Consider the following 56318-nt stretch of genomic DNA (forward strand, 5'->3'; position numbering starts at 1 on the left):
CCGGCGAGGGAGCCGCCCCCGCTGGCCCCGCGCTCCCCGGCGAGGGAGCCGCGCCCGCCGAGGGCGGTACCGCGTCCGCAGGGGGCGCGGCGGCTCCACTCGGCGGTACGGACGTGATCGACGGCGCACTCAAGGACGACGACGGACGTCCCAGGAAGTTCGCCTACCCGCCCCAGCTCGTGGTCGTCGACGGCGGGCAGCCGCAGGTCGCCGCGGCGCGCCGGGCGCTGGACGAGCTGGGCATCGACGACATCGCCGTGTGCGGGCTCGCCAAGCGCCTGGAGGAGGTCTGGGTGCCCGGCGAGGACGACCCCGTTGTCCTGCCCCGCACCAGCGAGGGGCTGTACCTGCTCCAGCGCGTCCGCGACGAGGCCCACCGCTTCGCGATCACCTACCAGCGCACCAAGCGCGCCAAGCGTTTCCGCGCAGGACCCCTGGACGACGTGCCCGGCCTCGGCGACACCCGCAAACAGGCGCTCATCAAGCATTTCGGCTCGGTGAAGAGGCTGCGGTCGGCGACAATCGAACAGATCCAGGAGGTGCCCGGGATAGGCCGGAAGACGGCCGAGACCATCGCCGCGGCCCTCGCCGGGGCGGTCCCGGCCGGACCCGCCGTGAACACGGCGACCGGAGAGATCATTGAGGACGAGGAACCCGTGACGGCGGCGGGTTCCGCGGGGGAGCCCGTGAGCGCGGGCCCCCCGGACGAACGACGGGGGCAGGAGACATGACCGAGCACGACGCACAGCCCACGCCACGACGAGAACAGGCGCCTGGGGAAGCGGGCGGGAACCAGCCGCGGCAGGCGGCCGGAGCACACCCGGGGCAGCCGGTCCAGGACAACGGAGGACAGGTGAGTACGGACGTCACACCGGCCGGCCCCGCCGAGGCGGCCATCCCCGAGCTGGTGATCATCTCCGGCATGTCCGGAGCGGGCCGCTCGACGGCGGCCAAGTGTCTGGAGGACCTCGGCTGGTTCGTCGTCGACAACCTGCCGCCCGCCCTCATCCCGACCATGGTCGAGCTGGGCGCCCGCTCCCAGGGCAACGTGGCCCGGATCGCGGTCGTCGTCGACGTGCGCGGCCGCCGCTTCTTCGACAATCTGCGCGAGTCCCTCGCGGACCTGGAGGCCAAGCACGTCACCCGGCGGATCGTCTTCCTCGAGTCGTCCGACGACGCGCTGGTGCGCCGCTTCGAGTCGGTGCGCCGGCCGCACCCGCTGCAGGGCGACGGCCGGATCGTCGACGGCATCGCCGCCGAACGCGAACTGCTGCGCGAGCTGCGCGGCGACGCCGACCTGGTGATCGACACCTCCAGCCTCAACGTGCACGAGCTGCGCGCCAAGATGGACGCCCAGTTCGCCGGGGAGGAGGAGCCCGAACTGCGGGCCACCGTCATGTCCTTCGGCTTCAAGTACGGCCTCCCGGTCGACGCCGACCTGGTCGCGGACATGCGCTTCCTGCCCAACCCGCACTGGGTCCCGGAGCTGCGGCCGTACACCGGCCTCAACGAGGAGGTCGCCCGCTACGTCTTCAACCAGCCCGGCGCCAAGGAGTTCCTCGACCGCTACGCCGAACTGCTGCGCCTCATCGCGGCCGGCTACCGGCGCGAGGGCAAGCGGTACGTGACGATCGCCATCGGCTGCACCGGGGGCAAGCACCGCTCGGTGGCGATGTCGGAGAAGCTCGCCGCGCGCCTCGTGGCCGAGGGCGTGGAGACGGTGGTCGTCCACCGGGACATGGGACGGGAATGACGGAACGCACACGGCGGCTGAGCCGGCTGCGCCGCATGGCGCCGGACAGCCGCTCGGGCCGCACGACGGCCGACGGCGGGGCGGTCCGCCCCGCCGAGGCGCGCGGCGGCCGGCCCCGCAGGCGCGGCGCCCAGCCCAAGGTCGTCGCGCTCGGCGGCGGCATGGGCCTGTCCGCCTCGCTCGCCGCGCTGCGCCGGATCACCGGTGACCTGACCGCCGTCGTCACGGTGGCCGACGACGGCGGCTCCAGCGGGCGCCTGCGCGACGAGCTGGGCGTGCTGCCGCCCGGCGACCTGCGCAAGGCGCTGGCCGCGCTGTGCGGGGACGACGACTGGGGCCAGACCTGGGCCCGGGTCATCCAGCACCGCTTCCAGTCACAGGGCGACCTGCACGACCACGCGGTCGGCAATCTGCTGATCGTGGCCCTGTGGGAGCAGCTCGGCGACCACGTCCAGGCCCTGGACCTGGTCGGCAAGCTGCTCGGCGCGCACGGGCGGGTACTGCCCATGTCCGCCGTGCCGCTGGAGCTGCAGGCGCTGGTCAAGGGGCACGACCCGGATCGCCCCGAGGACGTCGACACCGTCCGCGGTCAGGCGACGGTGGCCCTCACCCCGGGCGAGGTGCAGTCCGTGCACCTCGTGCCGCACGACCCGCCCGCCGTCCCGGAGGCCGTCGCCGCCGTGCTGGACGCGGACTGGGTGGTGCTGGGTCCGGGCTCCTGGTTCTCCTCGGTCATCCCGCACCTGCTCGTCCCCGAGCTGCTGGACGCCCTCACCGCGACCAAGGCGCGCCGTGTACTGTCGCTGAACCTCGCCCCGCAGCCCGGAGAAACCGACGGCTTCTCCCCGCAGCGTCATTTGGAGGTTTTGGGGCGACACGCCCCTAAACTCGCCCTGGACGTGGTGCTGGCCGACGAGGCCGCCGTGCCCGACCGCGACTCGCTCACCGAGGCCGCCAAGCGGCTCGGAGCCGCGGTCGAGCTGGCGCCGGTGGCCCGGCCCGACGGAAGCCCCAGGCACGACCCGGAGCTGTTGGCCGCCGCGTACGACCGTATTTTTCGGATGCATGGAAGGATCGGCCCATGGCGATGACGGCAGCGGTGAAGGACGAGATCTCCCGGCTCCCCGTCACCCGGACCTGCTGCAGGAAGGCGGAGGTCTCCGCCATTCTGCGGTTCGCCGGCGGCCTTCACCTGGTGAGCGGGCGCATCGTGATCGAGGCGGAGCTGGACACCGCGATGGCCGCCCGCCGGCTCAAGCGGGACATCCTGGAGATCTTCGGCCACAGCTCGGAACTGATCGTGATGGCGCCCGGCGGCCTGCGCCGCGGCTCGCGCTACGTCGTGCGGGTGGTGGCGGGCGGCGACCAGCTGGCCCGCCAGACCGGGCTCGTCGACGGCCGCGGCCGTCCGATCCGCGGCCTGCCCCCGCAGGTGGTCTCGGGGGCCACCTGCGACGCGGAGGCCGCCTGGCGCGGGGCGTTCCTGGCGCACGGCTCGCTGACCGAGCCGGGCCGCTCCTCCTCCCTGGAGGTGACGTGCCCCGGACCGGAGGCCGCGCTCGCCCTGGTCGGTGCGGCCCGCCGGCTCTCCATCGCGGCCAAGGCCCGCGAGGTGCGCGGGGTGGACCGGGTGGTCGTGCGCGACGGTGACGCGATCGGCGCCCTGCTGACCCGGCTCGGCGCGCACGAGTCGGTGCTGGCCTGGGAGGAGCGCCGGATGCGGCGCGAGGTGCGGGCCACCGCCAACCGGCTCGCCAACTTCGACGACGCCAACCTGCGCCGCTCGGCCCGCGCCGCCGTGGCCGCGGGCGCCCGGGTGCAGCGCGCCCTGGAGATCCTCGGCGAGGAGGTGCCCGAGCACCTCGCCGCCGCCGGGCGGCTGCGCATGGAGCACAAGCAGGCCTCCCTGGAGGAGCTGGGCGCGCTCGCCGACCCGCCGCTCACCAAGGACGCGGTCGCGGGCCGGATCCGCCGGCTGCTGGCGATGGCCGACAAGCGCGCCTCCGACCTGGGCATCCCGGGCACCGAGTCCAACCTCTCGGAGGAGCTCGCGGACAACCTGGCGGGCTGATCCGCGCCACGCCGACTCGCCGGTGCCGGCGCCCTTCCGGGGCGCCGGCGCCGGCGTTCGCGTGTCCATGTGGCGCCCTTGACTCGATCTTGAGGTGACATGAACCTGGCAGCCTGGTCGCCGCTGTGGCGGTCAGGCCCTAGGGGGGTTCATGAGACACAGAGCGAGATCGATCCTCGCCGTCGGCGCGCTCCTCGCCGGAGCCGCCAGCCTCACGCCCGTCGCCCGGGCGCAGGACCCGGGTTCCGCCCCGCCCCGCTCCGACGAGGTGAAGGTCTTCCGCGCCCAGGTCACCCGCCAGCAGTTACCCCTGCTCCTCGCGGCCGGCCAGGACGGCCGGGAGCTGTCCGAGCAGGTGGGCGCCGGCGGCCGGACGGCCGTCGAGGTCTACCTGACCGACCGGCAGGCGAGGAGGCTCGAACAGCAGGGCGTCCGGCTCACCGAGCACACCCTGCCGGCCCGGACCGAGGCCCGCCTGAAGGGCGCCGCGCAGGGCGTGTTCCGTCCGTACAGCGGCGACGGCGGCCTGAAGGAGGAGATCCTGCGCACGGCGCGGGCCAACCCCGGGCTGACGAAGGTCGAGTCCATCGGGAGGACCGTCGGCGGCCAGGACATCCTCGCGCTCCGGCTGACCAGGGACGCCGGGAAGTCGAAGGACGGTTCCAAACCCGCCGTGCTGTACATGTCCAACCAGCACGCGCGCGAGTGGATCACGCCGGAGACGACCCGCCGCCTGATGCACTACTACCTCGACCACTACCGGACCGACCGGCGGATCCGGAGGATCGTCGACTCGACCGAGCTGTGGTTCGTCCTCTCGGCCAACCCCGACGGCTACGACTACACCTTCAAGAGCCCCGGCAACCGGCTGTGGCGCAAGAACCTCCGCGACGTCAACGGCGACGGTGTCATCAGCGCCGGCGACGGCGTCGACCTCAACCGCAACTTCGCGTACAAGTGGGGCTACGACGACGAGGGTTCGTCCCCCAGCCCGGCCGACGAGACCTACCGCGGCGCGCGCCCCGGGTCCGAGCCCGAGACCGCGGCCCTCGACGCCCTCGAGAAGCGGGTCGGCTTCAAGTACGCCGTCAACTACCACTCGGCGGCCGAACTCCTGCTGTACGGCGTCGGCTGGCAGGTGGCCACGCCCACCCCCGACGACGTCCTGTACCGGGCGCTCGCCGGCACCCCCGCCCGGCCGGCCGTTCCGGGCTACCACTCACAGCTCTCCTCGGAGCTGTACACCACCAACGGCGAGGCGGACGGCCATGCCTCGAACGTCAACGGGGTCTCGATGTTCACCCCCGAGATGTCGACCTGCCAGACCGCCTCGGAGGTCGATCCGGACGACGCCTGGAAGCCCCAGGACTGCCAGTCGGTGTTCAACTTCCCCGACGACGAGAAGCTGATCCAGCAGGAGTTCGCGAAGAACGTCCCCTTCGCGCTCTCGGTCGCCGAGACCGCCGCCCACCCGGACCGGCCGGTCTCCGCGGTCGGGCTCGCCGCCGCCGACATCACCCCGGCCGCGTTCACGACGTCGTACTCCGGCGGCGCCGGCCAGGAGGTCTCGGCCGTCGTCCGCAGGGCGGTCCGCGACAAGACGCTCAAGTACCGCGTCAACAAGGGCCGTACGCACGAGCGGCCGCTGCGGCCCTGGAAGGGCGGCCGGACCTACGGCGGCGAGGACAACCTCTACTTCGACGAGTACCGGGCCACGGTGCGCGGAGGCAGGCCGGGCGACCGGGTCGAGGTGTGGTTCACCGGTGAGACCGGCAAGGGCGGCAGAGCCGGCAAGGTGACCGGACCGCACTTCACGTACACCGTCGCCGAGCGGCCCCGCGCTGACACCCTCGTCGTCGCCGAGGAGGGCGCGAGCGCCCCCGAGGCGGGGAAGTACGCGGACGCGCTCCGGGCGGCCGGGCGCCGGGCGGTCGTGTGGGACGTGGCCGCCCGGGGCGCCCCGGACGCCCTCGGCGTGCTGAAGCACTTCCGCACCGTCGTGCACTACTCGGGCGCGGGCGGACCCGCCAACGCCACCCAGCTCCAGCTGCGCGCCTACCTCAACGAGGGCGGGAAACTGATCGAGGCCGGCGAGCTGGCCGGCGGCAGCGTGGACCTCGGCGGCGGCGCGCGCTCGGACGACTTCAGCCAGTACTACCTGGGCGCCTACAGCCGTACCTCCACCAAGGGGGTCACCGGCTTCACCGGATCCGGCGCCCTGGCCGGCTACAGCGGCGACCTCGGCGACGCGCCCGGCAACCCGCTCGACCGGGCCGGCGCCTACGGCGTCACCTCCGACGAGCTGCCGCCGTCCGCGTACCCGCAGTTCCGGAGCGAGGGCGCGGGCCGGTTCGCCGGCGCCGTCAACCCGTACGGCCCGTACAGCGGCTCCGCCATGGCGGCCGCGGTGCACACCGACGACGCCTACAAGCGCCTCACCCGCACCATCGACCTCACCGGTGTCACCGCGGCGGAGCGGCCCACCCTCTCCACCCGTCTGCTGTGGGACACCGAACCCGGCTACGACCACGCCGTGATCGAGGCGCACACCGTCGGCGCCGGCGACTGGACGACCCTGCCGGAGACGGGCGGTGCCACCACCGACTCCGTGCCGGCCGAGTGCGGAGCCGGCTTCCTGATCGGCGAGCACCCGTGGCTCGGGCACTATCTGACGCTCGCGGACCACGCCTGCGCCGCGACCGGCACCACCGGCTCGTGGCACAGCCTCACCGGCAGCTCCGACGGCTGGCGGCAGGCCGGCTTCGACCTCAGCGCCTACGCCGGGCGGACGGTGGAGGTCTCCATCGCCTACGTCACCGACCCGGGCAGCGGCGGGCACGGCGTGCTCGCCGACGACGCCTCCCTCGTCGTCGGCGGCGCGGCGAAGGACACCGAGGGATTCGAGACGTCCCTCGGCGCCTGGCGGGTGTCCGGACCGCCCGCGGGAAGTCCGGCGGCGCTGAAGGACTGGACGCGGACCGGAGCCCTGTTCCAGACCTACGGAGCGGTCGCCACCGACGACACGGTGCTGCTCGGATTCGGCCTGGAACAGGTGCCGTCGGCCGCCGACCGGGCAGCCGTGATGAGGAAGGCGCTCGCCGCACTCGACAGGTGAGCGAGACCCCCTCTCAACGGTGCGGCGAGGCTTGGTCATCAGGTGAGCCGACCCGCTCACGAACGAGTGAAAAAGGCTCCGTCGGGCACTCGCTTTCCGTAACAAACAGGAGTGAAACGACTGCCGATCCGGGAGGGTCCGTACCCTACTGACGGGTACGGACCGCCTGCCCGTGTATGCGGCATCTCGATGTCACCTCGGGGCCCCCAGAGGGGTAGGGTCGGGGGTGGTCGGGGACATCCCAAATACAGCTCGCCGGCACCGCATGGCCGGCGTACCAACGAGGAGATCGGTTCGTGACGATCCGCGTAGGCATCAACGGCTTCGGCCGCATCGGGCGTAACTACTTCCGCGCACTGCTGCAGCAGGGTGCGGACATCGAGGTCGTGGCCGTCAACGACCTGGGTGACACCGCGACCACCGCGCACCTGCTGAAGTACGACACGATCCTGGGCCGCCTCAAGGAAGAGGTCTCCCACACCGCCGACACGATCACCGTCGACGGCCACACCATCAAGGTGCTGTCGGAGCGCAACCCGTCCGACATCCCCTGGGGCGAGCTGGGCGTCGACATCGTCATCGAGTCGACCGGCATCTTCACCAAGAAGGAAGACGCCGAGAAGCACATCGCCGGCGGCGCCAAGAAGGTCCTCATCTCGGCTCCGGCCAAGGGCGAGGACATCACCATCGTGATGGGCGTCAACCAGGACAAGTACGACCCGGCGAACCACCACGTCATCTCCAACGCCTCCTGCACCACCAACTGCGTGGCGCCGATGGCGAAGGTGCTCGACGAGAACTTCGGCATCGTCAAGGGCCTGATGACGACGGTGCACGCGTACACGAACGACCAGCGCATCCTTGACTTCCCGCACAAGGACCTGCGCCGCGCCCGTGCCGCCGCCGAGAACATCATCCCGACCACCACGGGCGCCGCCAAGGCCACCGCGCTGGTCCTGCCGCAGCTCAAGGGCAAGCTGGACGGCATCGCGATGCGCGTGCCGGTTCCCACCGGCTCCGCCACCGACCTCGTCGTGACGCTCCAGCGCGAGGTCACCAAGGACGAGGTCAACGCCGCGTTCAAGAAGGCCTCCGAGGACGGCGCCCTCAAGGGCTTCCTGGCCTACACCGAGGACGAGATCGTCTCCTCGGACATCGTCGGCGACCCGGCCTCCTGCACCTTCGACTCGTCCCTGACCATGGTCCAGGACGGCAACTCGGTGAAGATCCTCGGCTGGTACGACAACGAGTGGGGCTACTCCAACCGCCTCGTCGACCTCACGGTCTTCGTCGGCGACCAGCTCTGATCGTCCAAGAGCACAGCAGCAGGACCTTGAAGTGAGAGCAGGGCTCGGGCAGCGCACCGTCGCGCTGTCCGAGCCCTGTCTCGCGTACGGATCACGCCCCCATACGATCAGGGGCATCAAGAGCCCTCCTCAGGAGTCCACCCCATGAAGACGATCGACGAACTTCTCGCCGACGGCGTGAGCGGAAAGCGGGTCTTCGTCCGCGCCGACCTCAACGTGCCGCTCGCCGACGGGACCATCACCGACGACGGCCGCATCCGCGCCGTCCTGCCCACCGTGAAGGCCCTCGCGGACGCGGGCGCCAAGGTGGTCGTCGCCTCGCACCTGGGCCGTCCCAAGGGCGCCCCGGACCCCGCCTTCTCCCTCGCCCCGGTCGCCTCCCGCCTCGGTGAACTCCTCGGCTCGGACGTGGCCTTCGCGGCCGACACGGTGGGCCCGTCCGCGCAGGAGACGGTCGCCGGCCTCGCCGACGGCCGGGTCGCCGTCCTGGAGAACCTCCGCTTCAACCCGGGCGAGACGGCCAAGGACGACGCCGAGCGCGCCGCGTTCGCCGACCAGCTCGCCGCCCTCGCCGACGTGTACGTCGGTGACGGCTTCGGCGCGGTGCACCGGGGGCACGCCTCCGTCTACGACCTCCCGGCCCGGCTGCCGCACTACGCCGGCTACCTCATCGCCACCGAGGTCGGCGTCCTCAGGAAGCTCACCGAGGACGTCAAGCGCCCCTACGTCGTCGCGCTCGGCGGCGCCAAGGTCTCCGACAAGCTCGCCGTCATCGACGAGCTGCTCGGCAAGGCCGACCGCCTCCTCATCGGCGGCGGCATGGCCTACACCTTCCTGAAGGCCAAGGGCTACGAGGTCGGCATCTCCCTCCTGCAGGAGGACCAGGTCCCGGCCGTCACCGAGTACATGGAGCGCGCGGAGAAGCAGGGCGTCGAGCTGCTGCTGCCGCTCGACGTCGTGGTCTCCCGCGAGTTCCCCGACCTCAAGGCCAAGGCCCCGACCGAGCACGGCGTGGTCGACGCGGACAAGATCCCCGCCGACCAGGAGGGCCTGGACATCGGCCCGAAGACCCGAGAGCTCTACGCCTCGAAGCTCGCCGACGCCGAGACCGTCTTCTGGAACGGTCCCATGGGCGTCTTCGAGCACCCCGACTACGCCGAGGGCACCAAGGCGGTCGCCCAGGCACTCGTGGAAACCGACGGCTTCACCGTCGTCGGCGGCGGTGACTCCGCCGCGGCCGTGCGTACGCTCGGCTTCGACGAGAACGCATTCGGCCACATCTCGACCGGTGGCGGCGCCTCCCTCGAATACCTCGAGGGCAAGACGCTCCCCGGCCTCGCCGCACTGGAGGACTGAACCCGATGAGCACGCGCACGCCGCTGATGGCGGGCAACTGGAAGATGAACCTCAACCACCTCGAGGCCATCGCGCACGTCCAGAAGCTCGCCTTCGCCCTGGCCGACAAGGACTACGAGGCCGTCGAGGTCGCCGTCCTGCCGCCCTTCACCGACCTGCGCTCCGTGCAGACCCTGGTCGACGGCGACAAGCTGAAGATCAAGTACGGCGCCCAGGACCTCTCGGCCCAGGACTCCGGCGCCTACACCGGCGAGATCTCCGGCTCGATGCTGGCCAAGCTGAAGTGCACGTACGTGGCGGTCGGCCACTCCGAGCGCCGGCAGTACCACAACGAGACCGACGACGTCGTGAACGCCAAGGTCAAGGCCGCCTACAGGCACGGACTGACCCCGATCCTCTGCGTCGGCGAGGAGCTGGACGTCCGCGAGGCGGGCGACCACGTCTCGCACACCCTCGCCCAGGTCGAGGGCGGCCTGAAGGATCTCCCGGCCGAGCAGGCCGAGACGATCGTGATCGCCTACGAGCCCGTCTGGGCCATCGGCACCGGCAAGGTCTGCGGCGCCACGGACGCCCAGGAGGTCTGCGCCGCGATCCGCGCCAAGCTCGCCGAGCTGTACTCCCAGGAGCTGGCCGACAAGGTCCGCATCCAGTACGGCGGCTCCGTGAAGTCGGGCAACGTCGCCGAGATCATGGCGCAGGCCGACATCGACGGCGCGCTGGTCGGCGGCGCCTCGCTGGACGCCGACGAGTTCGTGAAGATCGTCCGCTTCCGCGATCAGTGACCCTGAGCGTGAGTAGGCGGTAACGGCGATTCGTCGTACCCTTGCGGGGGCACGGCCCAGGTGCTGTGCCCCCGTCGTCCATCCGATTCCGAGGAAGTTGGTCCAGCCGTGGTTCTGGGGTTCTCGATCGCCCTGATCGTCTTCAGCCTGCTGATGATGCTGCTGGTGCTGATGCACAAGGGAAAGGGCGGCGGCCTCTCCGACATGTTCGGTGGCGGCATGCAGTCCTCCGTCGGCGGCTCCTCGGTCGCCGAGCGCAACCTGGACCGGATCACCATCGTGGTCGGGGTGCTGTGGTTCGCCTGCATCGTCGTCCTCGGCCTGCTGATGAAGTCGAACGGCTGATCCGCACCGCCCAGGTACATCCATTCCGTACGTAAGGCCCCATGTTCGGTACGCGCTCCGGTGCGCGGCCTATCATGGGGCTTGCGTCTAGGTGCGGGGCCGGTAACTCCAATCACTGGACGCGCGTTGGGCCTTACGTAGACTGAGGCGCTCGCAGCGAAGTGAAACGCCGACTCGCTTTGCGGCACCATCACGCAGGGAGTTACGACCGTGGCAAGTGGCAACGCGATCCGAGGTAGCCGGGTCGGGGCGGGGCCGATGGGCGAGGCCGAGCGCGGCGAGTCCGCGCCGCGTCTGCGCATCTCCTTCTGGTGCTCCAACGGGCACGAGACCCAGCCCAGCTTCGCCAGCGACGCGCAGGTGCCCGATACCTGGGACTGCCCGCGCTGCGGCTTCCCGGCCGGCCAGGACCGGGACAACCCGCCGGACCCGCCGCGCACCGAGCCGTACAAGACGCACCTCGCGTACGTACGGGAGCGGCGCAGCGACGCGGACGGCGAGGCGATCCTCGCCGAGGCCCTCGCCAAACTGCGCGGCGAGATCTGAGACCTGTGACCGGCCGGGTGCCCTGAGCGCCCGGCCGCTGCTGTAGCGGCACCCCGCGCACAGCCGCCTTCCCCAGGCGTGCCGCCATCGCGCTGACACCTGCCCGCAAGCCGGACGTACCTGTTGTTGCCCGCGTGGACGACGTCATGAGCGCTCGTCCCCGGTGCTGATCAACTAGGTTGGGACCGGCAGCGGGGCAAGGTACACAGCAGGACAGCTCGCAGGAAAGAAGGCTGACGTCGAGATGAACGCAGACGGCCGTACCAGGCTCAACCAGACGCCCGAGTGGAGCGCTCTCGCCAAGCACCGGGAGGAGCTGGCCGACACCCATCTGCGGGACCTGTTCGCCGCCGATCCGGCGCGCGGCGCCGGGTACACGCTGCAGGTCGGCGACCTGCACATCGACTACTCCAAGCACCTGGTCACCGACGACACGCTGCGGCTGCTGCGCGACCTCGCCGCCGCGACCGACGTCTTCGGCCTGCGGGACGCCATGTTCCGCGGTGAGAGGATCAACATCACCGAGGACCGGGCGGTGCTGCACACCGCGCTGCGGGCCGCTCCGGACGCGGTGATCGTGGTCGACGGCGAGAACGTCGTGCCCCGGGTGCACGCCGTGCTGGACAAGATGGCGGGCTTCGCCGAGCGGGTCCGGTCCGGTGAGTGGACCGGCCACACCGGCAGGCGGATCCGCAACGTCGTCAACATCGGCATCGGCGGTTCCGACCTCGGGCCCGCCATGGCCTACGAGGCGCTGCGCGCTTATACGGCACGGGAGTTGACCTTCCGTTTCGTCTCCAACGTGGACGGCGCCGACCTGTACGAGGCGATCCGCGACCTGGACCCGGCGGAGACGCTGTTCATCGTCGCGTCCAAGACGTTCACCACGATCGAGACGATCACCAACGCGACCTCGGCCCGCTCCTGGCTGCTCGACGCGCTCGGCGACGAGAAGGCCGTCGCCCGGCACTTCGTCGCCCTGTCGACCAACGCCGAGAAGGTCACCGGGTTCGGCATCGACCCGGACAACATGTTCGAGTTCTGGGACTGGGTCGGCGGACGGTACTCGTACGACTCGGCGATCGGCCTGTCGCTGATGATCGCGATCGGCCCGGACCGGTTCCGCGAGATGCTCGACGGATTCCGTACCGTCGACGAGCACTTCCGCACCGCGCCCGCCGAGACCAACGTCCCGCTGCTGATGGGCCTGCTGGGCATCTGGTACGGCAACTTCCACGACGCGCAGACCCACGCGGTGCTGCCCTACAGCCACTACCTGTCGAAGTTCACCGCCTATCTCCAGCAGCTCGACATGGAGTCCAACGGCAAGTCGGTGCAGCGCGACGGGAGCCCGGTGCGGTGGCAGACCGGACCGGTCGTCTGGGGCACGCCCGGCACCAACGGGCAGCACGCCTACTACCAGTTGATCCACCAGGGCACCAAGCTGATCCCGGCGGACTTCATCGGCTTCGCCCGCCCCGTCGACGAGCTGAGCGGTGAACTGGAAGCCCAGCACGACCTGCTGATGGCGAACTTCTTCGCCCAGACCCAGGCGCTCGCCTTCGGCAAGACCGCCGACGAGGTCCGCGCGGAAGGTGTGCCGGAGGAACTCGTCCCGCACAAGACCTTCCCGGGCAACCGGCCGACGACCACCATCCTCGCCCGCGAGCTGACCCCGTCCGTGCTCGGCCAGCTCGTCGCCCTCTACGAGCACAAGGTGTTCGTGCAGGGCGCGGTGTGGAACATCGACTCCTTCGACCAGTGGGGCGTGGAGCTGGGCAAGGTCCTCGCCAAGCGGGTCGAACCGGCCCTGACCGAGGGCGCGGACGTGCCCGGCCTGGACGCCTCCACCCAGGCGCTGGTCGCCAAGTACCGGGAGCTGCGCGGCCGTAGCTGACCGCGGCGTGCGCCGGGCCGGAGGCGGGCGCCTTCGGCCCGGCGGACCGGCTCCGGCGCTCAGGCCACCGCGCTCAGCGTGTCCGCCTGCCGCCGCCGTGCCGCCCGGGCGGCGGGCAGCGCGGTCAGGGCGGCGGCCCCCAGCACGGCGCCCGCCGCCAGCGCGAGCAGCAGACCGGGCGGGGGCGACTGGGCGATTCCGGCGCCGATGCCGCTGGAGTCGCCCTGGGCGTCGATCAGCCGGTGCGCCAGCGGCAGCCCCAGCGCCGTTCCGGCGACCGCGGCCGCCAGCGCCGTACAGGTCGTCGCCGTGACGGTGATCGCACCGATCTGCCGCGGTGACATGCCGATCGCCCGCAGGGCCAGCACGTCCCGCTCGCCCTCCCGGACGCCGCCGCCGATCGCGGTGAGCAGCTCGACCAGACCGATGAGGGCGAGCACCGCGACCAGTCCGGCGACGACCGCGCGCAGCGGCGACAGGCCGTCGGCCGGGTTCGGCACGGCCGCCACGTCCAGGTGGCCGTGCCCGGCAGCGGCGAGGGCGGCCGCGACCCGCTGCAGATCGGCGCCGGGGCGCAGCCGGAGCTGGTAGAACGCGGGGGACAGGGCGGGGTCGTTCTCGCGCAGGGTGTCCACGGAGGTCGTCACCACCCGGCCGGCGTTCTGCGGTTCGAGGCTGCGGCCCACGATGTGCAGGATCTGCGGCCGCTCGCCCACCGTCATCCGCACCCAGTCGCCGACCCGTACGTGCAGCAGGTCGAGCAGGCCCTGCCCGGCCACCGCCTCGTCCGGTCCGCGCGCGGCCCGGCCCTCGGCGAGCGCGTACGGATAGGGCCGGTCGTGGGTGCCGAGGCCGCGCAGGGCGATCGTCCCGGTCTGGCCGGGCACCAGCGCGGCCACCTCGACCCCCGGGTAGGCGGCGGCCACCCGGCGGTTGGCCGCCAGCACCGCGCGGACGTCCGCGTCGCCCAGGGAGCCGTCCGAACGGACCGCCAGCGCGGCCGGCAGGCCCACCCGCTCCGGGCTGCTGTGGAACCGGTCGATGGTGGTCCAGGCGCTGAGCGCCACCACGATCAGCGTCAGCGGCAGCGTCAGCCGGGCCACACCGGCCAGCGACCGGCCGCGGCCCGCGAACGCCTTGTGGCAGCCGAGCACGAGCGCCGCGGGCAGCCGCAGCCCCAGGGCGCCGCGCGCCAGGCCGGTCAGCCGGCCGCCCGCCGGGGCGGACGGGCGCGGCACCGGCACCGGCGGAACCCGGCCCGCCCGCCACGCCGCGAGCCCCGTCGTCAGGCCGATGAACAGCATCGCGCCCACGGGCACGGCGGACAGGGCGACGGTGTGCCCGGGCAGTGTCTGCCACACGCCCACCGCGTCGCCGAGCCGCCCCGGGACCCGCCTGCCGCACCCCTCGGTCAGCGCCGCCGCGGCCACCGCGCCGAGCGCCGCGTACGCCAGGTGCTGCAGCAGGAAGACCCGCACCACCTGCCCGGGCGTGAAGCCGATCGCCTTCAGCACCGAGATGTCCCGCAGATGGCCCCGTATGCGGGTGCCGATCGCGCCGTGCACGGCGAGTCCCGCGGCCACCAGGGCGCCCAGCCCGAACAGGCCGAGCACCTGGCCCAGCAGCCGGTTCTCGCCCTGCGCCGCGGCCCGCGCCTGCTGCCAGGTGGACACCTCGCCGACCGCGCCCGCGCCCAGCACGGTGACGGCGCGCTGCACCGCGTAGTCCGTGTCGGCCGGGTCGCCGAGGCGCAGCCCGGTCACCTGGCCGGCGGGGGCGCGCACGGCGGACGGCAGGGCCCAGACCAGGCCGGGCTGGGAACCTGGGCTGTATCCGGGCTCGGCGCTGTCCGCTATGCCCGCCACGGTGAGCGTCCGGGCGGTGCCGGGCAGCGTGAGGGTGTCGCCGGGCTCGGCCAGCAGCGCCCGGGCCAGCCGGCTCTCCAGGACCACGCCGTCCGGCCGTCCAGGGTCCAGCCAGTGGCCCGCGGTGAGCACCGGGCGGCCGACGGAGGGCGGCCGCGGGGTGCCGCGCAGCTCCACGGCGGCCCGGGTGCCGCGGCCGGCGACGGTGGCGGACTCGGTGGGGTAGGGGCCGGCGACGGACTCCACACCGTCCAGCCGGGCGAGCGCGCGGGCGTCGGCCGAGGCGGCGGTGTGGATCCACACATGGGCCCCGTGGGCCTGGGTGAAGGTCCGCTGCCAGGGGTTGGTGGCGTAGCCGAACAGGGCCGCGGCCAGCAGCAGGGAGGCGACGATGCCGGCGGTGGCGAGCGTGATGAACAGCGCCTCGCCGCGGTGCGTGCGCAGATCGGAGTGGGCCCAGCGCAGGGTGGCTCGCACGGCTCAGTCCCTGGTTCGGTGGCCGTACGGCCGGCGCGCGGTGAGCCGCCGGTGCGCCGTCGGCCGGTGCGCCGTGCGCCGCCGGGCGACCGGTTCCCGGGCGGTCGGTTCGTGCACCGTCGGTCCCTGGGCGGTCGGTACGTGCGTCGCGGGTCCGTGGGCGGTCGGTACGTGCGTCGCGGGTCCGTGGGCGGTCGGTACGTGCGCCGCGGGTCCGTGGGCGGTCGTTCCGTGCGTCATCAGTCCCTCAGCTCCAGCACGCCCGCCGTGCCCGGCTTCCGGGACGGCGGCCCGTCCAGGACGGCGTCGTCGGCTATCCGGCCGTCGAAGAAGCTGATCACGCGGTCGGCGGCGCTGGCCAGCCGGGCGTCGTGGGTCACCAGGACGATGCTCTGTTCGCGTCCGTGGAAGCGGGACAGCAGCCGCATCACCTCGCGGGTGCCCTTGCTGTCCAGACTGCCCGCGGGCTCGTCGGCCAGCAGCAGCGGCGGATGGTTGACCAGGGCGCGGGCGAGCGCGACCCGCTGCTGCTCACCGCCGGAGAGCTCGCCGGGCATGCTGCGCTCCTTGCCCGCGAGACCCAGCTCGGCGAGGAGTTCCACGCGCTCGGCCCGGGCCCGCTTCGGGGGCACGCCGGCGAGCAGGGCGGGCAGCTCGACGTTGTCCGCGACCGACAGGTTCGACACCAGGTTGAAGAACTGGAAGACGATCCCGATGGCCTTGCGGCGCTCCACCGCCCAGCGCGCCTCGCTGAAGGAGTCCGTGCACCGGCCGTCGAGCCAGATGCTGCCCTCGTCCGGCCGCTGCAGCCCGCCGAGCAGGTGCAGCAGCGTGGACTTGCCGGCCCCGGACGGCCCGGTGATCGCCACGAACTCGCCGCGCGCCACGCTCAGGCCGACCCCGCGCACGGCGTGCGCGGGCGCGCCCTCGCCGTGGTGGGTCTTCACCAGCCCCTCGGCGCGCAGCAGCGGAACGGAGCCGTCGTTCACTCCAGTCCCTCCAGTTCCTCCTGGCACCGCTCCAGCCAGTCGAGGTCGGCCTGCAGATGCAGCATCGCGCCCTCGATGAGCAGCTGGGCGATTCGGTTGTCCCGGCTCTCGGCCGCGGCCAGTTTCGACAGATCGCGCATGGTGTTGAGGTACTGGCGCCGCTGCCTGTTGATGAGTGCGACCTGGTCGGCGAGACCGGTCTGCGGGGCCAGCGCGAGCTTCATGAAGAACTCGTCCCGTACCCGCGGCTCGTCCTCGGTCTCCTCGAACCAGGCGTGCAGCGCCTCCCGCCCGGCGTCGGTGAGGTGGTAGACCTTCTTGTTGGGCCGGCTCGACTGCTCGACGTCCTCGCCCTCGATCAGTCCCGACTTCTCGAGGCGGCCGAGGGTCACGTAGATCTGGCCGACGTTCGGCTGAGGGTACGCGGAGCCCAGCAGTTGCTCAAGGCCCTGCTTCAGCTCGTACCCGTGGGCGGGACCGCGCGCGAGCAGTGCCAGGAGGGGCAGGCGCACTCGTGCTCTCCTCCTAGTCCGCGAATGTGCTCCAGGCCCACAGGGCCTGGCATCAATCTCACGTCTGCCCGGCGGCGTCTGGCACGCACGGTCGCCGCGTTGCCGAACCGTCCGCGTGGCTCCGCCACGAGGACGCTCCGGCGCCTTGCGATCGCACGCACCAGACGCCGCCGGGCCCGCCCTACGGGCGGACGACGTGAGATTGACGCCAGGCCCTAGTATCGCCCATACCTAACAGGTATACATGGCCTCTGACTCCGGGCGAGGGTGCCCGGAGCCGGGTGTACGTGTTCAGGGAGGAACCTATGCGGTGGATGCGCGCCGCCGGTAGGGGGCTCCTGGTTCTCGCCGTGGTCCTGTCCGGGTACGTGGCCTCCGGCGCCCGCGCCGGCGAAGCCGGAACCGGCGGGCGCGGGCCGCTCACCCTGGCCACCGCCGGCGACCTGACCGGTTACCTCGGCCCGCTGCTGCGGGGCTGGAACCGCACCCACCCCGGCGAGAAGGTGACCCTCGTCGAACTCCCGGACTCCGCCGACGAGACGTACGCGCAGATGACCACGGACCTGCGCGGCGGCGACCGGGGCCGGTTCGACGTCCTCAACATCGACGTCAACTGGACCGCCGAGTTCGCGGCGGCCGGCTGGATCCGCCCGCTGCCCGGCGACCGCTTCCCGCTGGGCGCCTTCCTGAAGCCGGTGGTGCGAACCGCCAGGTACGACGGGCGGCTGTACGCCGTCCCGTACGTCACCAACGCCGGGCTGCTGCTGTACCGCAAGGACGTCCTCGCCAAGGCCGGGGTGCCGCCGCCGCGCACCTGGGCCGAGCTGGAGCGCGACGCCAAGACCGTCGCGCCCAGGTACGATCTGGACGGCTACGCGGGCCAGTTCCTGCCCTACGAGGGCCTCACGGTCAACGCGGCCGAGGCGGTCTACTCGGCGGGCGGCACCATCCTCGGCGACGAGGGCGCCCGCGTCACCGTGGACTCCGACGCCGCCCGCGAGGGCATCGGCTTCCTCGCCCGCGGTCTGCGCGAGGGCTGGATCCCCAAGGCGGCGCTGACGTACAAGGAGGAGGAGTCCAAGGAGGCCTTCCGGGACGGCCGGCTGCTCTTCCTGCGCAACTGGCCCTACGCCTACGCGGCCGCCTCGGCCCGGGGCTCCAAGGTCGCCGGCCGGGTCGGCGCCGTGCCGCTACCCGGACCCGACGGGCCGGGCAAGAGCGTCCTCGGCGGATCCAACCTGGCCGTCAACACCCACGCGCGGCACCCTGATTCGGCCGCGCGCCTGATCGCCTACCTCACGAGCGAGCGCGTCCAGCGCCAGGTGCTGACGCGGGGCGCGCTGCCTCCTGTGCGCGCCGCCCTCTACGACGATCCGGCCCTGATCGCGCGGTTCCCCTATCTGCCGACCCTGCGCGCCGCCGTCCTGTCGGCCGAGCCGCGCCCCACGAGCCCGCACTACGACCAGGTCAGCCTGGTCGTCCAGGCCGTCGTGCACGACGCGCTGACCGGGCGCCAGACGCCCTCGGCCGCAGTGCGCCGGCTGGCGCGGGAACTCGACGCCGTCGCCGGCCGATAGCCGTCTCCTAGTTACTTGTTAAGTAACGCCGACATCTCAACTCTGCTCAGGATGCCCGAGTAGGTCCGTTTTTGCGTACCCAACTCTCCAGAAGCGTTCGTTCTTTTCATTGACACCCTCGCGACACGCCTACCTAACATGCATGCATAACTGCTGCCCTTCACAGAGACAGGCCTCAGGGTTGAACAGGCATCATTGGTGGCGTGACGCGGTGATCTACCAGGTCTACGTCCGCAGCTTCCTCGACAGCACCGGCGACGGCGTCGGCGATCTGGCCGGCGTGCGCGCCGGACTGCCGTACCTGAAGAAGCTCGGCGTCGACGGGATCTGGCTCAGCCCGTTCTACCCCTCGCCCCAGCACGACCACGGCTACGACGTCGCCGACTACCGCGACGTCGACCCGCTCTTCGGCGACCTCGCCGAGTTCGACCTGCTGATGGCGGCCGCCCGGCGGCTCGGGATCAGGGTCCTGCTGGACATCGTCCCCAACCACTGCTCCAGCCAGCACCCGTGGTTCCGAGAGGCGCTCGCCTCGCCGCCCGGCAGCCCGGCCCGGGCCCGCTTCCACTTCGCCGACGGGCGCGGCCCCGACGGCGGCGAACCGCCCAACAACTGGCACGCCATGTTCGGCGGCCCGGCCTGGACCCGGGTCACCGAGGCGGACGGCCGGCCCGGCCAGTGGTACCTGCACATGTTCACGCCCGAACAGCCCGACTGGAACTGGCGGAACCCGCAGACGCCCGCCGAGTTCGACCGGACCCTGCGCTTCTGGCTCGACCGCGGCGTGGACGGCTTCCGCATCGACGTCGCCGCCGGACTGTTCAAGCACCCCGCACTGCCCGACTCGGACGACCCGGAGGCCGACGCCCGCACCCGCGACTCGGTCAACCCGCTGGCCTGGAACCAGCCCGAGGTGCACGACGTGTGGCGGCAGTGGCGGGCCACCTGCGAGGAGTACACCGCCCGCGACGGCCGCGAGCGCCTGCTGGTCGGCGAGGTCTCCGTGCCCACCGCCCGCGAACACGCCGAGTACGTCCGCCCCGACGAACTCCACCAGGCGTTCTTCTTCGACCTGCTCGGCGCCCCCTGGGACGCCGACGCCTTCCGCAAGGTCGTCTCCGAGGCCATGCAGGACATCGCCGGCACCGGCTCGACCGTCACCTGGGTCCTCAACAACCACGACCAGGTGCGCACCGTCACCCGCTACGGCGAACCCGCCACCGGCGGCAGCGGCCTCGGCCCCGCCCGCGCCCGGGCCGCCGCGCTGCTGATGCTGGCGCTGCCCGGAGCCGCGTACATCTACCAGGGCGAGGAGCTGGGCCTGCCCGAGGTCGTCGACCTGCCCGACGACGTGCTCACGGACCCGATCTTCCGCCGCACCGGAAGCCGGGCCCGCATCCGCGACGGCTGCCGGGTGCCCCTGCCGTGGTCCGGGCAGGCCTCCCCGTTCGGCTTCACCTCCGGCGCGGAGAGCGCCAAGCCCTGGCTGCCGCAGCCGGAGTACTTCGCCGAGTACGCCACCGACCGCGCCCTCGCCGACACCCGCTCCTTCTGGCACCTGTACCGCGACGGCCTGCAACTGCGGCGCTCACTGCCCCAGTTGGGCGAGGGCACGCTGCGCTGGCTGGACACCCCGCCGGGCGTCCTCGGGTTCGTCCGCGGCGACGGCCTGGTCTGCGCCGTCAACTTCACCACCGCGCCCACGCCCGCACCGGCCGCCGGCACACCCCTGCTGTCCAGCGGGCCCTGCCCGGCCGGGGTGCTGCCCGGCTCGACGGCCGCCTGGTGGCTCACCGACCTCTGACCTCCCCCGCTCCACGTCAACTCCCACCCTCCCGAAGGGACATCAACGATGATGCGACGTACCACCCTGCTCACCGGCTGCACCGCCCTCGCCCTGGCGCTCGGCGCGACCGCCTGCGGCGGCGGCCCCGTCTCGGCCGGCGGCGGCGACAAGGCGCTCAGCGGCCAGACGGTCACCGTGGCCGGCGTCTGGTCCGGCAGCGAACAGAAGAACTTCCAGAAGGTGCTGGACGCCTTCACCGCGAAGACCGGCGCCAAGACCCAGTTCGTCTCCACCGGCGACAACGTCTCCACGGTCGTCGGCAGCAAGATCGAGGGCGGCAACGCGCCCGACGTGGTGATGGTCCCGCAGGTCGGCGTGCTCCAGCAGTTCGCGAAGAAGGGCTGGCTGAAGCCGCTGTCCACCGCCACGGGCAAGTCCGTGGACGCCGGCTACGCGCCCGTGTGGAAGAAGTACGGCAGCGTCGACGGCACCCTCTACGGCCTCTACTTCAAGGCCGCCCACAAGTCGACCGTCTGGTACAGCCCCGAAGCCCTCGCCCAGGCCGGGGTGAAGCCGCCGAAGACGTACGACGAGATGCTCAAGGCCGGGCACACCGTCTCCGACTCCGGGCTCGCCGCCTTCGCCGTCGCCGGCCAGGACGGCTGGACCCTCACCGACTGGTTCGAGAACATCTACCTCTCCCAGGCCGGGCCCGGGAAGTACGACGCCCTCGCCGCGCACAAGCTGAAGTGGACCGACGCCTCCGTCGTCCAGGCGCTCGGCACCCTCGGCAAGCTGTTCAAGGACAAGCAGCTCGTCGCGGGCGGCCAGAAGGGCGCCCTCAACACCGACTTCCCGGGCTCGGTGGAGAAGGTGTTCGGGCCCAAGCCGCAGGCCGGCCTGGTCTACGAGGGAGACTTCGTCGCCGGCGTCGCCCACGACCAGTTCCAGCGGACCATCGGCAAGGAGGCCGACTTCTTCCCGTTCCCGGCGGTCGGCGGCGGCAAGGCGCCGGTGGTCAGCGGCGGCGACGCGGCCGTAGTCCTCAAGGACGGCAAGAACGCCAAGGCCGGCATGAAGCTCCTGGAGTACCTCGCGACCCCCGAGGCTGCGGCCGTGTGGGCGAAGGCGGGCGGCTTCCTGTCCCCGAACAAGAAGCTCGACCTCGCCTCCTACGGCGACGACGTCACCCGCGCCACCGCCAAGTCCCTCGTCGGCGCCGGCGACTCCGTCCGCTTCGACATGTCCGACCAGGCGCCGGCCGCCTTCGGCGGCACCAAGGGCAGCGGCGAGTGGAAGCTCCTGCAGGACTTCCTGCGCGACCCGTCCGACCCGAAGGGGACCGCGGCGAAGCTCGAGGCCGCCGCGGCCAAGGCCTACCAGGACTGACGGACCGATGACCGCCACCGCACTCGTGTCCAAGGAGGCGGCCCCGCGCGCCGCCGGCGCGGCCCGCAGGCGCCGCGGCCGGCGGCGGGCCCGGACCGTCGCCCTGCTCTTCGTCTTCCCCGCCCTGCTCCTGCTCGGCGCGCTCGTCGTCTACCCGGTGCTGTTCTCCGTCGGCCGCAGCTTCTTCGACGCGTCCGGCACCCGGTTCGTCGGCGGCGGCAACTACACCGAGATGTTCCACGACCCGGCGACCCTGAAGGCCATCCGCAACACCACCATCTGGGTGGTCGTCGCCCCCGCCCTGCTGACCGGCCTCGGTCTGATCCTGGCCGTCCTGGTGGAGAAGGTGCGCTGGGCCACGGCGTTCAAGCTGCTGCTGTTCATGCCGATGGCGGTCTCCTTCCTCGCCGCCGGCATCATCTTCCGGCTCGCCTACGACGAGGACCCGGACAAGGGCGTCCTCGACGCCGCCGTGGTCTCCGTGCACGACGCCTTCGAGGGCACCTCGTCGTATCCGACGGCACGGGGCCGCGACGGCCTGCTGGACCGGGGCCGCGACGGGGCCTACCTCAGCCACGCGGCCGCCTCCCCGGGCGACCCGGTCACGCTGCCCATGGTCGGCGTGCTGCCCGGGGACCTGCCGCGCGACGCCGCGCCCGCCCGGCCGGCGGCGCGGCGCGGCGCCGCCGCCGGTGAACTGCGCGGCGTCGTCTACCTGGACTTCACGCCCGGCGGGGGAGGGAAGCAGGGCCGGGTCGACCCGGAGGAGAGCGGCCTGCCCGGCATGAAGGTCGAGGCGCTGCGCGACGGCAGGACGGTCGCGAGCACCACGTCCTCCTCCGACGGCTCGTTCCGCTTCACCGGACTCCCCGAGGGCTCGTACACGGTGAAGCTGCCCGCGTCCAACTTCGCGCCGCCCTACCAGGGCGTCTCCTGGCTCGGCCCGACGCTGGTCACCCCGGCGATCATCGGCGCCTACCTGTGGATCTGGACGGGCTTCGCGATGGTGCTGATCGGCGCGGGTCTGTCCAGCCTGCCCCGGGACGCGCTGGAGGCGGCGCGGATGGACGGCGCGAACGAGTGGCAGATCTTCCGCCGCATCACCGTGCCGCTGCTCGCCCCCGTGCTGACGGTCGTCTTCGTCACCCTCGTGATCAACGTGATGAAGGTGTTCGACCTCGTCTACATCATCGCGCCGGGACCGGTGCAGGAGGACGCCACCGTGCTCGCGACCCAGATGTGGCTCGTGTCGTTCGGCGGCGGCAACAACCAGGGGCTGGGCAGCGCCCTCGGTGTGCTGCTGCTCCTGCTGGTGATCCCCGCGATGGTCTTCAACGTCCGCCGCTTCCGAAGGAGTCAGCGATGAACGCGGTCAGGCGCGGCCTGGGCAACGGCCTGGTCCAGGCGTTCCTCGTGGTGATCGGCCTGGTCTGGGTGACCCCGCTCGCCGGACTGTTCCTGTCCTCCCTGCGCTCGGCCCGGGACACGGCGAAGGGCGGCTGGTGGACGGCGCTGGCCAGCCCGGGGCAGCTGTCCTTCGACAACTACGCGGCCCTGCTGAAGAACGCCGGCATCACCCAGGCCTTCTGGAACACGGTGCTGATATCGGTGCCGACGACCGTCCTGGTCGTCGTCATCGCGGCCCTCGCCGGATACGCCTTCGCCTGGCTGGACTTCCCCCTGCGGGAGCCGCTGTTCCTGCTGGTGGTGGCCCTGCTGGTGGTGCCGGTGCAGATCGGCCTGCTGCCGGTGGCCAAACTCTTCGGTCAGCTCGGCCTGTTCGGCACGATCCCCGGCGTCGTCCTCTTCCACGTCGCCTACGGCCTGCCCTTCGCCGTGTTCCTCCTGCGCAACTACTTCGCGGAGATGCCGAAGGAGATGCTGGAGGCGGCACGGATGGACGGCGGCAGCGAATGGCGCATCTTCACCCGCCTGATCCTCCCGGTGGGGCGCCCCGCCATCGCCTCGCTCGCCATCTTCCAGTTCCTGTGGGTCTGGAACGACATGCTGGTGGCGCTCCTCTTCGCCGACAGCTCCTCCCAGCCCCTGACCGTCCAGCTCCAGTCCCAGATCCGCCAGTTCGGCAGCAACATCGACGTCCTGGCCCCGGGCGCCTTCCTCTCCCTGATAGTCCCCGTGATCGTCTTCTTCGCCTTCCAGCGGCACTTCGTCCAGGGCGTGATGGCGGGCTCGGTCAAGTGACCCCACCTGACGGGGACGACGGAGGCGGCCGGCGACCCGGCCGCCTCCGTCGTGTGCGGATCCGCCCCGGCGTCAGCCGTGGAAGGTGATGTAGCCGTTGCCGTCGCGGTCGTTGGCGGACTTGGTGTAGGCGTGGGTGTCCGCGTGGGCGCCGGAGGACTTGTACAGGCGGATGGTGTCCTTGTCGTTGTTCCAGATGAAGTTGCAGTTCTGGCGGTAGACGACGTTCCTGGCGTCCGAGTCGGTGCCGTGGCCACCGCGCAGCTTCACGTAGTCGCCGGGCTCGAGGTAGTGGTTCCTGGAGAAGACGAACTTGTTGCTGCTGGTGTTGTCCCTGACCACGTAACCCTTGAGGTTGACGGTCGCGGTGCGCGAGTAGTTCTTGATCGTCACGTACTCGCTCTTGCTGTTGCCCGAGGTGCAGCTGTTGGAGTCCCGCCCCGGGGCGTCGTACTGGACGCCCTTGATCTTCAGGGCGGAGGAGTACTCGGCGGCCTGGGCCGGGGCCGCGACGGTGACGGCGAGCGCTCCGGCCGAGACGGCAGCGGCCAGCGCGAAACGTATACGCATGAGGTCCCCCCTCAATCGTGCGAGTGATGCGCCAGGAGCTTACACAAAAGATGAGGGTTACATGTACGTATGATGTTGGAAGTGTGAAGAATCCGGCTGAGGGGGAGTCAGTCCGCGGCAACGCGAGGGGGGCGGCGGGGAGTTGATCCTCCCTGCCGCCCCCGTCCGTCATCCGTCACGGGAAGGTGAGCCTCACGGTGACGCCGGCGGATACAGCGAGCGCGGCAACTGCGAGGCCGCCGCGGCGTCCAGCAGCCACAGCGTCCGCGAACGTCCGCGGGCGCCCGCCGCGGGAGCCTGCACCTCGCCCGCGCCCGACAGGGCGATGGCCACCGCCTGGGCCTTGTCCTCACCGGCCGCGAGCAGCCAGACCTCGCGGGCCGAGCGGATCGCGGGCAGGGTCAGCGAGACCCGGGTCGGCGGCGGCTTGGGCGCGCCGTGCACGCCCACCACCGTGCGCTCCGTCTCGCGGACCGCGGGCAACTCAGGGAAGAGCGAGGCCACGTGGGTGTCCGGTCCGACGCCCAGCATCAGCACGTCGAAGGACGGCACCGGGCCGTGGTTCTCCGGCCCGGCCGCCTTGGCCAGTTCCGCCGCGTAGGCCTCCGCCGCCGCCTCCACGTCCGTACCGTGCGGACCGTCGGACGCGGGCATGGCGTGCACGCGCTCCGGGTCCAGCGGTACCGCGTCCAGCAGGGCCTCGCGGGCCTGCGTGACATTGCGCTCCGGATCGCCCTCGGGCAGATAGCGCTCGTCGCCCCACCACAGGTCGAGGCGGCCCCAGTCGATGGCGTCGCGGGCCGGCGCCGCCGCCAGCGCGGCCAGCAGGCCGTTGCCGTTGCGGCCGCCGGTGAGGACCACGGACGCGCTGCCCCGGGAGGCCTGCGCGTCCACGATCCGGGTGATCAGGCGCGCCGCGGCGGCCTGTGCCATCAGTTCCTTGTCGTGATGCACGACCAGCTGCGGAGTGCTCACTTCGACGTCGCCTTCTTCGCCGGGGCCTTCCTCGCGGCCGCCTTCTTCGCGGGCGCCTTCGCGGCCTCCTTCGCCGGTTCGGCCTCCGGATCGGCCGCCGCCGGCTCAGGCGCGGTGTTCAGCCGCTCCACGCCGTAGGCCAGCGCCGAGGCGTAGGTGTCGTCCGGGTCGAGCCGCCGCAGCTCCTCCGCGATCAGCTCCGCGGTGTCCCGCCGCTTCAGCGCCACCGCGCGGGCCGGCTGACCCTCGATGGACAGGGTCGCCAGCGAGCCGTCCGCCCGGTCCAGCGTGATGGGGCCCTCGCTGGTCTCCATCCGCACGGCCGTGAGGCCCGGACCCGCGGACGGCGAGCGCCGGACGGGGACGTCCAGCCGGTCCGCCAGCCACATCGCCAGCAGCTCGCAGCTCGGGTTGAACTCCTCGCCCTCCACCTCGACGGCCTTCACCTCGCACACCACCTGGTCCAGGGCCGCCGCGAGCATCGAGCGCCACGGCGTGATCCGGGTCCAGGAGAGGTCGGTGTCGCCGGGCGCGTAGGTCTCCGCACGGGCGGACAGCTCCCGCACCGGCTGCTCGGCGGCATAGGTGTCGGTCACCCGGCGCTGGGCCAGCGCGCCCAGCGGGTCGCCCGCCGGGTCCAGCGGCGCGTTCACCGGCCACCAGACGACCACCGGGGCGTCGGGCAGCAGCAGCGGCAGCACCACCGAGTCGGCCTGCTCGGACACCTCGCCGTACAGCCGCAGGACGACCGTCTCGCCGGTGCCCGCCTCGGCGCCCACCCGCACCTCGGCGTCGAGCCGCGAGGACGTGCGGTCGCGCGGGGAGCGCGAGACCCGCTTGATGACCACCAGGGTGCGCGAGGGGTGCTCGCGCGAGGCGTCGTTGGCGGCCTTCAGGGCGTCGTAGGCGTTCTCCTCGTCGGTGACGATGACCAGGGTCAGCACCATGCCGACGGCGGGGGTGCCGATGGCCCGGCGGCCCCGGACGAGCGCCTTGTTGATCGCGCCGGCGGTGGTGCCGGTCAGGTCTATCTTCATGGCCGGCGCCAGCTCCGTCCGTCTCGTGCGAGCATCTCGTCCGCCTCGACGGGCCCCCAGGTGCCCGACTTGTACTGCGCGGGCCTGCCGTGCCGGTCCCAGTACTCCTCGATCGGGTCGAGGATCTTCCAGGACAGCTCGACCTCCTCCGTGCGCGGGAACAGGTTGGCGTCGCCGAGCAGCACGTCCAGGATGAGCCGCTCGTACGCCTCCGGGCTGGACTCCGTGAACGACTCGCCGTAGGCGAAGTCCATGGACACGTCCCGGATCTCCATCGAGGTGCCCGGCACCTTGGAGCCGAAGCGCACCGTGATGCCCTCGTCCGGCTGCACGCGGATGACGACCGCGTTCGAGCCGAGCTCCTCCGTCGCCGTGTGGTCGAAGGGGGAGTGCGGGGCCCGCTGGAAGACCACCGCGATCTCGGTGACCCGGCGGCCGAGGCGCTTGCCGGTGCGCAGGTAGAAGGGGACGCCCGCCCAGCGGCGGTTGTCTATCCCCAGCTTGATCGCGGCGAAGGTGTCGGTCTTCGACTTGCCGTCGATGCCGTCCTCTTCGAGGTACCCGATGACCTTCTCGCCGCCCTGCCAGCCCGCCGCGTACTGCCCGCGCACGGTGCTGCGGCCCAGGTCCTTCGGCAGCCGGACGGCGCCGAGCACCTTGGTCTTCTCCGCCGCCAGCGCGTCCGCGTCGAAGGAGGCGGGCTCCTCCATGGCCGTGAGGGCCATGAGCTGCAGCAGGTGGTTCTGGATGACGTCACGGGCGGCGCCGATGCCGTCGTAGTAGCCGGCGCGGCCGCCGACGCCGATGTCCTCGGCCATCGTGATCTGCACGTGGTCCACGAAGGACCGGTTCCAGATCGGCTCGAACATCGTGTTGGCGAAGCGCAGCGCCAGGATGTTCTGGACGGTCTCCTTGCCGAGGTAGTGGTCGATCCGGAACACCTGGTCCGGCTCGAACACCTCGTGCACGACCTTGTTCAGCTCCTCGGCCGACTTCAGGTCGTGTCCGAACGGCTTCTCGATGACCGCGCGCCGCCAGGAACCCGAGGACTGGTCGGTCAGACCGTGCTTCTTGAGCTGCTGGATGACCACCGGGAAGGAGCGCGGCGGCACCGACAGGTAGAAGGCGAAGTTGCCGCCCGTGCCCTGGGCCTTGTCCAGCTCCTCGATGGTGCCCCGCAGCCGCTCGAAGGCGTCGTCGTCGTCGAAGGTGCCCTGGACGAACCGCATCCCCTGGATGAGCTGCTGCCAGACCTCCTCGCGGAACGGGGTCCGGGCGTGCTCCTTGACGGCTTCGTGGACCTCGGCCGCGAAGTCCTCGTGCGCCCACTCGCGCCGGGCGAAGCCCACCAGCGAGAAGCCCGGCGGCAGCAGACCCCGGTTGGCGAGGTCGTACACCGCGGGCATCAGCTTCTTGCGGGACAGGTCGCCCGTGACGCCGAAGATCACCAGGCCCGACGGCCCCGCGATGCGCGGGAGCCGTCGGTCGGCGGGATCACGGAGCGGGTTCGCTCCGGAACCGGTGAGGCGTGACAACTCAGCCCTCCGAGGGGGCGAGGCGCTCGAGCTCCGCCTGGGTCGACTTCAGCAGGTCGTTCCAGGACGCCTCGAACTTGTCGACGCCCTCGTCCTCCAGCAGCCGCACGACGTCGTCGTAGGCGATCCCGAGCCGCTCCAGCGCGTCCAGGTCGGCACGCGCCTGCTCGTAGGTGCCGGAGACGGTGTCGCCGCGGATCTCGCCGTGGTCCTCGACGGCCTCCAGCGTGGCCTCCGGCATGGTGTTGACCGTGTTCGGCGCGACCAGCTCGGTGACGTACATGGTGTCCTGGTACGCCGGGTCCTTCACGCCGGTCGACGCCCACAGCGGACGCTGCCGGTTGGCGCCGGCGTTCTCCAGCGCGCTCCAGCGCTCCGAGCCGAACACCTCCTCGTACGCCTGGTAGGCGAGCCGGGCGTTGGCGATGGCGGCCTTGCCGCGCAGCGCCTTGGCCTCGTCGGTGCCGAGGGCGTCCAGACGCTTGTCGATCTCGGTGTCCACACGGGACACGAAGAACGACGCCACGGAGTGGATCTTCGACAGGTCCAGGCCGCGCTCCTTGGCCTTCTCCAGGCCGGAGAGGTAGGCGTCCATGACCTTGCGGTAGCGCTCCAGCGAGAAGATCAGCGTGACGTTCACGCTGATGCCGTTGCCGATCGTCTCGGCGATCGCCGGCAGGCCCGCCTCGGTGGCCGGGATCTTGATCAGCGTGTTGGGGCGGTCCACCAGCCAGGCGAGCTGCTTGGCCTCGGCGGCGGTGGCCTTGGTGTTGTGCGCCAGGCGCGGGTCGACCTCGATGGAGACCCGGCCGTCCTGGCCGTTCGTGGCCTCGAAGACCGGGTGCAGGATGTCGGCGGCGTCGCGGACGTCCGCCGTGGTGATCATGCGGATGGCCTCTTCGACGGTGACCTTGCGGGCGGCGAGGTCCGACAGCTGCTGGTCGTAGCCGTCACCCTGCGAGATCGCCTTCTGGAAGATCGTCGGGTTGGTGGTGACGCCCACGACGTGCTGCTGGTCGATCAGCTCGGCGAGGTTGCCGGACGTGATCCGCTTGCGCGACAGGTCGTCCAGCCAGATCGCCACGCCCTCTTCGGAGAGGCGCTTCAGTGCGTCTGTCATGGAATTACATCTCCTACGTGTCGTATATGAGCGTCAGCGCTGGGCGGCGGCCAGGGATTCCCGGGCCTTGGCGGCCACGTTCTCGGCGGTGAAGCCGAACTCGCGGAAGAGCACCTTGCCGTCGGCGGAAGCACCGAAGTGCTCCAGCGAAACGATGCGGCCGGCGTCCCCGACGTACTTGTGCCAGGTCAGGCCGATGCCCGCCTCCACGGCGACACGGGCCTTCACGGACGGCGGCAGCACGGAGTCCCGGTACCCCTGGTCCTGCTCCTCGAACCACTCCACGGACGGCATGGACACGACCCGGGTGGGCACGCCCTCGGCCTGCAGCTCCTCACGCGCCTCCACGGCCACGTGCACCTCGGAGCCGGTGGCGATCAGGACGACCTGCGGCTCGCCGCCGTCGGCCTCCATCAGGACGTAACCGCCGCGCGCGGCCTCGTCGTTGGGCTCGTAGATCGGCACGCCCTGCCGGGTGAGCACCAGGCCGTGCGGCTGCCCCTTGCCGAACTCCTTGGTGTAGCGCTTGAGGATCTCGCGCCAGGCGATCGCGGTCTCGTTGGCGTCCGCCGGGCGGACGACGTTCAGGCCCGGGATCGCGCGCAGCGAGGCGATGTGCTCGACCGGCTGGTGGGTCGGGCCGTCCTCGCCGAGGCCGATGGAGTCGTGCGTCCACACGTAGGTCACCGGCAGGTGCATCAGGGCCGACAGCCGCACCGCGTTGCGCATGTAGTCGGAGAACACCAGGAAGGTGCCGCCGTAGACGCGGGTGTTGCCGTGCAGGGTGATGCCGTTCATCTCCGCGGCCATGGAGTGCTCGCGGATGCCGAAGTGGATCGTGCGGCCGTACGGGTTCGCCTCCGGCAGCGGGTTGCCCGCCGGCAGGAAGGAGCTGTCCTTGTCGATGGTGGTGTTGTTCGACCCGGCGAGGTCGGCGGAACCGCCCCACAGCTCGGGGATCACCGCGCCGAGGGCCTGCAGAACCTTGCCGGAGGCGGCACGCGTCGCGATGCCCTTGCCCGGCTCGAAGACCGGGAGCTTCTCCTCCCAGCCGGCCGGCAGCTCGCCCTTGGCGATGCGGTCGAAGTCGGCGGCGCGCTCGGCGTTGCCGTCCCGCCACACCTGCAGCGACTTCTCCCACTCGGCCTTCGCCTGCGCCCCGCGCTCCAGCGCCTTGCGGGTGTGGGCGAGGACCTCGTCGGCGACCTCGAAGCTGCGCTCCGGGTCGAAGCCGAGGACGCGCTTGGTCGCCGCGACCTCGTCGTCGCCGAGCGCCGAGCCGTGGGCGGCCTCGGTGTTCTGCGCGTTCGGGGCCGGCCAGGCGATGATCGAGCGCATCGCGATGAAGGACGGCCGGTCCGTGACCTGCTTCGCGGCCTCGACGGCGTCGTAGAGCGCGTGCGGGTCGAGGTCGCCGTCCGGCTTCGGGGCGACCCGCTGCACGTGCCAGCCGTAGGCCTCGTAGCGCTTGACGGTGTCCTCGGAGACGGCGGTCTCGGTGTCGCCCTCGATCGAGATGTGGTTGTCGTCCCACAGCAGGATGAGGTTGCCGAGCTTCTGGTGGCCGGCCAGCGAGGACGCCTCGGCCGAGATGCCCTCCTGGAGGCAGCCGTCACCGGCGATGCAGTAGATGTAGTGGTCGAAGGGCGACTCGCCCGGCGCGGCCTCGGGGTCGAACAGCCCGCGCTCGTAGCGGGAGGCCATCGCCATGCCTACCGCGTTGGCCACACCCTGGCCCAGCGGGCCGGTCGTGGTCTCCACGCCCTTGGTGTGTCCGTACTCGGGGTGGCCCGGGGTCTTCGAGCCCCAGGTGCGGAAGGACTCCAGGTCCTCCAGCTCCAGGCCGAAGCCGGCCAGGTAGAGCTGCGTGTAGAGGGTCAGGGACGAGTGGCCGGCGGACAGCACGAAGCGGTCACGGCCGACCCACTCCGGGTCGGCCGGGTCGTGCCGCATCACCTTCTGGAAGAGGGTGTATGCGGCCGGGGCCAGGCTCATCGCCGTACCGGGATGGCCGTTGCCGACCTTCTGTACGGCGTCGGCGGCCAGGACCCGGGCGGTGTCCACGGCCCGCTGGTCCAGCTCGGTCCACTCAAGGTCTGTGGTGGTCGGCTTGGTGCTCACCCTGGGTCAGGGCTCCTCTCCACATGTCGGACGCCGGCCCTGGGGGCGTGCCCCCTCCCGGCCGCCGGTGCGCACTGCCTGCACACCGGCCGTCACGAGCCTACCCCCGTAAGGACGTGCGTTTTTTCGAGTCATTACAGACTGCCGGGACTCTTGGACATCCGCCTCCCGACTGGCCGACAGCGCATTTGGCAGATGAATACGGAGCCGCTCATCCGACTGCTCAATCGAGCCCCACCGCACCTCGGACGCGCGGCCGGCCAACACGACCCCACCCCCGCTGAGGCCGGGGTCTGGGCAACGTCTAAAGTGGCGTGGTACGCGCGAGCCCTTACCCGGCCTTCAAAGAGGGGAGGCTCGCTGGGAGTCTCTGTCAGGGGTGTGCGTGACGGCCGTCGAATCCCGTCCTGGGGGCACCTCCCAGGCCCTTGAGGCACTGGGGGAGGGTGCGGTTCCTGATGCGAACCGGAGCCCGGTTCACCGGCCGTTCGGGGCCCGTGTCAAGGCGTTCGTGGCGCTGACCAAGCCGCGGATCATCGAGCTGCTGCTCATCACCACCGTTCCGGTGATGTTCCTGGCTCAGCAGGGCGTGCCCGACCTGAAGCTGGTCCTCCTCACCTGTGTGGGCGGGTACCTCTCGGCGGGCGGCGCAAACGCGCTGAACATGTACATCGACCGGGACATCGACGCGCTGATGGACCGCACCTCGCAGCGGCCGCTGGTGACCGGCATGGTCAGCCCGCGCGAGTGCCTGGCCTTCGGCATCACCCTGGCGGTCGTCTCGACGCTGCTGTTCGGGCTGACCGTCAACTGGCTGTCCGCCTGGCTGTCACTCGGAGCGCTCCTCTTCTACGTCGTCGTCTACACGATGATCCTCAAGCGGCGCACCTCGCAGAACATCGTCTGGGGCGGCATCGCCGGCTGCCTGCCGGTGCTGATCGGCTGGTCCGCGGTGACGAACTCGATGTCCTGGGCGCCGGTGGTCCTCTTCCTCGTCATGTTCTTCTGGACGCCGCCGCACTACTGGCCGCTGTCCATGAAGGTCAAGGAGGACTACGCGCGCGTGGGCGTGCCGATGCTCCCCGTGATCGCCTCCAACAAGGTGGTCGCCCGGCAGATCGTCATCTACAGCTGGGTGATGGTCGCCGTCTCCCTGCTGCTCACCCCCCTCGGCTACACCGGCTGGTTCTACACCGTGGTCGCCCTCGCGGCCGGCGGCTTCTGGCTGTGGGAGGCGCACGGACTGCAGAACCGGGCGAAGGCCGAGGTCACGGGCGTGAAGCTCAAGGAGATGCGGCTGTTCCACTGGTCCATCACCTATGTCTCCATCCTCTTCGTCGCGGTCGCCGTCGACCCGTTCCTGCGCTGACCCGCACCGGGCACAGGTCACACGGCCCTGCCCTCGCCAGTCGATCTACCCGTGAGTAGCATCCTGTCCATGGCAGACACGCAGCAGGTTGACCCCAAGGACGAGCGCCGCGCGGCGAAGCTGGCCCGGCAGATCGGCGCCTTCTCCAAGGCCCACGGCGGCGCCGAGGGCCAGGTGGCCCACATCGGCGAGCGCGGCGCCCGCATCGTGCTCGTCGGCGCGGACGGCGGCTGGGGCGACCTGGTGGCGCCCAGCACCGCCGTCGCCGAGCAGGCCGTGGAGAAGGCCGGCATCACCGTCCACGAGTCCTTCGACGGCGAGTTCGCCGCCAAGGTGACCACCGGACGCTACGAGTGGAGCCGGATGGCGGGCATCCAGGTCGGCGGCCCGAGCAACGGCTGACGCCTGGGGCCGCCAGTTCGAACGGCCCTGAGGCGGCACCGGATCGCGGGTTCACCCGTTAGGCCCTGCAAGAAGCGCAGCGCCTCCCCGGGGAGCCCGCATGATCGAAACGCCGTCCCTCGTGGACCAGTACTGCCACGGCGTGCTGCGCACCGAGCTGGGCCTCGGCACCTTCGAGGCCCGGCTCGCGCGCACCGAGGGACCGCCGGCGCCGGGCACCACCCTCTTCGACACCCAGACCGGCTTCGCCGTACGCCGCTGGTGCCCGCCCCTGCTCGGCCTGGAGCCCCACTGCCCGCCCGCCCGGTACCTGGCCCGGCGCCGCGAACTGGGCGTCCTGGAGGCGGGCCGCCGGCTGCTGCGGGGCAGCGGGATCACCACCTACCTGGTCGACACGGGCCTGCCGGGCGACCTCACGGGCCCGGCGGAGCTGGCGTCCGCGGGCGACGCCGAGGCCCACGAGATCGTCCGCCTGGAACTCCTCGCCGAGCAGGTCGCGGACACCTCGGGCACCGTCGAGTGCTTCCTCGCCAACCTCGCCGAGTCGGTGCACGGGGCCGCCGCCGAGGCGGTCGCCTTCACCTCCGTCGCCGGCGTCAGACACGGCCTGGCCCTCGCCCCCGAGCCGCCGGGCCCGGGCGAGGTGCGGGGCGCGGCGGGCCGCTGGCTGGCCGGACGCCGGGTGGGCGGGGCGCTGACGGACCCGGTGCTGCTGCGGCACCTGCTGTGGATCGCGGTCGCCTCGGGCCGGCCCCTCCAGCTCCACGCCGGGCTCGGCGAGCCCGGCTCCCGCATCGACCGCACCGACCCGGTGCTGCTCACCGACTTCGTGCGCGCCACCGCCGGGCTCGGCACCGACCTGATCCTGCTGCACGGCTACCCGTACCACCGCCACGCCGCCCACCTCGCCGGAGTCTTCCCGCACGTGTACGCCGACTCCGGCGCGGCCCTCGTGCGCACCGGCGCCCGGGCGGTCACGGTCCTCGCCGAGATCCTCGAACTGGCGCCCTTCGGCAAGATCCTCTTCTCCAGCGGCGGCCACGGCCTGCCCGAGCTGCACGTCGTCGGCGCCCTGCTGTTCCGCGAGGCCCTGAGCCGGGTGCTGGGCGCCTGGGTCGCCGAGGACGCCTGGTCACCGGACGACGCCCAGCGGGTGGCCCGGATGGTCGCCGCGGACAACGCGCGGCGGGTCTACGCGCTGGACTGAGGGATGTGCGCAGGGGTGTGCGGCGGCGCCGGCGCCGTACAGACTGCTGCCATGCCCACCGATGCCACGCCGACCGAAGCGCTCCTCGCCCGCTTCCTGCGCGACCTCGCCCCGCTGCGGCCGCTGGCCCTCTGGGCGCACGGCTCGCTGGCCGGCGGCGACTACCAGGAGGGCCGCAGCGACCTCGACCTGATCGCGGTGCTCCCGGACCCGCTCACCCTGGGCACGGTGCGCGGGGTGGTCCGGACGCACCGCAGGCTGCGCGCCGCACCGCTCGCGGCCGGGCTGCACTGCACCTACCTCACCCCGGCCGCGTCGGGGGACCCCGGCCGGTCCCACCTGACCTGGGCGCACGGCCGTGTGACGCGCCGCCCGGTCACCCCCGTGACCCGGCGTGAACTGCACGACTTCGGCCGGGTCCTGCACGGCGGGCCGCCGGCCGGGCTGCTGCCGCCGGTCCCGGACCGGCAGCTCGGCGAGTTCGTCGTACGGGACCAGCGGGACTACTGGCGGCCCCATGTGGACCGCGCCCGGCTGTGGCGGCAGGACGTCTGGGTGGACCTCGGACTGCTCACCTTCGCCCGCGCCACCGTGACCCTGCGCGACGGACGGCTGGTCTCCAAGCGGGAGGCGCTGACCGAGCTGGCCGCCCTGGGCGCGCCCGCCGAGGTCGTGGAGGACATCACCCGGCGGCGCTACGGCGCTCCGGCCCCGCGGGACGAGGCCTGGCTCGCCCGCCGCGCCGGGCTGACCCGGGCCTACCTCGGCCCGGCGATCGACGAACTGGTCACCGTGTACGGATGACCTACGCGCGCGTGCCCACCGCCACCTCGGCAGAGGGGCCGGGCACGTCGAGGGCGCCCCCGGGGCGCTCCCGGAGCGCGAGCAGCACCCGCAGCACCCCGATCCACACCAGGCACGAGCCGAGCATGTGCAGGGCGACGAGGATTTCGGGCAGGTGCGTCAAGTACTGCACGTAGCCGATGACACCCTGCCCGAGCAGGATGAGGAACAGCTCCCGGGTGCGTGCCAGGGGTCCGCCGGGCGCGTCCACCGCCTTCAGCACGAACCACAGCGCGAAGGTCAGCGTCACCACGATCCAGGCGAGCACCGCGTGCAGCTTGGAGACGGTCTCCCAGTCGATCGGGATCCGCGGCACCTCCGAGGAGTCGCCCGCGTGCGGGCCGGCCCCGGTCACCACCGTGCCGACCGCGAGGAGCAGCACCGAGGCGGCCACCAGGAACCACACGAGCTGCTGCACCGCCTTGCCGACCAGCGGACGCGGCGCCTCGTCGCCCTCGCGGGTGCGCTGCCACATCACCGTGGCGATGGCGATCAGCCCGGAGGAGAGCAGGAAGTGCGCGGCGACCGTGTACGGGTTCAGGCCGACCAGGACGACGATGCCGCCGAGCACCGCGTTGCCCATGACCACCCAGAACTGCGCCCAGCCCAGCCGGGTCAGGCTCCGCCGCCGCGGCTTCTGGGCACGCGCGGCGACGATCGCCCAGCCGACGGCGGCGCACAGCACGTACGTCAGCATGCGGTTGCCGAACTCGACGACCCCGTGGAAGCCCATGGCCCGGGTGGTGGTCAGCGAGTCCTCGGTGCAGGTCGGCCAGGTCGGGCAGCCGAGGCCCGAGCCGGTGAGGCGGACCGCGCCGCCGGTGACCACGATGATCACCGCCATGACGAGCGCGGCGAGCGCCGCCCGCCGGACGGTCCGGGGATCCGGGGTCCAGCGGTCGGCGATGAAGGCGAGCGGGTTGCGCAGCGCCGCGGTGGCGTCGGCGAGGGTCAGCTTGGGCACGTGCACCATGGTAGGCCGCCGCTTGTGCACACTTTCACGAGGGTCCATCGCGCCTCACTCCCAGCGGAAGAACTTCCCCGCCGCGGCCAGTCCCAGGACCGCCCACACCGCGAGGATCCCCAGATCGCCCCAGGGCACCCCGGCCCCGTGCTGGAGGACGTCCCGGAGCCCGTCGGAGAGCGCCGAGATCGGCAGCAGGCCGAGCACGTGCCGGCCGGCCGAGCCGAACTTCTCCAGCGGGACGACGACCCCGCCGCCGACGAGCAGCAGCAGGAAGACCAGGTTGGCGGCGGCCAGCGTCGCCTCCGCCTTCAGCGTGCCGGCCATCAGCAGGCCGAGCCCGGAGAAGGCGGCCGTGCCGAGCACCAGCAGGAGCAGTACGGCGAAGGGACTGCCGTGCGGGGACCAGCCGAGGGCGAACGCGATCGCGGTCAGCAGGATCACCTGGAGGATCTCCGTGACCAGCACCGACGCCGTCTTCGCGGCCATCAGACCCCAGCGGGGCAGCGGGGAGGAGGCCAGCCGCTTGAGCACGCCGTAGCGGCGCTCGAAGCCGGTCGCGATGGCCTGCCCGGTGAACGCCGTGGACATCACGGCGAGGGCGAGGATGCCGGGCGCGAGGAAGTCCACGGCCTCGCCCTTGCCGGTGTCCACGATGTCCACGGAGCTGAACAGGACCAGCAGCAGGGTCGGGATCACGACCGTCAGCAGCAGTTGCTCGCCGTTGCGCAGCAGCATCCGCGTCTCCAGCGCCGCCTGCGCCGCGATCATGCGGGGGAGGGGCGCCGCGCCCGGCCTGGGGGTGTACGTACCCGACGCGGTGCTCATGAACGCAGCTCCTTGCCCGTGATCTCCAGAAAGACGTCCTCGAGGGTGTGCCGCTCGACCGAGATGCGGTCCGGCATCACCCCGTGCTGGGCGCACCACGAGGTCACCGTCGCCAGCAGCTGGGGGTTCACCTTGCCGGAGACCCGGTAGGCGCCCGGGGTCAGCTCGGCGGCCGTGCAGTCGGCGGGCAGCGCCTTCAGCAGGGAGGCCACGTCGAGGCCGGGGCGGCCGGTGAAGCGCAGGGTGTTCTCCGCGCCGCCCTTGCACAGCTCCTCCGGCGAGCCCTGGGCGATGACCCGGCCGCCGTCGATGATCGCCACGTCGTCGGCGAGCTGCTCGGCCTCTTCCATGTAATGCGTGGTGAGGATCACCGAGACGCCGTCGGCGCGCAGGTCCCGCACCAGGTCCCAGGTGGCCCGGCGGGCCTGCGGGTCGAGTCCCGCGGTCGGCTCGTCCAGGAACACCAGCTCGGGGCGCCCGACGACGGCCATGGCGAGCGCGAGCCGCTGCTGCTGGCCGCCGGACAGCCGCCGGTAGGAGGTCCGGCCGCAGGAGCCCAGCCCGAGGCGCTCGATCAGCGCGTCCACGTCCAGCGGGTGCGCGTGCAGTCTGGCGACGTGCCGCAGCATCTCGTCGGCCCGGGCGCCGGAGTACACGCCGCCGGACTGGAGCATCACGCCGATCCGGGGACGCAGGTCGGCGGACTGCCGTACCGGGTCGAGGCCCAGGACGCGCACCGTGCCGGAATCCGGCCTCCGGTACCCCTCGCAGGTCTCGACCGTGGTCGTCTTGCCCGCCCCGTTGGGACCGAGCACGGCGGTCACTCCCGCCCGGGCCACCAGGTCCAGCCCGTCCACCGCGGTCTTCGTGCCGTACCGCTTCACCAAGGCCTCGACCTGGACCACGGGCTCACTTCGCATGAACCCAGAGTCTAGGGACGCCGCCGGGCGTTCAGACGCGGGGGTGCTGGAAGTCCTCCTCACGGGGCCGGTGCAGTGGGAGCCACCGCTGCGCGTAGGCCACCGCGTCCGCCACCGGGAACAGGCGCGCGTCGGCGGCGCCCACCCTCCCGCGCACGACGGGCCGGTCCCGTTCGAAGTCGTGGCCCAGCTCGTCGAAGCGGTCCGAGGTGATCGACACCTCGGTCACCGTCTCCCAGCCGCCGCCCGGCGCCGGCCGGCCGACGTTCACCAGCGGCGACGGGGTGCGGTACTCGGCCAGGTGGAAGCTGGTGCAGGCGTCGTAGCCGGCGCCGAGCAGCAGCACCCGGGCGTCCAGTTTCTCCAGCCGGGCCAGCGGGCTCCGCTCGCCGAGCCGGCAGTCGCGGGCGTGCCCGTCCACGATGCCGGCCGCGCGGGGGCCGAGGGCCGCGAAGGAGGTCTGCGGATGCGCGCTGCGCAGGGCGCCCGGCCAGGTCCGCACGGTCTCCGGTACGACGCCGACGCCACGCGAGGGAGTGGTCGCCGGGTCGTACGGGGGCATGGTGGCGCGGATGCGGTCCCACCACTCCTCGGGCACCCGCGGGCTGCGCCACAGCGCCGGGTCGGACTGGTCGCCGGACTGGGTGGGGACGACGAGCGTGCCGGCCGGGCCGAGCGCGTCGAGGAGCGCCTGGACGACGGCGACGGCGCCCCCGTTCACCCAGCCGAGGGAACTCAGCGAGGAGTGTGCCAGGAGGGTCTCGCCGCGCTCGACACCCAGTCGGCGCAGCTCCTCGGCCAGGCTGTCCCGGGTGAGAAGAGGGCCGGTCGGAGGGGGTGTGGACATGGTCCCGGAGTCTCTCCGACCAGGGGCCGCGGCGCCAGTGAGCCGCCTGGCCGGGCCGGGCGGGATGATCGATCAGAAGATCGTTTCCGCAGGTGGGATTAGGTATGCCTAAGTGACGCAGGGCACCGGGGGGTGATCCGGACGGCGCTTGTCAGTCTCCGAGGAATTACGCAACAATGGCGTTGTGAAAAACGTCGGCGAGGCTCGGGAGACCCCGGTGGGGACCCCGCAGGAGGAGCTCGCGACCGGGGAGCGCTCGACGCGCAACCGGGTCGCGCGGTCCATCCTGGACCACGGCCCGTCGACCGTCGCCGAGCTGGCCGGACGGCTGGGCCTGACCCAGGCCGCCGTACGCCGCCACCTGGACGCGCTCGTCGCGGACGACGTCGTGGAGGCCCGCGAGCAGCGGGTGTACGGCGCGCGCACGCGCGGCCGGCCCGCCAAGGTGTTCGCGCTCACCGACTGCGGCCGGGACGCCTTCGACCAGTCGTACGACAAGCTGGCCGCGGACGCGCTCCGCTGGATCGCCGAGCGGGAGGGCGGTCCGGAGGCGGTCGCCGCCTTCGCCCGGGCCCGGTTCGCCGCACAGGCGGAGGCCTACCGCGAGGCGATCGAGAGCGTCGGCCCCGAGCTGCGCGCCGAGGCACTGGCCAAGGCCCTCAGCGCGGACGGGTACGCTGCTGCGGCGCGCAGCGCGCCCCTTCCGCAGCGGGGTGAGCAGCTCTGCCAGCACCACTGCCCGGTCGCGCACGTGGCGGAGCAGTTCCCGCAGCTGTGCGAGGCGGAGACGGAGATCTTCGCCGAGCTGCTGGGTACCCATGTGCAGCGGCTGGCGACCATCGCGCACGGCGACGGCGTCTGCACGACGTTCATCCCCAAGATTTCGAAGTCCGACAACCAGAGCCACCAAGCATCTGCAAGCACGGCCGGGAGGAACCCCGCATGACTCTCCCCACGGAGACTGCCCACCCCGAACTCGAGGGTCTGGGTAAGTACGAATACGGCTGGGCCGACTCCGACACTGCCGGCGCCTCTGCGAAGCGCGGCATCAACGAGGACGTCGTCCGGGACATCTCCGCGAAGAAGTCCGAGCCGGAGTGGATGACGAAGCTCCGTCTCAAGGGCCTCAGGCTCTTCGAGAAGAAGCCCATGCCGAACTGGGGCTCGGACCTGTCGGGGATCGACTTCGACAACATCAAGTACTTCGTGCGCTCCACCGAGAAGCAGGCGGAGTCCTGGGAGGACCTGCCCGAGGACATCAAGAACACGTACGACAAGCTCGGCATCCCCGAGGCGGAGAAGCAGCGCCTCGTGGCCGGTGTCGCGGCCCAGTACGAGTCCGAGGTCGTCTACCACCAGATCCGTGAGGACCTGGAGGAGCAGGGCGTCATCTTCCTCGACACCGACACCGCGCTGAAGGAGCACCCGGAGCTCTTCAAGGAGTACTTCGGGACGGTCATCCCGGTCGGCGACAACAAGTTCGCGTCGCTGAACTCCGCGGTGTGGTCCGGCGGCTCCTTCATCTACGTGCCGAAGGGCGTGCACGTCGAGATCCCGCTCCAGGCCTACTTCCGTATCAACACGGAGAACATGGGCCAGTTCGAGCGGACCCTGATCATCGTCGACGAGGGCGCCTACGTGCACTACGTCGAGGGCTGCACCGCCCCGATCTACAAGTCGGACTCGCTGCACAGCGCGGTCGTCGAGATCATCGTCAAGAAGAACGCCCGCTGCCGCTACACGACCATCCAGAACTGGTCGAACAACGTCTACAACCTGGTCACCAAGCGCGCCGTCGCCTACGAGGGCGCGACCATGGAGTGGATCGACGGCAACATCGGCTCCAAGGTGACGATGAAGTACCCGGCCGTCTACCTGATGGGCGAGCACGCCAAGGGCGAGACCCTGTCCATCGCCTTCGCGGGCGAGGGCCAGCACCAGGACGCCGGCTCCAAGATGGTCCACATGGCGCCGAACACCTCGTCCAACATCGTCTCCAAGTCGGTGGCGCGCGGCGGCGGCCGCACCTCGTACCGCGGCCTGGTCGAGATCGGCGAGGGCGCCGCGGGCTCCAAGTCCAACGTGCTCTGCGACGCGCTGCTGGTCGACACCATCTCCCGCTCCGACACGTACCCCTACGTGGACGTCCGCGAGGACGACGTCTCCATGGGCCACGAGGCGACCGTCTCCAAGGTCTCCGAGGACCAGCTCTTCTACCTGATGAGCCGCGGTCTGTCCGAGTTCGAGGCGATGGCGATGATCGTGCGCGGCTTCGTCGAGCCGATCGCCAAGGAACTCCCCATGGAGTACGCCCTCGAGCTCAACCGGCTGATCGAGCTCCAGATGGAGGGCGCGGTCGGCTGACGCCACCGCCGCTCCCGTCAAGCCACTCACGTAAGAAAGCGAGCAGACCGACAGCCATGGCTGAGGCTCAGAACATCCCCGTGGGCTCCACCACCGCGGGCCAGATCGCGGTGGCCGCCGAGTCGACCGTCGCCACGCGCATGAGCGTGCCCCCGTCCTTCGACGTGGCGGACTTCCCGGTCCCGCACGGCCGCGAGGAGGAATGGCGGTTCACGCCGCTGGAGCGCCTGCGCGGCCTGCACGACGGCACCGCCGTCGCGACGGGCGCCGGCGTGAAGGTCGCCGTGGAGGCCCCCGAGGGCGTGACCGTCGAGACCGTCGGCCGCGACGACGCGCGGATCGGCCGGGCCGGCACCCCGGTGGACCGCGTCGCCGCGCAGGCGTACTCGGCGTTCGAGCAGGCCGGCGTGGTCACCGTCCCCAAGGAGACGGTGCTCACCGAGCCGATCCGCATCGCCGTGCACGGCGAGGGCGGGGTCGCCTTCGGCCACCAGGTGATCGAGCTGGGCGCCTTCGCCGAGGCCGTCGTCGTCATCGACCACACCGGTGACGCGGTCCTCGCCGCGAACGTCGACTACGTCCTGGGCGACGGCGCCAAGCTGACCGTCGTCTCCGTCCAGGACTGGGACGAGAAGGCCGTCCACGTGGCCCAGCACAACGCGCTGATCGGCCGGGACGCCTCCTTCAAGTCCGTGGTCGTCACCTTCGGCGGCGACCTGGTCCGGCTGCACCCGCGCGTGGAGTACGCCGGTCCCGGCGGCGAGGCCGAGCTGCTCGGCCTGTACTTCACCGATGCCGGGCAGCACCAGGAGCACCGCCTGCTGGTCACCCACAACACTCCGCACTGCAAGTCGAACGTCGTCTACAAGGGCGCGCTCCAGGGCGACGACGCGCACGCCGTCTGGATCGGCGACGTGCTCATCGAGGCCGCCGCCGAGGGCACGGACACCTACGAGATGAACCGCAACCTCGTCCTCACGGACGGCGCGCGCGTCGACTCGGTGCCGAACCTGGAGATCGAGACCGGTGAGATCGTCGGCGCCGGCCACGCCTCCGCCACCGGCCGCTTCGACGACGAGCAGCTCTTCTACCTGATGGCCCGCGGCATCCCCGAGCAGGACGCCCGTCGCCTGGTGGTCCGTGGCTTCTTCGCCGAGCTGGTCCAGCAGATCGGCGTCGCCGACATCGAGGAGCGCCTGCTCACCAAGATCGAGCAGGAGCTGGAGGCCTCGGTCGCATGACGTCCTTCGTACGCGCCTGCGGGCTGAGCGAGCTGGAGGAGGACACCCCGAAGCGGGTGGAACTCGACGGCACGCCGGTCTCGGTCGTGAAGACGGAGGGCGAGGTGTTCGCCATCCACGACATCTGCTCGCACGCGAACGTCTCCCTCTCCGAGGGCGAGGTGGAGGACTGCCAGATCGAGTGCTGGCTGCACGGCTCCGCCTTCGACCTGCGCACCGGCAAGCCGTCCGGCCTGCCCGCGACGCGCCCCGTCCCCGTATACCCCGTAAAGATCGAAGGGGACGACGTTCTCGTCTCCCTCACCCAGGAGTCCTGAGGCACCCATGGCAACGCTTGAAATCCGAGACCTGCACGTCACCGTCGAGGCCGACAACGCCACGAAGGAGATCCTCAAGGGCGTCGACCTGACCGTGAAGCAGGGCGAGACGCACGCCATCATGGGCCCCAACGGCTCGGGCAAGTCGACCCTCGCCTACTCGCTCGCGGGTCACCCGAAGTACACGATCACCAGCGGCACCGTGCTGCTCGACGGCGAGGACGTCCTGGAGATGTCCGTCGACGAGCGCGCCCGCGCGGGCCTGTTCCTGGCGATGCAGTACCCGGTCGAGGTCCCCGGCGTCTCGGTCTCCAACTTCCTGCGCACCTCCGCCACCGCCGTCCGCGGCGAGGCCCCGAAGCTGCGCACCTGGGTGAAGGAGGTCAAGGAGGCCATGGAGCGCCTCAACATGGACCCGTCCTTCGCCGAGCGCAACGTCAACGAGGGCTTCTCCGGCGGTGAGAAGAAGCGGCACGAGATCCTCCAGCTCGAGCTGCTCAAGCCGAAGGTCGCGATCCTCGACGAGACGGACTCCGGTCTGGACGTCGACGCCCTCCGCATCGTCTCCGAGGGCGTCAACCGCGTCCGCGAGACCGGCGAGGTCGGCACCCTGCTGATCACGCACTACACGCGCATCCTGCGCTACATCAAGCCCGACTTCGTCCACGTCTTCTCCGCCGGCCGGATCGTGGAGTCCGGCGGCGCCGAGCTCGCCGACAAGCTGGAGGAAGAGGGCTACGAGGCTTACACGAAGGGTGGCGCATCCGCGTGACGCAACTGCCGGGCCTCCTCGACACCGAGGCGATCCGCAAGGACTTCCCCATCCTGGACCGCGCGGTCCACGACGGCCGGAAGCTCGTGTACCTGGACAACGCGGCGACCTCGCAGAAGCCGCGTCAGGTGCTGGACGCCCTGAGCGAGTACTACGAGCGCTACAACGCCAACGTCCACCGCGGTGTGCATGTGCTCGCCGAGGAGGCCACGGCGCTGTACGAGGGCGCGCGCGACAAGGTCGCCGAGTTCATCAACGCGCCCAGCCGCGACGAGGTGATCTTCACCAAGAACGCCTCCGAGTCGCTGAACCTCGTGGCCAACATGCTGGGCTGGGCCGACGAGCCCTACCGGGTGGACCACGAGACCGAGATCGTCATCACGGAGATGGAGCACCACTCCAACATCGTGCCGTGGCAGCTGCTCGCGCAGCGCACGGGCGCGAAGCTGAAGTGGTTCGGCCTCACCGACGACGGCCGGCTCGACCTGTCCAACATCGACGAGGTCATCACCGAGAAGACGAAGATCGTCTCCTTCGTGCTGGTGTCCAACATCCTGGGCACGGTCAACCCGGTCGAGGCGATAGTCCGCCGCGCCCAGGAGGTCGGCGCGCTGGTGTGCGTCGACGCCTCGCAGGCCGCGCCGCACATGCCGCTCGACGTCCAGGCCCTCCAGGCCGACTTCGTGGCCTTCACCGGTCACAAGATGTGCGCCCCGACCGGCATCGGTGTGCTGTGGGGCCGCCAGGAGCTGCTGGAGGACCTGCCCCCGTTCCTCGGCGGCGGCGAGATGATCGAGACGGTGTCGATGCACTCCTCGACCTACGCCCCGGCGCCCCACAAGTTCGAGGCGGGCACGCCGCCGATCGCCCAGGCGGTCGGTCTCGGCGCGGCGATCGACTACCTGAGCGCGCTCGGCATGGACAAGATCCTCGCGCACGAGCACGCGCTCACCGAGTACGCGGTGAAGAGGCTCGCCGAGGTGCCGGACCTGCGGATCATCGGCCCGACCACGGCCGAGGACCGCGGGGCCGCGATCTCGTTCACACTGGGCGACATCCACCCGCACGACGTGGGCCAGGTGCTCGACGAGCAGGGCATCGCGGTACGCGTGGGTCACCACTGCGCGCGCCCCGTCTGCCTGCGGTACGGAATTCCCGCGACCACGCGAGCGTCGTTCTATCTGTACTCCACGCCGGCGGAGATCGACGCTCTGGTCGACGGGCTGGAGCACGTACGGAACTTCTTCGGATGAAGGGCTGACGCGTGAAGCTGGACTCGATGTACCAGGAAGTCATCCTGGACCACTACAAGAACCCGCACGGGCGGGGCTTGCGGGATGGCGACGCCGAGGTGCACCACGTGAACCCGACGTGCGGCGACGAGATCACCCTCCGAGTGAAGTACGACGGCACGACCATCGAGGACGTCAGTTACGAGGGCCAGGGCTGTTCCATCAGCCAGGCCTCCGCCTCGGTGCTGAACGAGCTGCTGGTCGGCAAGGACCTGGCCGACGCGCAGAAGATCCAGGAGACCTTCCTGGAGCTGATGCAGTCCAAGGGCAGGATCGAGCCGGACGACGCCATGGAGGAGGTGCTGGAGGACGCGGTCGCGTTCGCCGGCGTCTCCAAGTACCCCGCCCGGGTCAAGTGCGCCCTCCTGAGCTGGATGGCGTGGAAGGACGCGACGGCCCAGGCACTGGACGGCGCCGACGCCGAAAGGAAGACGGCATGAGCGACACCGTGGAGATGAAGCCCGCCTCCGAGGAGGAGCTCCGCGAGGCCCTGATGGACGTCGTCGACCCCGAGCTGGGCATCGACGTCGTCAACCTGGGCCTGATCTACGGCATCCACGTCGACGACGCGAACATCGCGACCGTCGACATGACCCTGACGTCCGCGGCCTGCCCGCTGACGGACGTGATCGAGGACCAGGCCAAGTCCGCCACGGACGGCCTGGTCAGCGAGTTGCGCATCAACTGGGTCTGGATGCCGCCGTGGGGCCCCGACAAGATCACGGACGACGGGCGCGAGCAGCTTCGCGCGCTCGGCTTCAACGTCTGACGCAGCACCCCGCGAAGGGGGCCGCGGCCGTGTGCCGCGGCCCCCTTCCGCATGTCCGGCCCGGGCACGGGCACCGATGTGTACGCTCGTACACATGGGATACCTCTGGCTCGCCTGCGCCATCGCCGCCGAGGTCGTCGCGACGACCGCGATGAAGTACAGCGAGGGCTTCAGCAGGCCGGTGCCCTCCCTGGTGACGGCCCTCGGCTACGTCGTCGCCTTCGCGCTGCTCGCCCGGACCCTGCGGACGGTGTCCATCGGCACGGCGTACGCGATCTGGTCGGGCGCCGGGACGGCGACGATCGCCGTCATCGGCCTGACGCTCTTCGGGGAGGGGCTGAGCACCGCCAAGGTCGCCGGGATACTCCTGATCATCGGGGGAGTGGTGGTCCTGAACCTGGGCGGTGCGCACTGATGCCCCGCCGTCATGACCCCGGCCGTCGGCAGCGGATCATCGACGCGGCGCTCCGGGTCGCGGGGGAGAAGGGCATCGCGGGGCTCAGCCACCGCTCGGTGGCCGCCGCGGCGGACGTGCCGCTCGGCTCCACGACGTACCACTTCGCCGGCCTGGACGACCTGCTGGTGGCCGCCCTGGAGCAGGCCGGCGAGGGGTTCGGCGACGTGCTCGACGCCGACGGGGTCCTCGCCGACCCGGACGCCGACCTCGCGGCGGGCCTCGCGCGGGTCCTCGGCGACTGGCTGGCCGGCGACCGGCCGGGGGCGGAGCTGGAGTACGAGCTGTACCTCGCCGCGCTCAGACGCCCCGCCCTGCGGCCCGTCGCCGCGCGCTGGACGCGCCGGACGGCCGCGCGGCTGGCCGAACGCACCGATCCGCGGACGGCCCGGGCCCTGCTGGCGCTGATGGACGGCATCTGCCTCCAGGTGCTGCTCACCGGCGGTTCCTACGACGAGGAGTACGCGCGCGACGCCCTGGCCCGGCTGATCCTCTGAGGCGGCGACCGGCACGTGAGACACGGTTCGCTCCCGCGCCCCCGCCCACGTTAGGTTTTCCCACATGACCGACACGACTGCTTCCCGCACCACCGGTGCCGTGGCCGCCGGCCTCGCCACCATCGCCTCCGACGGCACCGTTCTCGACACCTGGTTCCCGGCCCCCGAGCTGGTCGCGGACCCCGGCCCGGCCGGCACCGAGCGGCTGTCCGCCGAGCGGGCCGCGGAGCTGCTGGGCGGCGGTGCGACCGCGGCGACCGGCCCGGACGCCCGCCGGGGCGTCGAGGTGGTCGCGGTCCGTACGGTCATCGCCTCGCTGGACGAGAAGCCGGTCGACGCGCACGACGTCTACCTGCGCCTGCACCTGCTCTCGCACCGCCTGGTCAGGCCGCACGGCCAGAACCTGGACGGCGTCTTCGGTCACCTCGCCAACGTCGCCTGGACCTCGCTCGGCCCGGTCGCCGTCGACGACATCGAGAAGGTGCGGCTGAACGCCCGCGCCGAGGGCCTGCACCTCCAGGTCACCTCGATCGACAAGTTCCCGCGCATGACGGACTACGTCGCCCCGAAGGGCGTCCGCATCGCCGACGCCGACCGGGTGCGCCTCGGCGCCCACCTCTCCGAGGGCACCACGGTCATGCACGAGGGCTTCGTCAACTTCAACGCCGGCACGCTCGGCACCTCCATGGTCGAGGGCCGCATCTCCGCGGGCGTCGTGGTCGGCGACGGCTCCGACATCGGCGGCGGCGCCTCCACCATGGGCACGCTGTCCGGCGGCGGCAACGTGATCATCTCCATCGGCGAGCGCTGCCTGGTCGGCGCCGAGGCGGGCGTGGGCATCGCGCTCGGCGACGAGTGCGTGGTCGAGGCCGGCCTGTACGTCACCGCGGGCACCCGCGTCACCATGCCCGACGGCCAGATCGTCAAGGCCCGCGAGCTCAACGGCGCCTCCAACATCCTCTTCCGCCGCAACTCGGTCACCGGCGCGGTCGAGGCCCGCCCGAACAACGCGGTCTGGGGCGGCCTGAACGACATCCTGCACAGCCACAACTGATCACGGGCGGCCGGTGAGCGCCCTTCCGCGGCCCCCGGCGGCCCGGGGAGGGCGCTCACCCGCATCCGCCGCCGTACCTCCGGTTCGTCCCGCAGCCGGACACGAACCGCACAACGGCCGCCGCCGGCCGGCCCGTTGTCAGTGCCCGCGCCTAGGGTCTCCAGTGCGCGGCCGGCTTCCGGGGGTTCCAGCTCCGAACGAATGGTTTTCATCCCCGGCCTGTCCGGGGGCGGCCCGGAGACCCTGTCCGGGACCCAACCGACGACCGGGCTTCGTCGATGGCCACGAGATGACCCGCCAGCGCCGGCCGCGCACCTCCTCTCGGGTTCCACCTCGGCCTGGTCAGCCCATGAAGACGCTGTGCGTTCCGGGTACCTGTACCGCCAGCCCCGGGGGGATGACCTGGACGACGCCGCCTGCGCAGCCCGGAACGTTGTGGACCAGGGCGGGTGTGTCCGTGAAGTTGAAGACGGTGGACAGCCGGGTTATCTCGAAGCAGCCCTTCGGGTCGTCGTGACGGACCCCGTCGATCGCGAGGAACCCGGTCGCGGCGAAGGTCGAGCCCGGTACGGCGAGCGCGAGCGATCCGGCGGCGGCGAGTGTGGCGAGTGTCGAGCCGATGCGACGCATGGCGAACCTCCCGGCTTGGCGGCCCGGGGACGTCCCGGCCCTGCAACCGACCGTACGGAAGCGTGCACGCACCGCATCCGGGCGTCCCCCAAGTGGGCGACGGCGGCCGCCGTCGCCCGGTGAAAATCGGATGCGGCGGCCGGGTGGGCTGGCTACCGTCCGGGCGTGGCCCACACCTATCCGCCGCTGAACGTCGAAGTCCGCACGCCGCGTCTGACGCTGGCCGGCGCGTCCGACGAACTGCTGGAACGTCTCGTGCCGCTCGTGCGCGCCGGGGTCGCCGACGCCGAGCCGTGGCCGTTCGACGATCCGATCTCGTTCTACGCCGACAGCCCCGAACGCGAGTGGCGGTGGCTGCGCGGCATCTGGGCCGGCCGGGGCCGCGTGAGTCCGGATGCGTGGCGGCTGTACTTCGTGGTGATGGTCGACGGCGAACCGGTCGGCATGCAGGACCTCATCGGCAGGAACTTCACCCGGTTCGGCACCGTGTCCAGCTTCTCGTGGCTCGCCCCCGCCAGCCGCGGACAGGGACTCGGCAAGGAGATGCGGGCGGCGATCCTGCATCTGGCCTTCGCCGGGCTGGGCGCACGCGAAGCGGGCAGCGACGCCTTCGTCGACAACACGGCGTCCAACCGCGTCTCCCATGGGCTGGGTTACGAACCGAACGGCACGGACTGGGACACCCGCCGTGGCGACCCCGCAAGGATCCAGCAGTGGCGGCTCACCCGGGACGCGTGGGAACGGGTCCGCCGGGACGACATCGAGCTGACCGGCGTCGAGGAATGCCTGCCCGTTCTGGGCATCGGCACGATCTGACACGACCGTCACGGCCCCGCCGGGCCGGTCAGGGTGCGACGAGCCGTTCGTACAGTGCCGCCAGTGCGTCGGCCGTCTCCCGGCCGGCGGGCAGCAGGGGCGGTCGTACCGGGCCCGCGGGCAGGCCGAGCCGGCCGAGCAGGGCCTTGGCGGTGACCGTGCCGGGCAGGCCCGCGTCCATCATCGCCTCGATCAACGGCGTCACGCCCAGCTGGAGTTCGGCCGCGCGGGCCGTGTCGCCCGCGTCGAACGCGTCCAGGACGGCGGCGATCCGCCCCGGCACCGCGTTCGCGACCGTGCTGACACAGCCCGCCGCGCCCACCGCGTACAGCGCGAGCACATGCTCGTCGCAGCCCGCGTAGTACGCCAACTCCGTCGCCGCCAGCACCTTCTGGGTGCCGAGGAAGTCGTACGAGCAGTCCTTGACCGCGACGATCCGGGGGTGTTCGGCGAGCCGGATCATCGTCTCCGGCTCGATCCGGGTGCCGGTGCGGCCCGGGATGTCGTAGAGCATCACCGGCAGCCCGCTCGCGTCGGCGACCTGCCGGAAGTGCGCTTCCAGCGCCTCCTGCGGCGGCCGGCTGTAGTACGGCGTCACCACCAGCACGCCGTCGGCGCCCGCCTTCTCCGCCGCCCGGGCCCCCTCGGCCGTGTGCCGGGTGTCCGCCGTGCCGACGCCGGCCACCAGCGCGGCCCGGTCGCCGACCGCCTCCCGGACGGCCGCGATCAGGTCCGCCTTCTCGGAGTCCGTGGTGGTGGGCGACTCGCCCGTGGTGCCGCTCAGCACCAGCCCGTCGCAGCCCCCGGCCACCAGCCGGTCCGCCAGCCGCCCGGCGCCCTCCAGGTCGAGCGCGCCCGCCTCGGTGAACGGGGTGATCATCGCGCACAGGGTGCGGCCGAAGGGCTTGCGTCGGATCGTCATGCAGGTAGTCTCGGCCGGACGATGGTGAAGCTCTACTTAAATCTGCTACCAGGTATTGGTAAGTATTACTGAATAGTGAGGGTGGTGGCCGAAGGTCCTGTGTCCAAGTCGGCCGACATGGGTCACTATGAGTCGGGACGGTCATTGACGTCGGTCATGGGAGGCACCATGAAGCTCGGCAAGGCACTGGCCACCGGAGTCGCCGAGGAGCGGCCCCTCGTCCGTCAGGAGGAGCCGGAGCTCCCCGAGGAGATCACCCGCACCGCACCGGCCGAGCCGGCCCGCGAAGAGGTACCGGCGGCCCGATGAGGCTGCGGCTCCCGGTGGAACGCCCGACGGAGCCGCCGACCGGATACAAGATCGCCCATCCGGTGCTGTCGCAGGACGGCGCCCGGGCCGGGTTCACCGGTGTGTCCCTGGGCGGCGCGCTGCCGTACGGCGTGCTCGACGACGCGTCCTGCGTCTACGGGCGGCGGCACCGTGCGCCCGCGCGGCTGTGCGACTGCGGCTTCCACTGCGTGCACGACCGCACGGCCGCCGAGGCCCTGCTCTGCACCGCCGAGCACCGGGCCGCGGTCCTGCTCGAAGTATCCGTGCTCGGCGCCTACATCCGCTTCGAGCGCGGCTTCCGGTACGCCCGGCAGCGGGTGCGCACGGCGACCGTGGGCCCGTGCGCCTGCGGGGCCGGGGCGGTCGCGCTCGCCGACGCCGGCTGGGGCAGGGCCGGCTGGCAGGCCCTGGCGCCCGCGTGCGCGGGCTGCGCGGGGGCTCGTACGGCCGTCCCGCTCGCCGGGTTCGCCCGGCTGGCCGGAGAAGGGCTGCGGGTGGTGGCGGCCGCCGCCGCGCCGTCCGCCGCGTTGACGGCCGACGGCGACCTGGGCGTACCCGAACTCGTGGCCGAGGCGGCCCTGTTGCAGGCCCGGCTGGACTGGTTCCAGACGCAACTCGCCCGGCTCGGCTCACCCGGGGCGGGGGGAGAGGGGAGAGGGTGACGGACCCGGGCCTGGGTACTCGGGGGGTTCCGTACGGAGGAGGAGGCGGAACACGTGACCGTGACCTCGCAGACACGGCCCTCTGTCGACGGGCACCCGTCCACGGGTGAACTCGTCAGCCGGGCCACCGAACAGCTTTCCCGGCTCCTGCGGCAGGAGGTCGCCCTCGCCAAGGAGGAGCTGGCCGAGAAGGGGCGCCATGCCGGACGGGGCGGCGGACTGCTCGGTGCCGCGGGCGCCGTCGGTTACGTCGGCCTCATCACCCTGGCCGGCGCCGCCACCGCCGCGATCGCCCTCGCGCTGCCCGTGTGGGCGTCGGCGCTGATCGTCGCCGTGGTGTTCTTCGCCGTGGCCGGTCTGCTGGCCATGGCCGGCCGGGCCCAGTTGCGCCGCGCGACCCCGCCCAAACCCGAGGCGACGCTCGACAGCGTCAAGGCGGACGTCGACGTGATCAGGGAAAGGGCACACCGATGAGCCACAAGAACCCGCACGGCTCGGGCGCCAAGGGCCCCGACGAACTGCGGCACCAGATAGAGCAGACCCGCAGCCAGCTCGGCGACACCGTCGAGCAGCTCGTCGGCAAGGTCGACATGAAGGGACGGGCCAAGGCCCGCGCCGCCGACCTGAAGGACAAGGCCGGCGCCATGACGGTGCAGCTCCGCTCCAGCGCCGCACAGGCCGGGCACACCGTGCAGGAGCGGGCGGCCAGGACCGGGCACGCGGTGCAGGAGCGGTCCAGTCACGCCCGGCACGCGGTGCAGGAGCGGTCCAGTCACGCCCGGCACGCGGTGCAGGACCGGTCCGGCCACGCCCGGCAGGCGGTCCAGGACCGTGCCGCCCCGGCCAGGCACGCCCTGCAGGAACGCGCCACGAGCGCCGGGCACGCACTGCAGGAGCAGGCCACCAGTGCCGGTCACGCACTGCAGGAGCGGGGTGCGCGTGCGCGGCACGCGGGCGACGGCCTCCAGCAGTCCCTGCACCGGGCGCTGGACGCGGGCAGGCGGCACCCCGGACCGGTGCTGGCCGCGGGCGCCCTGACCGCCGCCGCGATCGCGGCGGCCGTCACCTGGCGCCGGCAGCGCAGCCGCTGCTCCTGACCCGCTCCGGACCGCCTGTCCCGCCGGCGGGACGGCGTCGCCGACCACCCTCGCACCGCGGACCTCGTCCTCCTGGACGGGAAACGGTGCGAGGGTGGTCGCATGCCGGACGTGACCGTGACCGAGGACCCCGAGGCGGCGGCCGCCGCCGCCGGACCCGCTGAGGGCCCGGCCGCCGGCGGAGCCGGCCGCGGCCGCGGACGCCGGATCGTCGTCGCCCTCCACCCCACGGTCCGGGACCGGACCGAGAGCCGAGCAGGAGCCCCGCCATGCCCGAGAAATTCGAGATCGTCCGCGAGTTCGAGGTCGACGTCCCGCCGGAGAAGGTCTGGGAGGCGATCACCACCGGTACCGGCGGCTATCTGTGGCCGATGGACCCGCCCGAGCCCAGGGAGGGCGGCCGGGGCCCCTTCGGATCCACCGTCACCGCCTGGGACCCGCCCCACCGCTACACCAGCCGCAGCGAGGACGTGGGCATGCCCGGCCAGTCGCTGAACCAGCTCGACCACACCGTCGAGCCCCGCGACGAGGGCCGCCGCGCCCGGGTGCGCTACGTGCACAGCGGGATCTTCACCGGCGACTGGAACAACCAGTACGACGGCGCGAGCAAGCACACCAACTTCTACCTGCACACGCTGTGCGAGTACCTCACGCACTTCGCGCCCCGCCCCGTCGCCTTCGCCCAGGTGCACGGGCCCGCGGCCTCGGCGACGCCCGGGGCGCTCGCCGCCGTCGCCCGGGCCCTCGGGCTCGCGGACGACGCGGCCGCGGGCACGAAGACCGGCGTCCGGGGGCCCGGCGGGCGGACCCTGGACGCCGTGGTCGACTACCGGAACCCGTACTTCATCGGGCTGCGCACCGACAGCGCCCTCATCCGCTTCTTCGGACGCGGCCACTGGGGCGCCCCGCTCGGCGTCAGCGTCCACGACTTCGCGCCCGGCGCCGACGGCCCGGCGAACGAAGCCGCCTGGCAGGACTGGCTGAACGGCGTGTTCCGCCAGCCCTGAACCGGGCCGGAGGCTACGGACGGAACCGCAGCACCTGCGGGTCGTGGTCGCTGATCTGGTCGTTGAACTCCGAGTTGATGTGCACGCTGTCGTACTCGAGGCCGCAGTCGCGCCGGATCGCCGGGCTCACCAGGATCTGGTCCAGGACCTGCTGGTTGCCCTGGTAGTCGTAGGTGTAACGCTCGCTCCTCGGCAGCGACTTGATCGCCGACCACAGCTCGCCGTCGCCCTCGAGGATCCGGGCGGTGCCGGAGAACTCGAAGTCGTTCATGTCGCCGAGCGCGATGACGTTCGCGTTCTTCTGCACCGACAGGATGTCCTTGACGAAGGCGTTCACCACCGTCGCCTGCGCGTGGCGCTGGATCTCCGAGCTGCGCACCGGCGGCTGGTACTGGGAGGCCAGACCCTGGTCGCCGCCCTTGGAGTTCAGGTGGTTGGCGATGACGAAGACCGTCTTGCCGTGGAAGACGAACTCGCCGGCCAGCGGCTTGCGGCTGTTCGCCCAGGCCGCGTTCGCCGGATCGACCCGGCCCGGGGAGGCGGTGAGCTGCGCCTTGCCGCGCACCTTGGTGACGCCGACCGCGGTGGTCGAGTCGCCGCCGGCGCGGTCCACGAAGGACACCCGCTCGGGGTTGAACAGGAACGCCTGGCGGATGTTGCCGCCGGGCTCGCCGCCGTCCTGGTCGTTGACCGGGTCGATGGAGCGCCAGTCGTACTTCGGGCCGCCGGCCGCGACGATCGCGTCGATCAGCTTGTGCACGGTCTCGCTCGCGTCGACCGTGCCGTCGTCCTTGGCGCCGTTGTTGTCCTGGATCTCCTCCAGGGACACGACGTCCGGCGACTGCAGGTTGTGCACGATCGCGGCGGCGTGCTGGTCGAACGTGGCGTCCGACGGGTCGAGGTTCTCGACGTTGTACGTCGCCACCGCGAGCTCGCGGTCCGACTGCGCCTGCGTGGTCTCGCGCTGCAGGCCGCCGCTCTTCAGCATGCCCAGCTCGCTCGCGACCAGGGTGTAGCCGCCGTACTGGTTGAAGTCCAGCGGGCCGGTGGTGCTGCCCGCCAGGGTGTCGCCGACGTTCGCCTTCGGGAAGTCGGCGGTCGCGCCCAGCGACTGGATCTGCAGCCGGCCGGTGTTCTGGGAGTCGTAGGAGCCGTAGACCGTGCCGCCGCGGCGGCTCGCGTGCTCGTGCGGCTTCACCGTGACCCACAGCTCGCTGTACGGGTCGGTCGCGGTGACCACCCGCGCGTCGGCGACCTGGACGTTCATGCCCTCGAGGGACTCGTAGTAGTCGAGGGCGTACGCCGACGGGTCCAGGGCGAGGCCGTTGATCGAGCCGGCCGCGGCGGTGTCGCCGGCCGGGGCGTAGGCGTCCGGCACCGCGTCCTCGTCGACGACGACCGGCGCCGGGACGGCGTTGCCGGTGGAGACCGTGGTGACCGTGGGCTTGGTGATCTCCGTCACCGACTGGTTGCCGGAGGAGGCGCCGCCGGGGACGTACTCGGAGACCGTGCCGGTCACCGTGACCGAGTCGCCGACCGCGACCTTCGGCGTGGAGCTGGTGAAGACGAAGACGCCCTCGCTGGTGGCGGGGTTGTCGTCCGGCGTGGCGTCCTGCAGCCAGAAGCCCTTGGAGGAGCCGTAGGTGCGGGTGGCCGTGACGATGCCGGGGACGTCCGAGACCTTCTGCCCCGCGAACGGGGATATCCGGGTGGTGCCCTGGATGTCGTGCACGCGGACCGAGTCGGCGTGCGCGGGCGAGGTGAGGACGACGGCGGACGCCGCGCCGCAGACGGCGGCGACGGTGAGCGCGGCGAGGCGCGTGGAAGACCTGCTCGGCAAGGGATCCCTCCGGGGGATGTGACTGGGCGCCGGGACGAGGATGGAACGGCAGCGTGTGGGACTCGTGGCCCTCTGTGACACGCGTAGAGCCGAGTGAACAGTTGTCCCCCCAACTTCTACGCGCGTCAATCTCCTGCCTGTGGAGGGGAGTTGTCAAGGTTTCGGCCATGTGCGGTGCCCGGCCGGGAGATGAACCGGGCGGCATGGGTGGAAATCCGTCTAGGCTGAGCGGCTGAGCCCTTTCACGGTCCGAGGAGATCCAGCCGATGTCAGACAGCTCCCCCCTGCCGCCCGTGCGGCTGCGTCCCGAAGCGGAGCTGGCGCGTGCCGCGCTGTCCACACCGTTGCTCTCCCGCGCCGCCCGCCTCGCCCGCTGGGCCGGGCCCGGCACCCGGGTCGACGCCGGCGGCGGACTGGTCGAGGAGCAGCTTCCGGCCGCCGCCGAGCTGCTCGGGCTGAGCGGGGACGACGCCGCCGCCCACGCGAGCGAGGCCTGGCGGGTGGCCGTGGACGCCGGACTGGTCGCGGTCACCGACGAGGAGGCCGGGACCGTGACGGCCGGCGAGGAGCTGGCGCTGCTCACCGCCGGGTCCCCGCACGACGTGCTCACCGTGTGGCTCAGCGCCCTGGAGACGGTCGTCGCGGACGCGAGCGTGCCCGACCTGGACGGTCTTCTCGACGCCATGGACGAGGGCGGCGAGGTCGATTTCGCGTCACTCGACTGGGACCCGGAGGCCGAGGCGGAGTTCCTCGACGGCGTCCTCGGCACGCTCTACGCGCTGACCGTCGCCGAGGGCGGCGCGGGCGAGGGTCCGGTGCCGCTGCCCGCCCTCGCCGCCTCGGTGATCGTCCCCAGTGACATGGGCGAACCCACCAACGACGTCCTGGAGCAGGTCTCCGACGCGATGATGCGGCTCGACGACCAGTTCCGGATGCTGGAGCCGGTCGGACTGGTCGAGTACCAGCCGGTGGACGAGGCGCTGATGGCCGACGCCGACGAGGAACCCGCAGCGCCGGTGGACGACACCGACGTCTCCCGCTACGGCATGGTCCGGCTGACCCCGCTCGGCGCGTACGGCCTGCGGGCGCGGCTGCTGGAGGCCGGCTTCGAGGCGCCCGCGGTGGGCGAACTCGCCGACAAGGGCGCGGACGCCCTGCTCGACGGCACCTCCCGCTTCGGCCAGTCCGCCGCCCGCGCCGAGACGGAGCAGTGGCTGGCCCGGCGCGAACCGCTCGCCTCGGCGCGGGAGTTGCTGGCGGCGGCGCGCGGCGCCGACGCCGGGGCGCCGCTGCGCCGACTGCGCTGCCAGCAGGCGCTGTCCCTGGTCGGCGCGGAGGCCGAGCCGGCGCTGCGGGAGGTCCTCGACGACCCGGAGCTGGGCGGGCTCGCCCGGGTCTGGCTCAGCGAACACGGCGCGGCGGACGTGCCCGCGCCCTCCCAGGACCTGGTGTTCTGGCTGACCGTCGACACCCTGGCCGCGCAGCTCCAGGCGGAGGGGAACTCCGAGGAACTGCAGGCCCTGGTGGAGGGACTGGCCGAGCAGCAC

At 71.8% G+C, this 56318-nt stretch carries 54 protein-coding genes (2 of these 54 running past the window's edge); 38 read left to right on the forward strand and 16 right to left on the reverse strand.

Annotated features, from left to right (window positions below; translation table 11 throughout):
- From uvrC to pgi, 11 genes are all read left to right on the forward strand, one after another.
- Nucleotides 1-731: the end of an excinuclease ABC subunit UvrC gene (gene uvrC, locus ACFYU0_RS25375; RefSeq protein WP_389304339.1), read on the forward strand. Its footprint begins 1651 nt before the window's first position; 731 of the gene's 2382 nt are visible here — the last part of the coding sequence; the start codon falls outside the window, past its left edge; its stop codon occupies nucleotides 729-731.
- Nucleotides 728-1753, forward strand: a complete 1026-nt coding sequence (rapZ, locus tag ACFYU0_RS25380; protein WP_389304341.1) for an RNase adapter RapZ — start codon at nucleotides 728-730, stop codon at nucleotides 1751-1753. The genes uvrC and rapZ overlap by 4 nt, the downstream gene beginning before the upstream one ends.
- Nucleotides 1750-2844: a uridine diphosphate-N-acetylglucosamine-binding protein YvcK gene (yvcK, locus tag ACFYU0_RS25385; RefSeq protein WP_389304342.1), complete on the forward strand. Its 1095-nt coding sequence runs from the start codon at nucleotides 1750-1752 to the stop codon at nucleotides 2842-2844. Before rapZ ends, yvcK begins: the two co-directional genes overlap by 4 nt.
- Nucleotides 2835-3824 (forward strand): DNA-binding protein WhiA, encoded by a 990-nt coding sequence (gene whiA / locus ACFYU0_RS25390; protein WP_351672858.1) that lies wholly within the window; start codon nucleotides 2835-2837, stop codon nucleotides 3822-3824. The genes yvcK and whiA overlap by 10 nt, the downstream gene beginning before the upstream one ends.
- Before the next feature lie 151 nt (nucleotides 3825-3975).
- Nucleotides 3976-6939, forward strand: coding sequence for a M14 family zinc carboxypeptidase (locus ACFYU0_RS25395; RefSeq protein ID WP_389304343.1), 2964 nt, complete (start codon nucleotides 3976-3978; stop codon nucleotides 6937-6939).
- A 296-nt stretch (nucleotides 6940-7235) separates the two neighbouring features.
- On the forward strand, nucleotides 7236-8246 hold the full coding sequence (gene gap, locus ACFYU0_RS25400) for a type I glyceraldehyde-3-phosphate dehydrogenase (protein WP_351672854.1): 1011 nt from the start codon (nucleotides 7236-7238) through the stop codon (nucleotides 8244-8246).
- Nucleotides 8247-8390: 144 nt separating this feature from the next.
- Complete coding sequence (locus ACFYU0_RS25405; protein WP_351672852.1) at nucleotides 8391-9602, forward strand: phosphoglycerate kinase; 1212 nt, start codon at nucleotides 8391-8393, stop codon at nucleotides 9600-9602.
- 5 nt (nucleotides 9603-9607) lie between these two features.
- Nucleotides 9608-10384 carry a triose-phosphate isomerase gene (gene tpiA / locus ACFYU0_RS25410; protein ID WP_351672850.1) on the forward strand — a complete coding sequence of 259 codons (777 nt, stop codon included), beginning with the start codon at nucleotides 9608-9610 and terminating at the stop codon, nucleotides 10382-10384.
- A gap of 114 nt (nucleotides 10385-10498) precedes the next feature.
- A complete protein-coding gene (gene secG / locus ACFYU0_RS25415) occupies nucleotides 10499-10729 on the forward strand; it encodes a preprotein translocase subunit SecG (RefSeq protein WP_351672906.1) in 231 nt (76 codons plus the stop codon).
- 210 nt (nucleotides 10730-10939) lie between these two features.
- Nucleotides 10940-11275: an RNA polymerase-binding protein RbpA gene (locus tag ACFYU0_RS25420; protein WP_003957010.1), complete on the forward strand. Its 336-nt coding sequence runs from the start codon at nucleotides 10940-10942 to the stop codon at nucleotides 11273-11275.
- Nucleotides 11276-11519: 244 nt separating this feature from the next.
- Entirely contained in the window at nucleotides 11520-13172 is a 1653-nt protein-coding gene (gene pgi, locus ACFYU0_RS25425; RefSeq protein ID WP_389304346.1) for a glucose-6-phosphate isomerase, read from the forward strand.
- Nucleotides 13173-13231: 59 nt separating this feature from the next.
- Here the strand turns inward: pgi and ACFYU0_RS25430 are convergent, their stop codons facing one another.
- From ACFYU0_RS25430 to ACFYU0_RS25440, 3 genes are all read right to left on the reverse strand, one after another.
- Nucleotides 13232-15514, reverse strand: coding sequence for an FtsX-like permease family protein (locus ACFYU0_RS25430; RefSeq protein ID WP_389304347.1), 2283 nt, complete (start codon nucleotides 15512-15514; stop codon nucleotides 13232-13234).
- 239 nt (nucleotides 15515-15753) lie between these two features.
- The gene (locus ACFYU0_RS25435) at nucleotides 15754-16542 is read right to left on the reverse strand and encodes an ABC transporter ATP-binding protein (protein WP_389304546.1); all 789 of its coding nucleotides are present in this window, start codon (nucleotides 16540-16542) and stop codon (nucleotides 15754-15756) included.
- Entirely contained in the window at nucleotides 16500-17015 is a 516-nt protein-coding gene (locus tag ACFYU0_RS25440) for a PadR family transcriptional regulator (protein ID WP_351669293.1), read from the reverse strand. The genes ACFYU0_RS25435 and ACFYU0_RS25440 overlap by 43 nt, the downstream gene beginning before the upstream one ends.
- Nucleotides 17016-17320: 305 nt before the next feature.
- Between ACFYU0_RS25440 and ACFYU0_RS25445 the strand changes: the two genes are divergently transcribed.
- The 5 genes from ACFYU0_RS25445 to ACFYU0_RS25465 all read left to right on the forward strand — a co-directional run bounded on the left by ACFYU0_RS25445 (nucleotide 17321) and on the right by ACFYU0_RS25465 (nucleotide 23969).
- Nucleotides 17321-18592 carry an ABC transporter substrate-binding protein gene (locus ACFYU0_RS25445; protein WP_389304349.1) on the forward strand — a complete coding sequence of 424 codons (1272 nt, stop codon included), beginning with the start codon at nucleotides 17321-17323 and terminating at the stop codon, nucleotides 18590-18592.
- 142 nt (nucleotides 18593-18734) lie between these two features.
- Nucleotides 18735-20396, forward strand: a complete 1662-nt coding sequence (locus tag ACFYU0_RS25450; RefSeq protein WP_389304351.1) for a glycoside hydrolase family 13 protein — start codon at nucleotides 18735-18737, stop codon at nucleotides 20394-20396.
- Nucleotides 20397-20444: 48 nt separating this feature from the next.
- Nucleotides 20445-21767, forward strand: coding sequence for an ABC transporter substrate-binding protein (locus ACFYU0_RS25455; protein WP_389304352.1), 1323 nt, complete (start codon nucleotides 20445-20447; stop codon nucleotides 21765-21767).
- 7 nt (nucleotides 21768-21774) lie between these two features.
- The gene (locus tag ACFYU0_RS25460; RefSeq protein WP_389304354.1) at nucleotides 21775-23133 is read left to right on the forward strand and encodes an ABC transporter permease subunit; all 1359 of its coding nucleotides are present in this window, start codon (nucleotides 21775-21777) and stop codon (nucleotides 23131-23133) included.
- The gene (locus ACFYU0_RS25465) at nucleotides 23130-23969 is read left to right on the forward strand and encodes a carbohydrate ABC transporter permease (protein ID WP_351669286.1); all 840 of its coding nucleotides are present in this window, start codon (nucleotides 23130-23132) and stop codon (nucleotides 23967-23969) included. Before ACFYU0_RS25460 ends, ACFYU0_RS25465 begins: the two co-directional genes overlap by 4 nt.
- A gap of 72 nt (nucleotides 23970-24041) precedes the next feature.
- Here the strand turns inward: ACFYU0_RS25465 and ACFYU0_RS25470 are convergent, their stop codons facing one another.
- The 6 genes from ACFYU0_RS25470 to tkt form a co-directional block, all read right to left on the reverse strand.
- Nucleotides 24042-24539, reverse strand: coding sequence for a lamin tail domain-containing protein (locus ACFYU0_RS25470; RefSeq protein ID WP_389304356.1), 498 nt, complete (start codon nucleotides 24537-24539; stop codon nucleotides 24042-24044).
- A gap of 192 nt (nucleotides 24540-24731) precedes the next feature.
- Nucleotides 24732-25514, reverse strand: a complete 783-nt coding sequence (gene pgl / locus ACFYU0_RS25475; protein ID WP_351669284.1) for a 6-phosphogluconolactonase — start codon at nucleotides 25512-25514, stop codon at nucleotides 24732-24734.
- Nucleotides 25511-26551 carry a glucose-6-phosphate dehydrogenase assembly protein OpcA gene (opcA, locus tag ACFYU0_RS25480; protein ID WP_389304358.1) on the reverse strand — a complete coding sequence of 347 codons (1041 nt, stop codon included), beginning with the start codon at nucleotides 26549-26551 and terminating at the stop codon, nucleotides 25511-25513. The genes pgl and opcA overlap by 4 nt, the downstream gene beginning before the upstream one ends.
- Nucleotides 26548-28086 (reverse strand): glucose-6-phosphate dehydrogenase, encoded by a 1539-nt coding sequence (gene zwf, locus ACFYU0_RS25485; RefSeq protein ID WP_389304360.1) that lies wholly within the window; start codon nucleotides 28084-28086, stop codon nucleotides 26548-26550. The genes opcA and zwf overlap by 4 nt, the downstream gene beginning before the upstream one ends.
- Before the next feature lies 1 nt (nucleotide 28087).
- Nucleotides 28088-29206, reverse strand: a complete 1119-nt coding sequence (tal, locus tag ACFYU0_RS25490; RefSeq protein ID WP_389304362.1) for a transaldolase — start codon at nucleotides 29204-29206, stop codon at nucleotides 28088-28090.
- A 33-nt stretch (nucleotides 29207-29239) separates the two neighbouring features.
- The gene (tkt, locus tag ACFYU0_RS25495) at nucleotides 29240-31327 is read right to left on the reverse strand and encodes a transketolase (RefSeq protein WP_389304364.1); all 2088 of its coding nucleotides are present in this window, start codon (nucleotides 31325-31327) and stop codon (nucleotides 29240-29242) included.
- Between the two features lie 379 nt (nucleotides 31328-31706).
- Here tkt and ACFYU0_RS25500 point away from each other — a divergent pair, with 379 nt between their 5' ends.
- The 4 genes from ACFYU0_RS25500 to ACFYU0_RS25515 all read left to right on the forward strand — a co-directional run bounded on the left by ACFYU0_RS25500 (nucleotide 31707) and on the right by ACFYU0_RS25515 (nucleotide 35109).
- Entirely contained in the window at nucleotides 31707-32696 is a 990-nt protein-coding gene (locus ACFYU0_RS25500) for a heme o synthase (RefSeq protein WP_389304365.1), read from the forward strand.
- A gap of 69 nt (nucleotides 32697-32765) precedes the next feature.
- Nucleotides 32766-33098: a hypothetical protein gene (locus ACFYU0_RS25505; RefSeq protein ID WP_351669279.1), complete on the forward strand. Its 333-nt coding sequence runs from the start codon at nucleotides 32766-32768 to the stop codon at nucleotides 33096-33098.
- A 100-nt stretch (nucleotides 33099-33198) separates the two neighbouring features.
- Nucleotides 33199-34305 (forward strand): amidohydrolase family protein, encoded by a 1107-nt coding sequence (locus ACFYU0_RS25510; protein WP_389304367.1) that lies wholly within the window; start codon nucleotides 33199-33201, stop codon nucleotides 34303-34305.
- 51 nt (nucleotides 34306-34356) lie between these two features.
- The gene (locus tag ACFYU0_RS25515; protein WP_389304368.1) at nucleotides 34357-35109 is read left to right on the forward strand and encodes a nucleotidyltransferase domain-containing protein; all 753 of its coding nucleotides are present in this window, start codon (nucleotides 34357-34359) and stop codon (nucleotides 35107-35109) included.
- Nucleotide 35110: 1 nt separating this feature from the next.
- Here the strand turns inward: ACFYU0_RS25515 and ACFYU0_RS25520 are convergent, their stop codons facing one another.
- The 4 genes from ACFYU0_RS25520 to ACFYU0_RS25535 are packed head-to-tail and all read right to left on the reverse strand — an operon-like array spanning nucleotide 35111 to nucleotide 38707.
- Entirely contained in the window at nucleotides 35111-36121 is a 1011-nt protein-coding gene (locus ACFYU0_RS25520) for a heme A synthase (protein WP_389304370.1), read from the reverse strand.
- Between the two features lie 45 nt (nucleotides 36122-36166).
- Complete coding sequence (locus ACFYU0_RS25525; protein WP_351669275.1) at nucleotides 36167-36940, reverse strand: ABC transporter permease; 774 nt, start codon at nucleotides 36938-36940, stop codon at nucleotides 36167-36169.
- The gene (locus tag ACFYU0_RS25530; RefSeq protein ID WP_351669274.1) at nucleotides 36937-37860 is read right to left on the reverse strand and encodes an ABC transporter ATP-binding protein; all 924 of its coding nucleotides are present in this window, start codon (nucleotides 37858-37860) and stop codon (nucleotides 36937-36939) included. The genes ACFYU0_RS25525 and ACFYU0_RS25530 overlap by 4 nt, the downstream gene beginning before the upstream one ends.
- A 31-nt stretch (nucleotides 37861-37891) precedes the next feature.
- Nucleotides 37892-38707 (reverse strand): aminoglycoside N(3)-acetyltransferase, encoded by an 816-nt coding sequence (locus ACFYU0_RS25535; protein WP_389304373.1) that lies wholly within the window; start codon nucleotides 38705-38707, stop codon nucleotides 37892-37894.
- 184 nt (nucleotides 38708-38891) lie between these two features.
- On the opposite strand from ACFYU0_RS25535, the gene ACFYU0_RS25540 reads away from it, so the two are divergent.
- From ACFYU0_RS25540 to dapD, 11 genes are all read left to right on the forward strand, one after another.
- Nucleotides 38892-39653 carry an ArsR family transcriptional regulator gene (locus ACFYU0_RS25540; protein WP_351669272.1) on the forward strand — a complete coding sequence of 254 codons (762 nt, stop codon included), beginning with the start codon at nucleotides 38892-38894 and terminating at the stop codon, nucleotides 39651-39653.
- Entirely contained in the window at nucleotides 39650-41071 is a 1422-nt protein-coding gene (gene sufB / locus ACFYU0_RS25545) for a Fe-S cluster assembly protein SufB (RefSeq protein ID WP_199210105.1), read from the forward strand. The genes ACFYU0_RS25540 and sufB overlap by 4 nt, the downstream gene beginning before the upstream one ends.
- Nucleotides 41072-41127: 56 nt before the next feature.
- Nucleotides 41128-42312: a Fe-S cluster assembly protein SufD gene (sufD, locus tag ACFYU0_RS25550; protein WP_389304376.1), complete on the forward strand. Its 1185-nt coding sequence runs from the start codon at nucleotides 41128-41130 to the stop codon at nucleotides 42310-42312.
- Nucleotides 42309-42629: a Rieske 2Fe-2S domain-containing protein gene (locus ACFYU0_RS25555; protein ID WP_199210104.1), complete on the forward strand. Its 321-nt coding sequence runs from the start codon at nucleotides 42309-42311 to the stop codon at nucleotides 42627-42629. Before sufD ends, ACFYU0_RS25555 begins: the two co-directional genes overlap by 4 nt.
- Before the next feature lie 7 nt (nucleotides 42630-42636).
- Nucleotides 42637-43401 (forward strand): Fe-S cluster assembly ATPase SufC, encoded by a 765-nt coding sequence (gene sufC / locus ACFYU0_RS25560; RefSeq protein WP_351669270.1) that lies wholly within the window; start codon nucleotides 42637-42639, stop codon nucleotides 43399-43401.
- A complete protein-coding gene (locus tag ACFYU0_RS25565; RefSeq protein WP_351669269.1) occupies nucleotides 43398-44654 on the forward strand; it encodes a cysteine desulfurase in 1257 nt (418 codons plus the stop codon). The genes sufC and ACFYU0_RS25565 overlap by 4 nt, the downstream gene beginning before the upstream one ends.
- A gap of 11 nt (nucleotides 44655-44665) precedes the next feature.
- On the forward strand, nucleotides 44666-45133 hold the full coding sequence (gene sufU / locus ACFYU0_RS25570) for a Fe-S cluster assembly sulfur transfer protein SufU (RefSeq protein WP_199210101.1): 468 nt from the start codon (nucleotides 44666-44668) through the stop codon (nucleotides 45131-45133).
- Nucleotides 45130-45462, forward strand: a complete 333-nt coding sequence (locus ACFYU0_RS25575) for a metal-sulfur cluster assembly factor (protein ID WP_131569140.1) — start codon at nucleotides 45130-45132, stop codon at nucleotides 45460-45462. Before sufU ends, ACFYU0_RS25575 begins: the two co-directional genes overlap by 4 nt.
- 94 nt (nucleotides 45463-45556) lie before the next feature.
- The gene (locus tag ACFYU0_RS25580; protein WP_351669268.1) at nucleotides 45557-45877 is read left to right on the forward strand and encodes a multidrug efflux SMR transporter; all 321 of its coding nucleotides are present in this window, start codon (nucleotides 45557-45559) and stop codon (nucleotides 45875-45877) included.
- Complete coding sequence (locus ACFYU0_RS25585; RefSeq protein ID WP_389304380.1) at nucleotides 45877-46413, forward strand: TetR/AcrR family transcriptional regulator; 537 nt, start codon at nucleotides 45877-45879, stop codon at nucleotides 46411-46413. Before ACFYU0_RS25580 ends, ACFYU0_RS25585 begins: the two co-directional genes overlap by 1 nt.
- 64 nt (nucleotides 46414-46477) lie before the next feature.
- Entirely contained in the window at nucleotides 46478-47467 is a 990-nt protein-coding gene (gene dapD, locus ACFYU0_RS25590) for a 2,3,4,5-tetrahydropyridine-2,6-dicarboxylate N-succinyltransferase (protein ID WP_351669266.1), read from the forward strand.
- A 342-nt stretch (nucleotides 47468-47809) separates the two neighbouring features.
- On the opposite strand, the gene ACFYU0_RS25595 is transcribed toward dapD, so the two are convergent.
- Nucleotides 47810-48097 (reverse strand): hypothetical protein, encoded by a 288-nt coding sequence (locus tag ACFYU0_RS25595; protein WP_351669265.1) that lies wholly within the window; start codon nucleotides 48095-48097, stop codon nucleotides 47810-47812.
- 165 nt (nucleotides 48098-48262) lie between these two features.
- Here ACFYU0_RS25595 and ACFYU0_RS25600 point away from each other — a divergent pair, with 165 nt between their 5' ends.
- Nucleotides 48263-48913, forward strand: a complete 651-nt coding sequence (locus ACFYU0_RS25600) for a GNAT family protein (protein ID WP_351669264.1) — start codon at nucleotides 48263-48265, stop codon at nucleotides 48911-48913.
- Between the two features lie 28 nt (nucleotides 48914-48941).
- Here the strand turns inward: ACFYU0_RS25600 and dapA are convergent, their stop codons facing one another.
- Nucleotides 48942-49835: a 4-hydroxy-tetrahydrodipicolinate synthase gene (dapA, locus tag ACFYU0_RS25605; protein WP_389304383.1), complete on the reverse strand. Its 894-nt coding sequence runs from the start codon at nucleotides 49833-49835 to the stop codon at nucleotides 48942-48944.
- Nucleotides 49836-50003: 168 nt separating this feature from the next.
- On the opposite strand from dapA, the gene ACFYU0_RS25610 reads away from it, so the two are divergent.
- From ACFYU0_RS25610 to ACFYU0_RS25630, 5 genes are all read left to right on the forward strand, one after another.
- Nucleotides 50004-50144, forward strand: coding sequence for a hypothetical protein (locus ACFYU0_RS25610; RefSeq protein WP_351669262.1), 141 nt, complete (start codon nucleotides 50004-50006; stop codon nucleotides 50142-50144).
- The gene (locus tag ACFYU0_RS25615) at nucleotides 50141-50827 is read left to right on the forward strand and encodes a hypothetical protein (RefSeq protein ID WP_389304385.1); all 687 of its coding nucleotides are present in this window, start codon (nucleotides 50141-50143) and stop codon (nucleotides 50825-50827) included. Before ACFYU0_RS25610 ends, ACFYU0_RS25615 begins: the two co-directional genes overlap by 4 nt.
- Nucleotides 50828-50881: 54 nt before the next feature.
- Nucleotides 50882-51301: a phage holin family protein gene (locus ACFYU0_RS25620; protein ID WP_351669260.1), complete on the forward strand. Its 420-nt coding sequence runs from the start codon at nucleotides 50882-50884 to the stop codon at nucleotides 51299-51301.
- On the forward strand, nucleotides 51298-51924 hold the full coding sequence (locus ACFYU0_RS25625; protein WP_389304388.1) for a DUF3618 domain-containing protein: 627 nt from the start codon (nucleotides 51298-51300) through the stop codon (nucleotides 51922-51924). The genes ACFYU0_RS25620 and ACFYU0_RS25625 overlap by 4 nt, the downstream gene beginning before the upstream one ends.
- Nucleotides 51925-52193: 269 nt before the next feature.
- Nucleotides 52194-52931 (forward strand): SRPBCC domain-containing protein, encoded by a 738-nt coding sequence (locus ACFYU0_RS25630; RefSeq protein WP_389304390.1) that lies wholly within the window; start codon nucleotides 52194-52196, stop codon nucleotides 52929-52931.
- Between the two features lie 13 nt (nucleotides 52932-52944).
- Here ACFYU0_RS25630 and ACFYU0_RS25635 read toward each other — a convergent pair whose 3' ends face one another.
- The gene (locus ACFYU0_RS25635) at nucleotides 52945-54771 is read right to left on the reverse strand and encodes an endonuclease/exonuclease/phosphatase family protein (RefSeq protein WP_389304391.1); all 1827 of its coding nucleotides are present in this window, start codon (nucleotides 54769-54771) and stop codon (nucleotides 52945-52947) included.
- A 266-nt stretch (nucleotides 54772-55037) separates the two neighbouring features.
- On the opposite strand from ACFYU0_RS25635, the gene ACFYU0_RS25640 reads away from it, so the two are divergent.
- Nucleotides 55038-56318, forward strand: partial view of a hypothetical protein gene (locus tag ACFYU0_RS25640; protein WP_351669256.1) — the 5' portion only. The gene runs 147 nt beyond the window's last position; the window shows 1281 of its 1428 coding nt (coding positions 1-1281); its start codon is at nucleotides 55038-55040; the stop codon falls past the right edge of the window.

Source organism: Streptomyces sp. NPDC003720, assembly GCF_042875075.1.
GTDB lineage: Bacteria > Actinomycetota > Actinomycetes > Streptomycetales > Streptomycetaceae > Streptomyces.

Excerpts from the sequence above, each read along its gene's own strand:
- ACFYU0_RS25455 (WP_389304352.1), top strand. The coding sequence starts at position 20,445 with ATGATGCGACGTACCACCCTGCTCACCGGCTGCACCGCCCTCGCCCTG.
- ACFYU0_RS25510 (WP_389304367.1), top strand. The coding sequence starts at position 33,199 with ATGATCGAAACGCCGTCCCTCGTGGACCAGTACTGCCACGGCGTGCTG.
- ACFYU0_RS25505 (WP_351669279.1), top strand. The coding sequence starts at position 32,766 with ATGGCAGACACGCAGCAGGTTGACCCCAAGGACGAGCGCCGCGCGGCG.
- ACFYU0_RS25535 (WP_389304373.1), bottom strand. The coding sequence starts at position 38,707 with ATGTCCACACCCCCTCCGACCGGCCCTCTTCTCACCCGGGACAGCCTG.
- ACFYU0_RS25405 (WP_351672852.1), top strand. The coding sequence starts at position 8,391 with ATGAAGACGATCGACGAACTTCTCGCCGACGGCGTGAGCGGAAAGCGG.
- rapZ (WP_389304341.1), top strand. The coding sequence starts at position 728 with ATGACCGAGCACGACGCACAGCCCACGCCACGACGAGAACAGGCGCCT.
- pgi (WP_389304346.1), top strand. The coding sequence starts at position 11,520 with ATGAACGCAGACGGCCGTACCAGGCTCAACCAGACGCCCGAGTGGAGC.
- yvcK (WP_389304342.1), top strand. The coding sequence starts at position 1,750 with ATGACGGAACGCACACGGCGGCTGAGCCGGCTGCGCCGCATGGCGCCG.
- whiA (WP_351672858.1), top strand. The coding sequence starts at position 2,835 with ATGGCGATGACGGCAGCGGTGAAGGACGAGATCTCCCGGCTCCCCGTC.
- ACFYU0_RS25460 (WP_389304354.1), top strand. The coding sequence starts at position 21,775 with ATGACCGCCACCGCACTCGTGTCCAAGGAGGCGGCCCCGCGCGCCGCC.
- ACFYU0_RS25465 (WP_351669286.1), top strand. The coding sequence starts at position 23,130 with ATGAACGCGGTCAGGCGCGGCCTGGGCAACGGCCTGGTCCAGGCGTTC.
- tal (WP_389304362.1), bottom strand. The coding sequence starts at position 29,206 with ATGACAGACGCACTGAAGCGCCTCTCCGAAGAGGGCGTGGCGATCTGG.
- ACFYU0_RS25555 (WP_199210104.1), top strand. The coding sequence starts at position 42,309 with ATGACGTCCTTCGTACGCGCCTGCGGGCTGAGCGAGCTGGAGGAGGAC.
- ACFYU0_RS25585 (WP_389304380.1), top strand. The coding sequence starts at position 45,877 with ATGCCCCGCCGTCATGACCCCGGCCGTCGGCAGCGGATCATCGACGCG.
- ACFYU0_RS25630 (WP_389304390.1), top strand. The coding sequence starts at position 52,194 with ATGCCCGAGAAATTCGAGATCGTCCGCGAGTTCGAGGTCGACGTCCCG.
- dapD (WP_351669266.1), top strand. The coding sequence starts at position 46,478 with ATGACCGACACGACTGCTTCCCGCACCACCGGTGCCGTGGCCGCCGGC.
- ACFYU0_RS25525 (WP_351669275.1), bottom strand. The coding sequence starts at position 36,940 with ATGAGCACCGCGTCGGGTACGTACACCCCCAGGCCGGGCGCGGCGCCC.
- ACFYU0_RS25445 (WP_389304349.1), top strand. The coding sequence starts at position 17,321 with ATGCGGTGGATGCGCGCCGCCGGTAGGGGGCTCCTGGTTCTCGCCGTG.
- ACFYU0_RS25610 (WP_351669262.1), top strand. The coding sequence starts at position 50,004 with ATGAAGCTCGGCAAGGCACTGGCCACCGGAGTCGCCGAGGAGCGGCCC.
- ACFYU0_RS25470 (WP_389304356.1), bottom strand. The coding sequence starts at position 24,539 with ATGCGTATACGTTTCGCGCTGGCCGCTGCCGTCTCGGCCGGAGCGCTC.
- sufC (WP_351669270.1), top strand. The coding sequence starts at position 42,637 with ATGGCAACGCTTGAAATCCGAGACCTGCACGTCACCGTCGAGGCCGAC.
- dapA (WP_389304383.1), bottom strand. The coding sequence starts at position 49,835 with ATGACGATCCGACGCAAGCCCTTCGGCCGCACCCTGTGCGCGATGATC.
- sufD (WP_389304376.1), top strand. The coding sequence starts at position 41,128 with ATGGCTGAGGCTCAGAACATCCCCGTGGGCTCCACCACCGCGGGCCAG.
- ACFYU0_RS25580 (WP_351669268.1), top strand. The coding sequence starts at position 45,557 with ATGGGATACCTCTGGCTCGCCTGCGCCATCGCCGCCGAGGTCGTCGCG.
- ACFYU0_RS25615 (WP_389304385.1), top strand. The coding sequence starts at position 50,141 with ATGAGGCTGCGGCTCCCGGTGGAACGCCCGACGGAGCCGCCGACCGGA.
- sufB (WP_199210105.1), top strand. The coding sequence starts at position 39,650 with ATGACTCTCCCCACGGAGACTGCCCACCCCGAACTCGAGGGTCTGGGT.
- ACFYU0_RS25395 (WP_389304343.1), top strand. The coding sequence starts at position 3,976 with ATGAGACACAGAGCGAGATCGATCCTCGCCGTCGGCGCGCTCCTCGCC.
- ACFYU0_RS25625 (WP_389304388.1), top strand. The coding sequence starts at position 51,298 with ATGAGCCACAAGAACCCGCACGGCTCGGGCGCCAAGGGCCCCGACGAA.
- ACFYU0_RS25520 (WP_389304370.1), bottom strand. The coding sequence starts at position 36,121 with ATGGTGCACGTGCCCAAGCTGACCCTCGCCGACGCCACCGCGGCGCTG.
- opcA (WP_389304358.1), bottom strand. The coding sequence starts at position 26,551 with ATGAAGATAGACCTGACCGGCACCACCGCCGGCGCGATCAACAAGGCG.
- ACFYU0_RS25515 (WP_389304368.1), top strand. The coding sequence starts at position 34,357 with ATGCCCACCGATGCCACGCCGACCGAAGCGCTCCTCGCCCGCTTCCTG.
- ACFYU0_RS25575 (WP_131569140.1), top strand. The coding sequence starts at position 45,130 with ATGAGCGACACCGTGGAGATGAAGCCCGCCTCCGAGGAGGAGCTCCGC.
- ACFYU0_RS25450 (WP_389304351.1), top strand. The coding sequence starts at position 18,735 with ATGCATAACTGCTGCCCTTCACAGAGACAGGCCTCAGGGTTGAACAGG.
- ACFYU0_RS25595 (WP_351669265.1), bottom strand. The coding sequence starts at position 48,097 with ATGCGTCGCATCGGCTCGACACTCGCCACACTCGCCGCCGCCGGATCG.
- tpiA (WP_351672850.1), top strand. The coding sequence starts at position 9,608 with ATGAGCACGCGCACGCCGCTGATGGCGGGCAACTGGAAGATGAACCTC.
- ACFYU0_RS25530 (WP_351669274.1), bottom strand. The coding sequence starts at position 37,860 with ATGCGAAGTGAGCCCGTGGTCCAGGTCGAGGCCTTGGTGAAGCGGTAC.